Source organism: Brevibacillus fortis, assembly GCF_003013395.1.
GTDB lineage: Bacteria > Bacillota > Bacilli > Brevibacillales > Brevibacillaceae > Brevibacillus > Brevibacillus fortis.
On sequence record NZ_PXZM01000035.1, the window covers coordinates 1 to 57,671 of the forward strand.

Annotated in this window: 55 protein-coding genes (1 of these 55 running past the window's edge); 14 read left to right on the plus strand and 41 right to left on the minus strand. The window is 47.7% G+C overall.

The genetic code is table 11. The features are described 5' to 3' along the window. Positions 1-148: 148 nt before the first annotated feature. The 9 genes from motB to C7R93_RS20345 form a co-directional block, all read right to left on the minus strand. Complete coding sequence (gene motB / locus C7R93_RS20305) at positions 149-958, minus strand: flagellar motor protein MotB (RefSeq protein WP_017249990.1); 810 nt, start codon at positions 956-958, stop codon at positions 149-151. Next, on the minus strand, positions 951-1,766 hold the full coding sequence (gene motA, locus C7R93_RS20310; RefSeq protein ID WP_106840521.1) for a flagellar motor stator protein MotA: 816 nt from the start codon (positions 1,764-1,766) through the stop codon (positions 951-953). The genes motB and motA overlap by 8 nt, the downstream gene beginning before the upstream one ends. A gap of 90 nt (positions 1,767-1,856) precedes the next feature. Further along, the gene (locus C7R93_RS20315) at positions 1,857-2,588 is read right to left on the minus strand and encodes a ZIP family metal transporter (RefSeq protein ID WP_106840522.1); all 732 of its coding nucleotides are present in this window, start codon (positions 2,586-2,588) and stop codon (positions 1,857-1,859) included. Positions 2,589-2,698: 110 nt separating this feature from the next. Next, on the minus strand, positions 2,699-3,214 hold the full coding sequence (gene def / locus C7R93_RS20320; protein WP_106840523.1) for a peptide deformylase: 516 nt from the start codon (positions 3,212-3,214) through the stop codon (positions 2,699-2,701). Between the two features lie 4 nt (positions 3,215-3,218). Then, positions 3,219-3,461, minus strand: coding sequence for a helix-turn-helix domain-containing protein (locus tag C7R93_RS20325; RefSeq protein WP_106840524.1), 243 nt, complete (start codon positions 3,459-3,461; stop codon positions 3,219-3,221). Between the two features lie 112 nt (positions 3,462-3,573). Then, positions 3,574-4,176 carry a flavin reductase family protein gene (locus C7R93_RS20330; protein ID WP_106840525.1) on the minus strand — a complete coding sequence of 201 codons (603 nt, stop codon included), beginning with the start codon at positions 4,174-4,176 and terminating at the stop codon, positions 3,574-3,576. A gap of 103 nt (positions 4,177-4,279) precedes the next feature. After that, a complete protein-coding gene (locus C7R93_RS20335; RefSeq protein WP_106840526.1) occupies positions 4,280-5,059 on the minus strand; it encodes an ankyrin repeat domain-containing protein in 780 nt (259 codons plus the stop codon). A gap of 84 nt (positions 5,060-5,143) precedes the next feature. After that, complete coding sequence (locus tag C7R93_RS20340) at positions 5,144-7,162, minus strand: hypothetical protein (protein WP_106840527.1); 2,019 nt, start codon at positions 7,160-7,162, stop codon at positions 5,144-5,146. Positions 7,163-7,338: 176 nt separating this feature from the next. After that, positions 7,339-9,066, minus strand: coding sequence for a methyl-accepting chemotaxis protein (locus C7R93_RS20345; RefSeq protein ID WP_106840528.1), 1,728 nt, complete (start codon positions 9,064-9,066; stop codon positions 7,339-7,341). Between the two features lie 177 nt (positions 9,067-9,243). Here C7R93_RS20345 and solA point away from each other — a divergent pair, with 177 nt between their 5' ends. Continuing rightward, entirely contained in the window at positions 9,244-10,386 is a 1,143-nt protein-coding gene (solA, locus tag C7R93_RS20350) for an N-methyl-L-tryptophan oxidase (protein ID WP_106840529.1), read from the plus strand. An 89-nt stretch (positions 10,387-10,475) separates the two neighbouring features. Here solA and C7R93_RS20355 read toward each other — a convergent pair whose 3' ends face one another. Both C7R93_RS20355 and C7R93_RS20365 read right to left on the minus strand, forming a co-directional pair. Next, the gene (locus C7R93_RS20355) at positions 10,476-11,306 is read right to left on the minus strand and encodes a protein-glutamine gamma-glutamyltransferase (protein WP_106840530.1); all 831 of its coding nucleotides are present in this window, start codon (positions 11,304-11,306) and stop codon (positions 10,476-10,478) included. Positions 11,307-11,758: 452 nt separating this feature from the next. Further along, on the minus strand, positions 11,759-12,313 hold the full coding sequence (locus C7R93_RS20365) for a GNAT family N-acetyltransferase (RefSeq protein WP_106840531.1): 555 nt from the start codon (positions 12,311-12,313) through the stop codon (positions 11,759-11,761). Between the two features lie 518 nt (positions 12,314-12,831). Between C7R93_RS20365 and C7R93_RS20370 the strand changes: the two genes are divergently transcribed. Then, positions 12,832-13,221 (plus strand): hypothetical protein, encoded by a 390-nt coding sequence (locus C7R93_RS20370; protein WP_106840532.1) that lies wholly within the window; start codon positions 12,832-12,834, stop codon positions 13,219-13,221. 180 nt (positions 13,222-13,401) lie between these two features. Here the strand turns inward: C7R93_RS20370 and C7R93_RS20375 are convergent, their stop codons facing one another. The 9 genes from C7R93_RS20375 to C7R93_RS20415 all read right to left on the minus strand — a co-directional run bounded on the left by C7R93_RS20375 (position 13,402) and on the right by C7R93_RS20415 (position 23,118). Beyond that, the gene (locus C7R93_RS20375) at positions 13,402-14,313 is read right to left on the minus strand and encodes a DMT family transporter (RefSeq protein ID WP_208637838.1); all 912 of its coding nucleotides are present in this window, start codon (positions 14,311-14,313) and stop codon (positions 13,402-13,404) included. Between the two features lie 121 nt (positions 14,314-14,434). Further along, positions 14,435-15,133, minus strand: coding sequence for an LrgB family protein (locus C7R93_RS20380; protein WP_106840533.1), 699 nt, complete (start codon positions 15,131-15,133; stop codon positions 14,435-14,437). Next, positions 15,111-15,500 (minus strand): CidA/LrgA family protein, encoded by a 390-nt coding sequence (locus tag C7R93_RS20385; RefSeq protein ID WP_106840534.1) that lies wholly within the window; start codon positions 15,498-15,500, stop codon positions 15,111-15,113. Before C7R93_RS20385 ends, C7R93_RS20380 begins: the two co-directional genes overlap by 23 nt. A gap of 114 nt (positions 15,501-15,614) precedes the next feature. Further along, a complete protein-coding gene (locus tag C7R93_RS20390) occupies positions 15,615-16,511 on the minus strand; it encodes a LysR family transcriptional regulator (protein ID WP_106840535.1) in 897 nt (298 codons plus the stop codon). A gap of 112 nt (positions 16,512-16,623) precedes the next feature. Then, positions 16,624-17,736 carry an Ig-like domain-containing protein gene (locus tag C7R93_RS20395; RefSeq protein ID WP_106840582.1) on the minus strand — a complete coding sequence of 371 codons (1,113 nt, stop codon included), beginning with the start codon at positions 17,734-17,736 and terminating at the stop codon, positions 16,624-16,626. A gap of 94 nt (positions 17,737-17,830) precedes the next feature. Beyond that, positions 17,831-19,021, minus strand: coding sequence for an ROK family transcriptional regulator (locus C7R93_RS20400; RefSeq protein WP_244191598.1), 1,191 nt, complete (start codon positions 19,019-19,021; stop codon positions 17,831-17,833). Between the two features lie 135 nt (positions 19,022-19,156). Then, positions 19,157-20,074 (minus strand): homoserine O-acetyltransferase MetA, encoded by a 918-nt coding sequence (gene metA / locus C7R93_RS20405; RefSeq protein ID WP_106840537.1) that lies wholly within the window; start codon positions 20,072-20,074, stop codon positions 19,157-19,159. 140 nt (positions 20,075-20,214) lie between these two features. Next, positions 20,215-21,474, minus strand: coding sequence for a Glu/Leu/Phe/Val family dehydrogenase (locus C7R93_RS20410; protein ID WP_106840538.1), 1,260 nt, complete (start codon positions 21,472-21,474; stop codon positions 20,215-20,217). A 195-nt stretch (positions 21,475-21,669) separates the two neighbouring features. Then, complete coding sequence (locus C7R93_RS20415; protein ID WP_106840539.1) at positions 21,670-23,118, minus strand: nicotinate phosphoribosyltransferase; 1,449 nt, start codon at positions 23,116-23,118, stop codon at positions 21,670-21,672. A gap of 145 nt (positions 23,119-23,263) precedes the next feature. Here C7R93_RS20415 and C7R93_RS20420 point away from each other — a divergent pair, with 145 nt between their 5' ends. The 4 genes from C7R93_RS20420 to C7R93_RS20435 all read left to right on the plus strand — a co-directional run bounded on the left by C7R93_RS20420 (position 23,264) and on the right by C7R93_RS20435 (position 26,449). Further along, a complete protein-coding gene (locus C7R93_RS20420) occupies positions 23,264-23,905 on the plus strand; it encodes an MOSC domain-containing protein (RefSeq protein ID WP_106840540.1) in 642 nt (213 codons plus the stop codon). Between the two features lie 15 nt (positions 23,906-23,920). Next, complete coding sequence (rluF, locus tag C7R93_RS20425) at positions 23,921-24,607, plus strand: 23S rRNA pseudouridine(2604) synthase RluF (RefSeq protein ID WP_106840541.1); 687 nt, start codon at positions 23,921-23,923, stop codon at positions 24,605-24,607. Positions 24,608-24,793: 186 nt separating this feature from the next. Then, positions 24,794-26,062 (plus strand): threonine synthase, encoded by a 1,269-nt coding sequence (thrC, locus tag C7R93_RS20430; RefSeq protein WP_106840542.1) that lies wholly within the window; start codon positions 24,794-24,796, stop codon positions 26,060-26,062. A gap of 186 nt (positions 26,063-26,248) precedes the next feature. Further along, positions 26,249-26,449, plus strand: a complete 201-nt coding sequence (locus C7R93_RS20435; protein ID WP_106840543.1) for a cold-shock protein — start codon at positions 26,249-26,251, stop codon at positions 26,447-26,449. 63 nt (positions 26,450-26,512) lie between these two features. Here the strand turns inward: C7R93_RS20435 and C7R93_RS20440 are convergent, their stop codons facing one another. After that, entirely contained in the window at positions 26,513-27,172 is a 660-nt protein-coding gene (locus C7R93_RS20440) for a Crp/Fnr family transcriptional regulator (RefSeq protein WP_106840544.1), read from the minus strand. A gap of 177 nt (positions 27,173-27,349) precedes the next feature. Between C7R93_RS20440 and C7R93_RS20445 the strand changes: the two genes are divergently transcribed. Next, the gene (locus C7R93_RS20445; protein ID WP_106840545.1) at positions 27,350-28,063 is read left to right on the plus strand and encodes an alpha/beta fold hydrolase; all 714 of its coding nucleotides are present in this window, start codon (positions 27,350-27,352) and stop codon (positions 28,061-28,063) included. A gap of 40 nt (positions 28,064-28,103) precedes the next feature. On the opposite strand, the gene C7R93_RS20450 is transcribed toward C7R93_RS20445, so the two are convergent. Further along, a complete protein-coding gene (locus tag C7R93_RS20450; protein WP_106840546.1) occupies positions 28,104-29,531 on the minus strand; it encodes an aminotransferase-like domain-containing protein in 1,428 nt (475 codons plus the stop codon). 111 nt (positions 29,532-29,642) lie between these two features. On the opposite strand from C7R93_RS20450, the gene C7R93_RS20455 reads away from it, so the two are divergent. Beyond that, positions 29,643-30,569: a DMT family transporter gene (locus C7R93_RS20455; RefSeq protein ID WP_106840547.1), complete on the plus strand. Its 927-nt coding sequence runs from the start codon at positions 29,643-29,645 to the stop codon at positions 30,567-30,569. A gap of 61 nt (positions 30,570-30,630) precedes the next feature. Here C7R93_RS20455 and C7R93_RS20460 read toward each other — a convergent pair whose 3' ends face one another. The 7 genes from C7R93_RS20460 to C7R93_RS20490 form a co-directional block, all read right to left on the minus strand. Continuing rightward, on the minus strand, positions 30,631-31,632 hold the full coding sequence (locus C7R93_RS20460) for a hypothetical protein (protein ID WP_106840548.1): 1,002 nt from the start codon (positions 31,630-31,632) through the stop codon (positions 30,631-30,633). Further along, the gene (locus tag C7R93_RS20465) at positions 31,613-32,179 is read right to left on the minus strand and encodes an RNA polymerase sigma factor (RefSeq protein ID WP_106840549.1); all 567 of its coding nucleotides are present in this window, start codon (positions 32,177-32,179) and stop codon (positions 31,613-31,615) included. Before C7R93_RS20465 ends, C7R93_RS20460 begins: the two co-directional genes overlap by 20 nt. 133 nt (positions 32,180-32,312) lie before the next feature. Then, on the minus strand, positions 32,313-33,290 hold the full coding sequence (locus C7R93_RS20470) for a DUF4367 domain-containing protein (protein ID WP_106840550.1): 978 nt from the start codon (positions 33,288-33,290) through the stop codon (positions 32,313-32,315). Further along, complete coding sequence (locus tag C7R93_RS20475) at positions 33,268-33,840, minus strand: RNA polymerase sigma factor (RefSeq protein ID WP_106840551.1); 573 nt, start codon at positions 33,838-33,840, stop codon at positions 33,268-33,270. The genes C7R93_RS20470 and C7R93_RS20475 overlap by 23 nt, the downstream gene beginning before the upstream one ends. Before the next feature lie 248 nt (positions 33,841-34,088). Then, positions 34,089-34,415 (minus strand): DUF1904 family protein, encoded by a 327-nt coding sequence (locus C7R93_RS20480; protein WP_106840552.1) that lies wholly within the window; start codon positions 34,413-34,415, stop codon positions 34,089-34,091. A 73-nt stretch (positions 34,416-34,488) separates the two neighbouring features. After that, positions 34,489-36,546, minus strand: a complete 2,058-nt coding sequence (locus C7R93_RS20485; protein WP_106840553.1) for an ABC transporter ATP-binding protein — start codon at positions 36,544-36,546, stop codon at positions 34,489-34,491. Between the two features lie 4 nt (positions 36,547-36,550). Further along, positions 36,551-38,302, minus strand: coding sequence for an ABC transporter ATP-binding protein (locus tag C7R93_RS20490; RefSeq protein WP_106840554.1), 1,752 nt, complete (start codon positions 38,300-38,302; stop codon positions 36,551-36,553). Between the two features lie 549 nt (positions 38,303-38,851). Here C7R93_RS20490 and C7R93_RS20495 point away from each other — a divergent pair. After that, positions 38,852-39,277: a CHRD domain-containing protein gene (locus C7R93_RS20495; protein WP_106840555.1), complete on the plus strand. Its 426-nt coding sequence runs from the start codon at positions 38,852-38,854 to the stop codon at positions 39,275-39,277. A gap of 123 nt (positions 39,278-39,400) precedes the next feature. Next, complete coding sequence (locus C7R93_RS20500; RefSeq protein WP_106840556.1) at positions 39,401-40,759, plus strand: TrkH family potassium uptake protein; 1,359 nt, start codon at positions 39,401-39,403, stop codon at positions 40,757-40,759. Positions 40,760-40,832: 73 nt separating this feature from the next. Here the strand turns inward: C7R93_RS20500 and C7R93_RS20505 are convergent, their stop codons facing one another. Further along, positions 40,833-42,245, minus strand: coding sequence for a YfcC family protein (locus C7R93_RS20505; protein ID WP_106840557.1), 1,413 nt, complete (start codon positions 42,243-42,245; stop codon positions 40,833-40,835). Positions 42,246-42,275: 30 nt separating this feature from the next. After that, positions 42,276-43,409 carry a M20 peptidase aminoacylase family protein gene (locus C7R93_RS20510; protein ID WP_106840558.1) on the minus strand — a complete coding sequence of 378 codons (1,134 nt, stop codon included), beginning with the start codon at positions 43,407-43,409 and terminating at the stop codon, positions 42,276-42,278. 219 nt (positions 43,410-43,628) lie between these two features. Here C7R93_RS20510 and C7R93_RS20515 point away from each other — a divergent pair, with 219 nt between their 5' ends. Further along, complete coding sequence (locus C7R93_RS20515) at positions 43,629-45,725, plus strand: sigma-54 interaction domain-containing protein (RefSeq protein ID WP_106840559.1); 2,097 nt, start codon at positions 43,629-43,631, stop codon at positions 45,723-45,725. A 204-nt stretch (positions 45,726-45,929) separates the two neighbouring features. On the opposite strand, the gene C7R93_RS20525 is transcribed toward C7R93_RS20515, so the two are convergent. The 4 genes from C7R93_RS20525 to C7R93_RS20540 all read right to left on the minus strand — a co-directional run bounded on the left by C7R93_RS20525 (position 45,930) and on the right by C7R93_RS20540 (position 48,781). Then, positions 45,930-46,226 carry a hypothetical protein gene (locus C7R93_RS20525; protein ID WP_244191599.1) on the minus strand — a complete coding sequence of 99 codons (297 nt, stop codon included), beginning with the start codon at positions 46,224-46,226 and terminating at the stop codon, positions 45,930-45,932. 8 nt (positions 46,227-46,234) lie between these two features. Beyond that, the gene (locus C7R93_RS20530) at positions 46,235-46,729 is read right to left on the minus strand and encodes a GNAT family N-acetyltransferase (RefSeq protein ID WP_106840561.1); all 495 of its coding nucleotides are present in this window, start codon (positions 46,727-46,729) and stop codon (positions 46,235-46,237) included. Positions 46,730-46,847: 118 nt separating this feature from the next. Continuing rightward, positions 46,848-47,714: an AraC family transcriptional regulator gene (locus C7R93_RS20535; protein WP_106840562.1), complete on the minus strand. Its 867-nt coding sequence runs from the start codon at positions 47,712-47,714 to the stop codon at positions 46,848-46,850. An 83-nt stretch (positions 47,715-47,797) separates the two neighbouring features. Further along, positions 47,798-48,781 (minus strand): LacI family DNA-binding transcriptional regulator, encoded by a 984-nt coding sequence (locus C7R93_RS20540; protein ID WP_106840563.1) that lies wholly within the window; start codon positions 48,779-48,781, stop codon positions 47,798-47,800. Between the two features lie 121 nt (positions 48,782-48,902). Between C7R93_RS20540 and C7R93_RS20545 the strand changes: the two genes are divergently transcribed. The 3 genes from C7R93_RS20545 to C7R93_RS20555 all read left to right on the plus strand — a co-directional run bounded on the left by C7R93_RS20545 (position 48,903) and on the right by C7R93_RS20555 (position 51,087). Continuing rightward, positions 48,903-49,532 carry a YczE/YyaS/YitT family protein gene (locus C7R93_RS20545; protein ID WP_106840564.1) on the plus strand — a complete coding sequence of 210 codons (630 nt, stop codon included), beginning with the start codon at positions 48,903-48,905 and terminating at the stop codon, positions 49,530-49,532. 13 nt (positions 49,533-49,545) lie between these two features. Then, a complete protein-coding gene (locus C7R93_RS20550; RefSeq protein ID WP_106840565.1) occupies positions 49,546-50,271 on the plus strand; it encodes a hypothetical protein in 726 nt (241 codons plus the stop codon). 129 nt (positions 50,272-50,400) lie between these two features. Further along, a complete protein-coding gene (locus C7R93_RS20555) occupies positions 50,401-51,087 on the plus strand; it encodes a class I SAM-dependent methyltransferase (protein ID WP_106840566.1) in 687 nt (228 codons plus the stop codon). A 104-nt stretch (positions 51,088-51,191) separates the two neighbouring features. Here the strand turns inward: C7R93_RS20555 and C7R93_RS20560 are convergent, their stop codons facing one another. The 6 genes from C7R93_RS20560 to C7R93_RS20585 form a co-directional block, all read right to left on the minus strand. After that, complete coding sequence (locus C7R93_RS20560) at positions 51,192-52,178, minus strand: ferrochelatase (protein ID WP_244191600.1); 987 nt, start codon at positions 52,176-52,178, stop codon at positions 51,192-51,194. Further along, the gene (locus C7R93_RS20565; RefSeq protein WP_106840567.1) at positions 52,154-53,149 is read right to left on the minus strand and encodes an ABC transporter substrate-binding protein; all 996 of its coding nucleotides are present in this window, start codon (positions 53,147-53,149) and stop codon (positions 52,154-52,156) included. Before C7R93_RS20565 ends, C7R93_RS20560 begins: the two co-directional genes overlap by 25 nt. A 12-nt stretch (positions 53,150-53,161) precedes the next feature. After that, entirely contained in the window at positions 53,162-53,968 is an 807-nt protein-coding gene (locus C7R93_RS20570; RefSeq protein WP_106840568.1) for an ABC transporter ATP-binding protein, read from the minus strand. Further along, entirely contained in the window at positions 53,965-55,062 is a 1,098-nt protein-coding gene (locus C7R93_RS20575; protein WP_244191601.1) for a FecCD family ABC transporter permease, read from the minus strand. Before C7R93_RS20575 ends, C7R93_RS20570 begins: the two co-directional genes overlap by 4 nt. A 171-nt stretch (positions 55,063-55,233) precedes the next feature. Next, complete coding sequence (locus C7R93_RS20580; protein ID WP_106840569.1) at positions 55,234-56,637, minus strand: M20 family metallopeptidase; 1,404 nt, start codon at positions 56,635-56,637, stop codon at positions 55,234-55,236. Between the two features lie 62 nt (positions 56,638-56,699). Then, a protein-coding gene (locus C7R93_RS20585) for an amidohydrolase (RefSeq protein ID WP_106840586.1) crosses the window boundary here: on the minus strand, positions 56,700-57,671 show its 3' portion. Its footprint extends 288 nt past the window's final position; the window shows 972 of its 1,260 coding nt (coding positions 289-1,260); the start codon falls outside the window, past its right edge; its stop codon occupies positions 56,700-56,702.

Consider the following 57,671-nt stretch of genomic DNA (forward strand, 5'->3'; position numbering starts at 1 on the left):
GGGGTCAGTGCATTTATTTCGGAGCGGACAGTCTAACCCCTTGCGGGGCGTAGGCCGAAGCGTAGACTGGAAATGGGCTTCTTCCCCTCCACTACAGCTACAATAAAAAAATAAAGGATAGCACCCAAGGCGCTATCCTTTGTCTTTATTACGGATTCACACTATTTTTCGGAGGAGAAGCCAGATCACGCAGGATCGCTACCTCTACCCGTCTGTTTTTCGCTCTGCCTTCTGCCGTCGTATTCGGCGCTACCGGATGGTATTCTCCCAAGCCTGTCGCGCTGAACTTCGTCGGGTCTAGGTTCTTGTTTTCCAGAAGCACCTTCAAGAAATTAACCGAACGTTTGGCACTGAGATCCCAGTTGGACGGGAACTCTGCACGGCGAATCGGCACATTGTCCGTATGTCCAGTTACAGTCACTTTTTTCGGGTGAGGCACCAGCATCGCTGCCATTTCAGACGCAAGCTTTCTCGCTTCTGGTTTCAGATCAGCTTTTCCGGAGTCAAACAGCGCATTATCCAAAATGGTAATCAGCAGTCCTTCTTCGGTCAGCTTGGTCTGTAGCTTGTCCTGCAGCTTGTTTTGCTGAATGTATCCGTCCAGCTTTGTCTGTAGCTTTTTCAAGTCCTCTGTCTCTTTGCGGACTGCTTCTTCCAGACGCTTTTCTTCTTCTGTCTTCTGTTTTTCTGCTTCCTGTGCGCCTTTGTGCAAGGTTTGCTGCTGAAGCTCCGGGTCTAGTGGTACCGGGCTTGGGTAGTTCATGACTCCCACACCGCCGTTGATTGCAACGTTGAAGGACCGAACCATTTGGTCGAACTTCTTCGCATCCATCTCGCTAGAGGCGAACAACACGATAAACAAAGCGAGCAGAAGGGTGAGCAAGTCCGCGTATGGAATTAGCCAAGACTCGTCCATATGCTCTTCATGATGAGCATGTCTCTTTGGTCGCTTAGCCATTTACCGCAGCTCCTTCCTCCCTCTTCTCTTCCTTCATTTCTTCTTTCATCTCTGCACGCTCTTGGTATGGGATGTAAACCAACAGCTTTTGTTCAATCGCAGTCGGAGATACACCTGCTTGAATGGAGAGCAGTCCTTCGACCATGATTTTTTTGATTTCGATTTCTGCCTTCGACTTCCGTTTGAGCTTGGTTGCGAACGGATGCCATAATACGTAACCCGTGAAAATACCGAGCAACGTAGCTACGAACGCAGCCGCAATGGATACGCCCAACGCATCAATGTCACTCAAGTTACCCAAGGCCGCAATCAGACCAACAACCGCACCCAATACCCCGAGTGTCGGAGCGTAGCTTCCCGCTTGGCTAAATACGAGTGCACCCGCCTGATGACGCTCTTCAATAGCATGAATCTCTTCGTTCAGGACATCGCGGACAAAATCCGGTTCGCCACCATCAATAATCATTTTCATACCGTTACGCAGGAATGGGTCTTCAATCTCATCAGAAGTGTTTTCCAGTGCAAGCAATCCTTCGCGACGTGCAATGGAAGCCCAGTTCATGAATTGACCGATCAACTCTCTTTTTTCAGGGAGCTGTTGTTCTTTAAAAATTATCTTGAAAAGGGCAGGAATACGCTTGATTTCCGACATGGGAAATGCGTTGAAAATGGCAGCAATAGTACCTACGATGATGATCATAATTGCTGCTGGATTCAGTAATGACATGGGACTCGCATGCTTCAAGATCATCCCGACCACTACTGCGATAATACCTAGAACTAAACCTATCAAGGTAGACTTTTCCATCGTGACACTCCCTACTTCCATAATCGAAATCTATCTATATATGGTTTCGGAATTTTTGCGCTCACTTGTGAGGCTTTTCGAAAAAAACGCTCATACGAACGACTGAACTAGTCCAATCATGACCAAAAGTCCTAGAATGAACGAAAAAGTCGCGGAACGAGCATGACCATCTCCATGGCTTTCGGGGATGAGTTCCTTGTAAACGATAAACAACATCGCGCCTGCGGCAAAGGAAAGTCCGTATGGCACCAGCCCTTGGACCACAGAGGTCAGATAATAGCCACAGATCCCAGAGACGAATTCGACTGCTCCGGTCATCGTAGCCAAAATAAACGCCTTGAGACGACTGACCTTTTGATTGATCAGGAAAAGAGCCACCAGAAAGCCTTCTGGTGCATTTTGCAGACCGATTGCAAAAGAAATCAGGCCACCCAAGCTGGACTGTTCACTCGAATAGCTCACCCCAACGGACAAGCCCTCAGGAATATTGTGCAAGGTAATCGCAGACAAAATAAGCAGCGATTGCGAATCCATCGAAATGTTGATTCTCGTATGCTCCAGATCGATATGTGGAACGATGCTTTCCAACACCGTAAGCAACAATGTTCCCGTAAGCACTCCCAAACAAACAATAATAAATGGCGCACTCTGAAGTGCCTGTGGGATCAGACTAAATGTCGAGGCAGCCACCATAATTCCAGCCGTAAACGCCAGCAATATATCCCGCCATCGATGTGATACCGACTTGAAGAAAAGGATAGGCAAGGCGCCCACACCAGTAGCCATGGCAGAAAGAAAGCTACCGATCAGTAGTTGTTCCATGTGTGTTCCTCCACGTAATAATGCCGCTCTTCAGATGATACCATTTAGGTTCACAGAAAAGATATCCGGAACAAACGGCCTTCTACTATCTTATTTCCTAGATGGAGACGTTACGCCTTTTTTGTTAAGCGGATCACATCCAGCAGATCAATTCTTTGTCGTGTTTTTTCATGATACAGCCATTTTTCCTGAACATGATCCACAAATAAAATCCCGTCTAAATGATCGATTTCATGCTGCATACAAACAGCAAGGAATCCATCTGCCGCAAGGATCATTTCCTCGCCTTGTCTGTTCAGCGTCCTCACCTTTACATGCTCGGCTCTCTTTACATTGCCATAGTATCCTGGAAAAGATAAGCAGGCTTCCATTCCGATTTGTTCGCCACTCCTTTCTATGATTTCCGGATTCATGAGCTCAATTAATCCATCTCCGCAATCCATGACAATGACCCTGCGAAGAATTCCTACTTGAGGTGCGGCAAGGCCAGCACGGCCGTCCGTGGCATATAAGGTTTCAGCCATCTCATCCAGTAGCTTGAACGTTTTCTCATTTAGCTCATCCACCGGCTTGGCTACTTTGCGCAAGATCGGATCTCCAAAAGGTAAAATCTGTTTCACTGCCATATTGTTATGCTCCCTTCACTCTATTAGGTGGTGTATAGGCCCACAAGTCATTTGGTGTACACTCCAGGGCTGTACAGAGTGCATCAAGTGTCTCGGCTTTCATTTGTTTGGGTTGACTGGTCAGCAAAGCACTGATGGAGGCTGGGGACAGACTGTAATTTGCTTTCTCTTTCAACAGCCTTGCTAAAGCGGCTCCCGTCCAAATTCCTCTTTCTGCCATTACTTTTCGCAACATCCAGACAAGCATCTTTTCACCCCTCGAAATTTCGGTACTAGCTAATTTTATTAGGCAACACCTAATATACCACATTTTGTCTACAGAAATAAAAAAACGCCAAAACCTTGGCGTTTTTGACGTTCTATGTTTCCGATCGATATGTCTTCCCCAACTGATCACTCAGACCAAAATAATGGCGGAAGTTGTAGATCAGCGGATTCCATGCTTGGGGGTCCACGTGATGAGCGCTTTTGACAATCTGTTTGTCTGCATGTACGTGACACACTTCTGTCTCCACAATCGCAAACATGTCGGCATAGTCTGGAAAACGGATGGTGCGGACGACTGCTTCGAGTTGAAGCGGGCATTCTCCCACTCGCTTTGGACGAACGATAGCAGATTTAACAGGAGTCAAATTACCTGCCTGAAACTTATCCGCTTCATAGCGGAAGCCCAGCTCCTTTTTATAGTCGGGTACGGGATTGCGGCCTGTTAGCGGAGCCAATGCTTCCACTTGCTGCCACATGGAGGCATCCGGCAAATTGATGACACACTCCGGCCGCTGCCGCAAATTTTCCAATCCATGTGAGCCAAACCCGAGTCCTAGAATGACATAATTTCCTAACGCCCATGACGATGAAATGGGACTGATATTCGTTGTTCCATCTTCATTTTCGGTCGTCAACAAGACGACGGGAGTTCCGTAATACAAAATCTTCGGTTGGATGATAGTATGGCTTGTCATGAACATAGCCTCCTTTGACTAGAATCCATCTTGCTACTACTTATTCTAGTCGAGGAATATTTCCATCACGCTCGAAGTGTGATTGTATGCTTCCCTCCGCAAATTAGCGTGCTCCTGCTTCTTGGAGGATTTGCACAATCTCGTTATAACCGCGTTCTTTTGCACGATACAGAGGTGTTTTCCCTTCGCTATCCGAGATGTTCACATCAGCGCCGTGGTCGATTAACAGTTGGACCATCTCTTGTTGTTTTTTTCCGCCATCGTTCAATACGATAGCTTCCATCAATGCTGTCCATCCCGGGTTGTTCACATGGTTGACGTCTACATCCGTCCGGGTAAGAAGTTCCTTTGCTACTTCCACATAGCCATGTTCTGCCGCTGGAATCAAAGGTGTTCCTCCGTAGCGGTTGTAAATCTTCGTATCTGGACCCGCATCGATCACCAGCTTCAAGATCTCCAGGTACCCTTCTGCTCCCGCATACAAGAACGGATTATCTTGACGGTCATCCTGAATATTGATATCGGCTCCTGCTTCAATGAGAACCTTCACTGTTTCCACATGGTTGCCGTGTGTAGCCGCCATCGCCGCTGTTCTTCCACGATCATCCTGTGCGTTTATCTCGGCCCCTGCTGCCAAGCTAGCCTTGACTTCATCCGTTTTGCCCTCGACTGCGGCAGAGAGTAGTTTTTTGTTCATATCTTTCACTTCTTCTTGAGATAGAGTCGGCTTTTTACCTGTCTGTGATTGTTGTGGTGGTGGTTGTGCTGGTGTTGCTGGTTGTTGCTGTGCGGTCGTTACCGCCGGAGCTGTTGTAGACGGTTCATCTATACAGCCAGTCAACAGCATTCCGAATGGGATTGCAGTGAAAATGAGTCTGTACATTTGGCTACCTTCCTCCTTGGTATGTCATTGAGATAAAGGCCTAAGCCCGGTTGCGTACCGAGCTTAGATCGCCTATTTAGAGGTTTATTTTGTAGTGAAGGTCAGTCCTGCCCATTGCCCTACAGGAGTAACGGAATACATAGTGTTTGGTTCTAATTTGCCACCGTTCATGATCTCAAAGATTCCCGTAGCGCCTTTTCGTGTAGTTACCTTGTATTGGGCTACGAGCTCTGTTCCGTCTGGTGCTGTTAGCTTGATTTGGCGGAATGCAAACAGTTCATCACGCGGATCTGTGCTCAGTCTTACCTCCAGCGTGGTTTCGTTTACTTCTTCTACAGAGCGAATCGTAAGCGGGTTGATCGCTTTCGCAGTGAACTTCGTATCCTTAATATCGGCCCAATCAGATGTAACGGTGTATTCTACACCTGGAATCAGTGTCACCCCGGCTGGCAAACGGAATTTTGGCTCCTGACGACCATCTGTGGCTTGGGTAAATGGAACGTACGTCGCTACGATTGGTTCGCCACCCTCTGGCGTGATGTACACTTGTGCCGTTCTCAGAGATGGAATGATCTCATAGCTCTTTCCACGGTAGCGATTGTTTTCATCTAAGACAAAGTCCAGGCCATTTCGTTTGCCGACATAAGACGCAATCACATTTTCATAGTCCGTCACGCCAGCGCGCAGGCTTGATTCGATCTCAATCGTATCGTACGCTACCTGACGAGCTTCGACCATGTCCACCCTATCGCTGTTTGTTTCAAACGTACCAGTCTCGTCGTCTTTGTATGTCAACGTGTAAGTCGTGTCAGAAGCCTGAGGCGTCGTTGGAACAAAGTAGGTAGCTGTTGTCCCTGTTTTTAACTGCGGGATATTGCGAATCGTCAAACCATTATCAAATTGGAAATTTTCCTGTGCTTGTGCAAGCGCCAGATCTTCTGTTACGAGTGGAGCAGAGAAGGTAACTTCCAATGTGATCGGATTGAGCGACTTGATGCTGCGCACTTCTGCATTTTCATCTGGTTGGGCATCCGTTGTAACGGACACGTTTCGTGCTGTAGCCCATTCGCCTACTGGTTCCACCTGATAAGTGACATTCGAGTCCAGCTCTTCACCTTTCATGATTTCAAACGTACCTGTCGCCCCATTGCGTGTCGTAAATTTGTATTGGGCAACCAGCTCTGTTCCATCTGGAGCTGTCAACGTGATGCGACGGAGTGGGAAAATTTCTTCGCGCGGGTCGCGTCGCAGTATGACATCGAGTGTGGTTTCACTTGTTGCTTTTACAGACTGGATGGTAAGTGGATCGATATCTTTCGCCGTAAAGGTAGCGTCACGGAAATCAGCCCAATCAGCGGAAACCGTGTAAGTAACACCCGGCTCAAGCTCCTCTCCTTCTGGCAGACGGAATTTCGGTTCTTGACGACCATCCGTATTCTGGGTGAACGGAACGTAAGTAGCAATGATCGGCTCACCGTTTCTCGGTGTCAGAGTTACTTGTGTACCGCGCAAGGAAGAGATGATTTGGTATTCCTTTCCTTTGTAACGGTTGTCCTCATCCAGTTCAAAGTCTAGGCCGCCTCGTTTGCCTGCGTACGCTTCAATCACATTTCCGTAATCCGTTACGCGGTCACTCAAGCGAGACTCTAACTCAATGGTATCATTGTCTACTTGACGTGCCTCTCTCATATTGATTTGTTCTGTGTTAGCTGTGAAAGTGCCTACTTCCTCGCCTTTGTAGCTGAAGGTATACGCCGTTCCTTCCTCTTGCGGGGTAGTAGGGACGATGTAGGTAGACTTGAATCCAGTTTTTAGCTGTGGAACATTTCGAATGGACAGGTCGTTATCGAATTCGAAGTTTTTCTGTGCGTTGTTGAGTGCCACTTCTTCTGAGCTGAGCGGCTCTGCAAAGGTGATCTCTAGTGTAATGGAATTCAGAGACTTGATGCTCGTTACCTCAACAGCTTCGCTTTCGTTCTGCTTATCATGAGAGGCTGCTCTCGCTACTGTATCCATGTTCAGAACGTTGAAAGGAACCGCTACCCCTGTTCCAAGCATCGCCGCGAGTAAAAGTAGTGAGAGGTGCTTTTTCGTTTTCTTCATACGATCATCTCCTTGTCTACGATGGGGGATCAACCCTCTGAATCTATCGTAGTCGGAAGAGATAAACTCCTACTAAACCTGATCTTAATGAACTATTTCGTAAAGATTAACTTTTTCTAAAAAAAAGAAAAACGCCAATCATTTTGGCGTTTTGCGTTTATCTGTACGGTATATGCCTACACCTTGAATCGACGAATCATGTGCTGCAGCTCTTCTGCCATATTGGAAAGAGCTGTCGCTGATGAAGCGATTTCCTCCATAGAAGCGAGCTGCTGCTGTGTAGCAGCGGATACGTTTTGCGTGCCATCAGCAGTCAAGTCGGAAACTTCACTGACCAGCTCCATCGCTTGTACGACCTGTTCGGAATGGGCAGACACTTCCTGGGCAGATGCAGACACGTCGTGAATTTGGTCTGCTACTGTGCCAATCGAGTTCTGAATTTGCCCGAAAGTTTCACCCGCACGATGAACGACGCGAATTCCTTCTTGCACTTCCCGAGTACCTGTTTCCATCGATTCGACCGCGACTTTTGTATCTGTCTGAATCGTACTAATCAATTGCGCGATTTTTTGGGCAGACTGTGCCGACTGCTCTGCCAGCTTCCGTACTTCATCTGCGACAACCGCAAATCCACGGCCGTGCTCTCCTGCGCGTGCTGCTTCAATCGCTGCATTGAGGGCAAGCAGGTTGGTTTGATCCGCAATGCCTGTAATAACCTCGATGATCTCTCCGATTGCTTGAGAATGACTGCCCAGACCATCTACCACGGATGAGAGCTCACGCATGGAAGTATGGATCGCATTCATTTGTTGAACCGCTGCCTGAATCGACTGGTTCCCTTCTCCTGCCATGTTGGCGACTTCGCTCACCAAATTGGATGTTTGCTGGGCATTATTTGCGATTTGACGAATTCCTCGTGACATATCATCAATGGATTTCGCTCCATTTTCTACACTCATTACCTGGCGATCAACACCTGCTGCCACTTCTTGAACGGTAACGGCAATCTGTTCGGTGGCCCTGCTCGTCTGATCTGCACTTGCTGTCAATTGCTCAGCCGATGCAGCTACCTGCTCGGATGTCCCGCCTACCTGACGAATGACAGTGGTTAAACTGGTAGCCATCTCATTAAACGAATTCGTCAGATCAAAAATCTCGTCACGAGTTTTGACAACCAATGGCTCTGCTCGCAAATCTCCATCAGCGACTTTCTTCATCTCTTCCATCAAACGCTGGATCGGTTGACGGATATTTACTGTCAGCCAGACAGCAAGTGATATACCAGCAATCACAGAGACAACCATGACGATGAGCATGTCCCGTTTTACGGATTCGTACATTTGTGCGCTTTCCGTGCCAACGCGTTGGGCTCCTTCGCTGTTATACGTAATCAGTGCATCCAAGTATTTTTTGCGTTCAAGAAACAGTTCACTGCTTTTTTTCTTGATGAGCTCCAGCTCAGCCATGTCTGCATCGCTAGCAGCCTTTCTGATATCCACTCTTTTGCCGATTTCGACGAACCGAGGGTTGAATTCTTCATATTTTTTCAGCGCCTGCTTCAATCCCTCATAATTTTGGCGGTCCTCTTCACCGACAATCGTTTTTTCATAGCTGGCCAATAGCCCGTCAATATAGGCAAATTGATCATCCACTGTTTTTGCATACTTGTTCTTGTCATCCATGTTCTCTGTTGTGAGCATGGTTTGTGTAACCCCGTGAATGGTTTCCAGCGTCATGTTGATCTTTAGAATGTCTTCTAATCCTGGGCGCCAGCTTGTATTCATTTCGACCATCTTCTGGTTCATCTGCTGCATCATGATAATGCTTGTTATTCCCGTAAAGAGAATGATTACCAGGACAAATGCGAATGCACCACCCAGTTTTTTTCCGATCGTCCATTTCATTTCGTAAACACCACTTTTCTTGACTTAATGATGATAGCGTAATCTCCTTTTCCCTCCCAACTGATGGAATAAACCTTTATGCGCATAAAAATATTGATCTTTACACAAAAATTAGAATCCACAATTCAGAAAACTCCTGTAAGATAGATGAAAATGAAGCAGAATGGAGGACTGATGATGCAAAACTACGACGTCATTATTGTTGGAGCAGGATCGATGGGAATGGCAGCCGGCTACTATTTGGCAAAACAGGGTGTGCGTACGCTCATGATCGACGCTTTTGATCCCCCGCACACGATGGGCAGTCATCACGGCGATACCCGTATCATTCGTCATGCGTATGGAGAAGGAAAACAGTATGTCCCGCTTGCATTGCGGGCGCAGCAGTTATGGTCAGAATTGGAACAAGCATCCGGCATGCCGATCTTCGCCAAAACAGGTGTGTTGAACGCTGGACCCTTGAATTGTCCTTTCCTGAATGAAATTCGGGAGAGCGCCGAGCAGTACTCCCTTCCCTTGGAGGTACTCAGTGCCGATGAGGTCACGCAACGCTGGCCGGGAATAAACCTGCCTTCTGATTACTACGGTTGCCTGGAACCTACTTCGGGTGTCCTTTATCCCGAAAATGGAATACGCGCCTATCGAGAGCTCGCCCTTGCCTCAGGAGCCACGCTTTTGACCAACACGCCTGTCACGCAGTTGGAGCCAGCAGGAAATGGGGTCATCGTGCATACAGAATCTGCCAGCTACCACGGCGATAAAGTCCTTCTATCCGCCGGTGCTTGGAATGGTTCACTCCTTGACTCATTGGGCTTGTCCATCCCTCTCACGCCTACACGTAAAACAATCGCCTGGTTTGGTGCAGATGAGAGCAAGTACAGTGCGGATGGCTTCCCCGCCTTCATCTTTCGCCTCCATGACTCTATGTTCTACGGATTTCCCAGCTTTGATGGCAGTGGGGTAAAAATCGGACGTCATGACGGAGGACAAGCCATCGATCCTGATAAACTGGAACGTACCTTTGGCACCTATTTGTCAGACGAAGGAGATGTTCGTTCTTTTTTGGAAGCGTATATGCCTGGGGCAGCCGGACCGTTGCGACAGGGCAAGGTATGCATCTACACCATGACACCGGATGAGCATTTCGTCATTGACCGTCATCCTGAACACCCACAGCTTGTATTTGCAGCTGGCTTTTCCGGGCACGGTTTTAAATTCGCCAGTGCGATCGGGGAAGCGACCAGCCAACTGCTTGTTGAGGGAGCATCTGCCCTTGACCTGTCTATGTTTTCTTGGAAGCGGTTCTCCTGTCCATCATAGAAATTGTTCAAAAAGCCGCCTTTTTGAACACGCACTAATGAGTGAAAGAAGCCTCTCGCCGCATTTATGGCAGGAGGCTTTCTTTCGTTTTACAACTCCCAAGACAAAGAACCGATCTGCGCTGTAATTCGGCTGCTCGCTTGTATGGTATGACTGGAAACTCGCATGATAGAACGACCGTTGGCGTAGGGAAACAGGTAGGCGAAACCAGGACGAGTCGCCTGATTGACCAGATAGGCAGACCTCACTGCTCCTGCTCTTCGCTGTTCATTCAAAAATGCTACCATCTCATTCGCTCGTTTGATCCCAGCACCATGCCCGTAATACAAGCCATTGCCGAGCACTACTGCATTTTCCCCTTGCCACTGTGGTGTCGCGCGATCGTAATCAGGATTGGCAAAATAAATCACATCACCAGGCAAGAACGTATTTGTCCGCAATGTTTGCAAGTCCAGATCCTGATCGTACCGCCAGTCATATAGCAAGATGTCCGCAAACATTCTCTCGAAATCAGGTAAACGAATAGACTGTAGAACCGCATGATAAATAATAATGACCATCGCAGTAGCGCACTCTGTGGCGTATTTTCTGCCCTCACGAAAAATATTGATAATCCCGTTGGATGGCAAAACTCCCGGTCGCAAACGGAATCCGCCCTGCACTGTTCGAATCCAGTAAGCTGGATTGGCACGAGATTCTTCAAAAGTAGAAAAGGCCAAGCCGCTTTCGTTCAGCGCCAAGGCAGACCTCACCAGATGATCGCGCATTTTCAGTTCAAATTGCAGGAGATCAGCAGTCGGATATTCAAATACTTCCTCACTTCGTGCCATAATCGCTATCGTTTCACGCTGTACCGGATTTAATCCCCATTCCGCTGCCAACGAGGCGGGATGAGCCGGTCTCCCCGCTATGACAATCATATACAACCTCCCCTTCACACACTGTCCTTCTTATTTGTATGCGAATGCCCATGTCCAAGTGATCGACTAAGAAAAACCATCAGAGAAGCACGGAAGGTACTCTTGGTTTGAGTCAACATAGTGGAGGAGAAGAAAAAGAACAGTTCTCTTCGACTCTGACACGCCAGCAGGGGGTTTCACTGGCCGTCTCCACTACAAAAAGGGGACCGTCGAGCCAAAGCCACCCTACGGGCGGAAGATTCTCAACGAAGAAGTGTTCGACAAGCGTGGTCCCCTTTTTGTAGTTCCGACTGGGTAGGCGTTGTCAAGGTCTACTCGTACCCAAATTTAAAAAGCCGCTGACTATGACTTGAAAAATAAAGTCTTAGACTGCGGCTGCTTATTTTGCGCTGTCTTAAAGAAGCTACCATTATTTCGGCTTCTTAAGACATATGCTGAGGATCAATCACTTATTAATCAAGCATGAGATACCAATAAATGGCTATCTCATCACTAGCTTTATCTAGACCTCTGTAGACGTAGGAATCGAAACCTCCGATGATAAAACCACAACTTTCGTAGAATTTGCATGCGCGGACATTATTACTTTGTGTCTCCAGCATGATTCCCGTCATACCGCCATCCTTCATCCAGCGTTTAGCCTGTTCGATTAGTTTTTTACCGACACCGTATCCTCTATATTGCTTATCAACTTTGATATCTTCCACATAGGCATATTTGTTCCAATTTCTTTTCAAAACAATTCGACCCACAACTTGATTATTTACGAGCGCTAAATAAATGATTTGATGGGGATTGCCGATATAGCTCGAATAATCCTCAACAGTATCTTCTTCAAGCTGTTCATCATCGTAGCTTTTATTCCTAAGAGGTCTCTCCTCCACCGTATATCCGATTCGCTGTCCCATTAGTTGCAGGACAAGGGTAGAGTCCACGATAAAGCTCCCATCAATGTTTGTACCAAATTCATCGTCCCCAGCCCTCAGTTCTCTAATTAAAATATCCATATTCATCCTCCTATATTTTAATAAGGTGAGAATAGAGATATAAAGGTGGACCACGGACTTAACGGAATACATATCGCTCCGTCATTTTCATAACCTCCTAGTATTATTTATCATGTAAGAGTATACAGATAATTGTACAATCATTGCTTAGCAGGTGCGACAGCTTTTTCATCGTTAAACCCGTTAGCTTAGTGATGCCCCACGACAGTCTAACACTTAATTTTTCAGTCCACAGCGCTTCTTCTCCACCACAACTTATAACTCAACTTTCGCACCTGATTAGACGATGTGAAAGCAACGCTAGCACAGTGTGACCTCAATAGAAATTTCCATACGACCCACTTGATTAGGATGTCTACTTACTCTCCCGAGTGAATATTCTCATTTCGTAAAAACTGAAACAGACCTCTCCGCTCACATAATTGTGAGGGTTGAGGTTTGTTTTTACTCTACTCTATTACTATCAATTCTTTCTGATACAATGACTTCATCCTATAAGAAAGGTTGGTGTGGCAGTAATGAAAAATGAAAGTCAACCTTACACGGATTTTAGAGAAATGTACCGCGATATCGATTTCGCAGCAGAAGCTTACTACATCGAGTTTTTCCATGCCTACAAGACGGATGGGCGATTCCCCGAAGTATATACGCTCGAGCAAACGAAAAGAGCTTCTAGTGCCATCCAACTTCTTCAACTCTTGGAATGGGAATGGAACCCGGTTCGTTTACTGGCATTACTATCGACAGTAGGTGCTGCCCTAGGAATCGGACGCCCTATACCTGTTTATGATTTTTGTTCAATGATTGAAGGTGCGGCGCTAATAGGTACTCCATATGTAGACTACTATACTAAAAAGAAAGACATTCTTATAGCTACGTTGGAGATGTTTGCAAATGAGGAACCATAGAAGTTAAAAAGTACGTTATACCGTTAAACCCCGCCTCCACTCTGATAGAGCTTGTGGCGGGGTTTGGCAATTTGCAGAGTGCCTAATTTGCACTCTGGTAAATTTATAAATTTATAAATTTATAAATTCCTATTTACTAAAAAATCCCCCACCTGTTTGACCAGACGAGGGATCTCCCTTTTAGCCTTGTACTTGCTTGACTGCATGTGTTGTCGGGACCAGGACGTGCTTTAAACGCGAGAACATGTAACAGCCGACAATGACGATCACACTGCCGAGCAATTGGACGATGGTCATCCGCTCCCCGAGCAAAAGAAATGCGAGAATGGCTGTAAAAATAGGGTTGAAATTGAGGAACATACCGGCTGAGGTAGCGCCCACCTCTTGCACACCAATATTCCACAACACCATGCTGACGACAGTCGCCAGTACACCAACGTAGAACAGTGACAGCCAAAACGTCCAGTCTGTGTTGCTGATCGTAAACGTTGTGACATTAAAGGGCAGCATCAACGCGACACCGAAAATCCCCGAGTACAGTGTGGACATCAGCGGCGAGACCGTCTTCATCGCCCAACGCCCGCATACAGAGTAAATCCCCCACATGGCGACAGCGGCGAGCATCCACAGATCGCCCGTGTTAAAGTGCAATTGGGACAAGTGTGCGATGTCTCCTTTTGTCATCACCACAAGCACGCCTGTAAACGAGACAAGCATCGCGACAATCTGCAACGGTCGAATTTTTTCGCCCGCCAGCAAAAAGGAAAAAATCGCGATCGAAACGGGATTCAGCGTGGACAAAAGGCCAACATTGGTCGCGTCTGTCCGTTCGAGTGCCCAGAACATGAATAAATTAAATAGTGCTACGCCGGTCACTCCCATCACAATCAAAGGAAGGAGTGCCTCTCGAGTGGGCAAAATCCGCTTTTCGCGTATCCAAACAACTGGCAACAAGCAAACAACTGCAATAAGCCAGCGCAAATTGGTCAGCGTCAAGGAAGACGCGTGCCCGACTAGAAATTTACCGACAACGAAGTTTCCTCCCCAAAGGAAGCTGGTACAGAGTAATAGGACGATATACAGCGGTCTCATGAAGCCTCCTGCCAAGATGATAGAGTTGTGGAGCAATTATTTGTCCTCTATCATACACCTTTCGCCAGCATTTGGGGGGTCACGCTGTACTTTCCATATTTCTCCTATAAAAATCCTTCCTTCACACAGCGAGCCACGACATGATCACCGGCAGCAAGGTAAACGCCCACACTACCGTAATCATCGCTCCAGCAATCACAGCCAAGGTCGCACTGCTTCCTTCTGTTTCTCCACGTTCAAACGCTTTTACCATCCCTAACGCATGTGCGCCCATTCCGTACATCAAGCCAATGGAGACAGGATGACGGAGCTTCATCCTTTTGATGATTTTGGGAGCCAAAAAAACGCCTGCAAAGCTGGTCAGCATGCCGAACACCGCCGTCATCGTAGGCATTCCGCCAATCGCCTCGGTTACGCTCACCGCAATCGGCAGGGTAATCGAGCGAGGAATGACGCTAATCGCCGCTTCTTTTCCCAATCCGACCAGCATCGTCGTAGATACTCCTGCAATGATGGCAATGAAGGAACCCGTTGCCAGACTCGTCACTATCATCCGGCGATGCGCTATTAAAACCGACCAATTTCGGTACAGTGGAACCGCAAAGGCTACAGTGACTACGCTCATCATCTCACTAATGAGCGAGGTCGCCTCACTGTATACCTGATAAGGAATGCCTGCGAAAAGCAAAAACAAAATCAAACCGATCGGCGCCAATATGGCCGGAGAAAACAGCAGAGACGGTCTTTTCTTGTTGAACCGTTTTGCTGCATAGAAGAAAACGAGTGTCAGGAGCAGGCTAGACGTTTTCCACAGGATCATGCTGTTTCACCTCTCCACGATTGAACATGCGCTCAGCAATAACACCTGTCGAAACCATCACAAGTGCACAACCACTCACGACAACCACAAGCACCAGCAATCCTTTTATTCCCAAGAGCCATGGATATTGCATCATCCCGACCAACGATGGTACGAAGAACAGGATCATTTGCGAGAATAACAGAGTCGCTCCTGCTTCCACCCACTGTAGACGAATCCAGCCGGTATATAAACAAATGAACAAAAGCGCGAGTCCGATCAGACTACCGGGAACAGGTAGGTGAAAAAACGAGGTCACCCATTTCCCAAGCCAGGTGAAACCGAACAATAGCAAAACTTGTGCAATGATGGAGAACCATCTTTTCATCGAGACCACCCCGGTTCCTCTACAAAGGTTGTTCAAAAAGTCACCTTTTGAACGAGATACCTTCATTCTAAATCGTCTCGATTCCATTCGTACAATACATAAAAATCATCAATTCTATTCCATTTGGTTATGACTGTACATTTTCTCTACAAACGAAATGAAAGCTTTTGTCGCATGCGATAAATACCCTTCTTTTCGATAAATCAAGGCATACTGCCAGTCAATCACCGGGTAGGAAATGTTGACGGTGTGCAATTGTCCGTTATTCAATCGTCTCACGATGGAGCGGGGAACGAGTGAAATCCCCAGTTGGGTAGCCACCATCTCACCGACAAAATCCCACAAAGAGCTCATGTAAGCGACTTTCGGTTCAAAGCCGGACTGCTTGCACGCTTGACGCACCACATCATGCATCGCGTACTCTTCCGTAAACAAAATGAAAGCCTCGTCCTTGAGCTGTTCCAGGCTCACCTCATCGACTCCCGCGAGCCAATGCTCCCGTTGAACGATCGCAACGAGGTCCTCTGCGAGCAAGGGAACCGCCACAAATTTCTCCTGATCCGTTGGAAGAACCGTTAATGCTACATCGATGCTTCCTTGTTCCATTTGGATTTCAAGCAGCTTGGCGCTGTATTCCTTCATCTCGATATCGATGCCTGGATACTGCTTTTTAAACAAGGCGATCACATTCGGCAAGAGAAAAGAACCCACTGTCGGCATCATGCCCAGTTTGACCCGACCACGCTCGACATTTCGCAATTCTGCAATCGACGACGACATGCCCTCCATCAGCTGTAACACTTTTGTCGCATAGCTGTAGACCATTTCTCCTGCGTCTGTCAGATCCATTTTCCGCTCTGTCCGATCCAGCAGAACAACCTCCAGCTCTTCTTCCAATGCCTTGATCATTTTGCTGATAGAAGGCTGAGAGACGTGGAGGGATTGCGCGGCCTTCGTAAAGTTTTTATGTTTGACTACTTCCACAAAGTATTGCAGCTGTCGAATATCCATGGGTGTCCTCCGTCTTCGTCCACTCTAAATCGTTAGCTACAGATTACCACAGGCGAGAGTACGCGAAAAAGCCAGGTACGCAGTCGCGCCCTGGCTCTTCCTCCAGCGTGAGTTACTTCACGGTTACCTGTATTTTTACGACTTTTCCATTATACGTAGCCGCAATCGTTGCACGACCTGCTTTCACAGCCGTGATCTTGCCATCCACTACAGTCACAACGGAGCTGTTCGTGGAGATCCAATCTGCATCCATTGTAACATCGACCTTGGTTTTGTCAGTATAGACAGCAGATACCTTCAAGTCTTTTGATTCGCCGACTTTGAGCGTGGCCTTTTTCGTGTCCAATTCCAGATTGGAGATGACAGCAGACTCTACAGGGATCGAGATCGTTTTTCCACCGTAAGTTGCTTTGATTTTCGCTTTGCCCGAGCCTACAGTCGTCACGACCCCGTTTTCAACTGTGGCGACTTTTTCATCGTCGGATGTCCACTTGGCTTTACTTGTTACATCTACCTTTTCTTTGGTAGACAAAGTAGCCCACAGCGTAACCGACTGGGTAGTGTTTAGACGCAGATACAGCTTTTTCTTATCACTGTCCAGCTTGGAGACGACATCCACCTCTACTGGGATGGATACGCTTTTTCCACCGTACTTCATTTTGATCTTCGCTTTGCCCGAGCCTACTGCTGTAACCAACCCATTCGCTACCGTTACGACTTCCGTATCATCGCTTTCCCACTCCGCTTGAGCCGTTACATCAGCGGTAGACTTGTCAGAGAAGGTTGCTGTTGCGTTTACCTGTTTCTTGCCTCCCACGCTGAGAGCCAGTTTCTTCTGGTCAGCAGTGAGCTTGGAAATCACATCGATCTCAACAGGGACATTCACACTTTTGCCCCCGAAGCTTGCTTTCACTCTTGTTTTACCGGAGCTTACTGCTGTTACCAAGCCTTTTTCAACGCTCGCGATGTCACTGTCAGAGGAAGTCCACTCTGCTTGCTGTGTGACGTCTTCCGTTGTTTTATCCTTGTATTGCACGCGGACGGTCAACTGTTGTGTCCCCGCTTTTTTCAATTTTACTGTCTTTGTATCAATCACAAGCTTGGAAATTTTCTTCTGCGTGCTTGTCGTCACGGAATTTGCCAATGCCGGTACTTGACCGACACTGGAAAAGATGAGCCCAACTGTAACAGCCGCAGCAAGCATACCTTTTTGCCAGTTTCTCATGCTCACATTTCCCTCTCCTTTTCTCTCTACGTTTCCACTATTTTCTATATCGGTAAAACAGCCGTACTTGTTGAATACAAAATGGCGTAAAAAGTCATGATTCTTCTGCCCATGTCCCTGCCAAGGGAGCAAAGTGCTGCATCGCCAAAGCTCCTGCTCCCATCACGATCGCCTCCCCCTTCAATTCGGAAGGAATTACGCGAAATTTTCCCTTGAATGGCTCCCAAATCACTTGATCGCTATGCTCCTCGACCAAGTCAATGATTTCGCGATAATTCTCCACCAAATCACCGCTTACAATTACAGTATCTGGATTGTACATGCATACAATATTGTTGATCGTGATTCCGAGGTACAGCGCAGTACGGGAGACGATTTCCTTCGCCCAGCGCTCTTCATTTCTCGCTGCCGCGAACACCTGACGGACATCACTGACATCCTTCACCCGACGCGCTTCCATGATCAAAGAATTTTCGTCTATGTATGTTTGCAGGCATCCGCGCTTTCCACATTCGCACAGATTTCCATTCGGATCGAGCGTCGTATGCCCCAGCTCTCCTGCGCTATTGGAGCCCCCGCGAAACACTTCGCCATTGATAATCAACGCAGAACCGATACCAGTGCCAATCCCGATCAAGGCTGTCTTGTTCGAGCCTTTGGCAGATCCGTACAAGTACTCCGAGAGGATTTTTACCTTCAAATCGTTGTCGATGACCGTTTTGATTTGCAGCCTTTTTTCAATCAGGCTGGCAAACGCTACGTCCTTCCACTCCAGCGTAGTGGAAAGCTGAACAATCCCTCGCTCATAATTGATCACCCCTGGCATCCCAATGCCAATCCCGACCACTTTTTCTAACGGAATGCCTGTCTGTTTGAGCATCCCTTCCATTTCGTTGCAAATTAGTTCAGCCGTCTCTTCCGGTGTAGAATCCTGTGTTTTATGATCCATCCGGTGCTGTGCAATAATCGCTTCACTAAAGTCCATGATGCCAAAGCTGATTCGCTTTTTTGCCATGTCCACGCCGATTGTATAAATGGCCCCCGGCTCGATGTCGAGCATGATTGCCTTTCTGCCCACACCAGATGAGGTCAACTCCGTCTCTCGAATCAATCCTTCTTCGCATAACTCACTGACGAATCTACCAATCGATGTGGCACTCATCCGCGTAATTTTGGCGATTTCTGCACGCGATATCGGTCTTTGCTTTTTGATAATGTCGAGGATCATTTGCTTGTTATGCTGCTTGGTCACGTCCTGATCTTGCTTCATTATTTTTTTCATCATACAAAACTCCCATCTTGCTTGAATTCCCGGTAGCATTCCTGCGCGATTATTCTCACACTACCTGTCGCCATTTATTACGTCAACTGGGCCAAACAAAAACCATCCGAATCTCCTCGGATGGTTTCTACGTTGCTATCACTTGTTGTTGTTCAAATCATACGGTGTCTCTTGGTAAACGTAATAGTTTAACCAGTTGGAAAACAGCAAATTCGCATGTGCGCGCCAAGTGACGATAGGATCGCGACTTGGATCGTCCTTTGGATAGTAATTACGCGGAACAGCAATGTCCAAGCCTTTGTTCACATCCCGCTGGTACTCATCTTGCAAGGTGGTCGGATCATACTCGGAATGTCCTGTCACGAAAATTTGTCTGCCATCCCTCGTCGCTACGATGTAAACCCCTGCTTCATCAGACTCAGACAAAATCTCCAGCTCTGACACTTGCTCGATGTCTTCCCTGCGGTTTTCGGTATGCCGCGAATGTGGAATGTGGAAGTAGTTATCAAATCCTCGGAACAGCTTCACATTTTGCTTATTGAGTGTATGAGGGAAGATTCCGAACATTTTTTCTTCCAAAGGATGCTTGGGAACCCCAAAGTGGTGGTAGAGACCGGCTTGTGCTCCCCAACAAATATGCAGTGTCGAAGTGACCTTCTCCATTTTCCAATCGAGGATTTTTGTCAGCTCCTGCCAATACGTGACGTCTGTGAACTCGAGCTGTTCCACAGGCGCTCCGGTGATGATCATGCCATCAAATCGCTGGTCACAAATCTCCTCAAATGTTTTATAAAACATCGACAAATGTTCTTCGGACGTATTTTTGGACGTATGGCTGGACATGTGCAAAAGCACGATTTCCACCTGTAGCGGCGTATTTCCCAGGAGGCGGAGCAACTGTGTCTCCGTTGTTTCCTTCACTGGCATGAGGTTGAGAATGACGATCCTGAGCGGTCGTATGTCCTGCGTGAAGGCACGGCTGTCCTTCATCACAAAAATATTTTCTTGGGCGAGTATTTCCGTTGCAGGCAATTCGTCGGGCAATTTGATTGGCATAAGGATCCCCCTTTCCACTTTGAACACAGGTAGAAAAACAATAATCCGACAAATTCGACAAAAATACTAGCCTTCCTGCCAAATCACCGGGAGAAAATGAAAAAATCCCCTTGCAAGCAAGTTGCAAGAGGTCTCTTCCCTTAAATCCAGCCGCGCGCTTCCATCGCCTCAGTAATTCGCAAAAGCGAGATCATATAGGCTCCCGTGCGCAAGTCCACCTTATATTGATCAGAGAGTTCTTTTACAGCACGATAGGCGTTAATCATTGTCGTTTGCAGCTTTTCGTTTACCTCAACCTCAGACCAGTAGTAATTCATCAGGTTTTGCACCCATTCAAAATACGAAACCGTTACGCCACCCGAATTGGCGAGAATATCTGGGATCACGGTAATCCCTTTTTCCCGCAAAATGGCGTCAGCATCCGGTGTAGTAGGTCCATTTGCCGCTTCTGCAATCCACTTGGCCTGAATGCTGTGGGCATTCGCTGCTGTGATGACATTTTCCAAAGCGGCCGGGATCAGAATATCTACTTCCAGCTCCAACAGCTGTTCGTTAGAGATGACCGTCCCACCTACATACTCCAAAATAGTGGCGTTGTCTTTTAGCTGTCCTACCTTTTCTATGTCCAAGCCAGCAGCATCATAAATACCGCCGCGTGAGTCACTGACCGCCACGATTTTGAAGCCCAACTCCGTCAAAAGTCTGGCAGCAATTCTTCCCGCGTTGCCAAAGCCTTGGATGGCCACGGTAGTTTGCTCCGGCTGGCGTCCAGAATCTTTTAGCGCCTCCAATATCGTAAAGACACATCCACGGGCAGTCGCCTCGTTTCTTCCTTTGGAGCCGCCGACACTGAGTGGCTTTCCTGTGATGACTCCCGGAGAATAGGTGCCTTTTAATCTACTGTACGTATCCATCATCCACCCCATGATTTGTGGGGTCGTATACACATCAGGCGCAGGTATATCTGTCTCAGGTCCGACCATATCAGCAATGGCTTCCATGAAGCCGCGGCTGACTCGTTCCAGCTCATTTTTACTGAATTCGTGGGGATCACATATGACGCCGCCTTTTCCGCCGCCATAAGGAAGACCAACTACGCCGCATTTGAATGACATCCACATGGAGAGTGCCTTGACTTCATCCATCGTCACATCTGGATGAAAGCGAATCCCTCCCTTGGTCGGTCCTACCGCGTCATTATGCTGAGATCGGTAGCCTTCAAAGACACGTACGCTGCCATCATCCATCTTGACTGGAAAGCTGACGGCCAATACTCGTTTGGGTCGCTTTAAAATTTCTACAGCATCGCTCCGCAATCCCAACAATGCCGCTGCTGAATCAATCTGTTTCTGTACAATTTCGTATGGATTCAAGTTTTCTTTCTCTACAGACTTTAGCATCTCTCTTCCTCCCCAATACATTTCACAAGCATCTTCTACATCACCTTGGCGCAGAGCTAAAGGATGAATGGAGTAATTATATACGATGCATGTAAATTCAGACAATTTATTTTCTTTGTTTTCACATTATTGTGTTATTTTTGGTAAACAAAAAAACGCCTGATGCACCCTCGCGACACATCAGACGTTTTTATCCTATTTTTTCAAATATGTCTTCATCAGCTTTGCTTTCGTCTCCCACATCTCTTCGCTAATGTGCAGACGGTAATGCTCCGGATTCAGCATGCGCAAGTATTCAGGCCAGAACAGCTTGAGTTGCTCACGGTGGTAATCGCGAATCTCTTGGAGGGTCGGCAGTTCATACACCAGTTCTCCATCCACAAATACCGGAACGAGAAGCGACTCAGCCTGATAGTTTTCCAAATGCTTGCTCAAATACGTATGGCTCGGATGGAATAAATGGAGAGGTGCGCCACCTTCGACTGCTGTTTCATGCGGGAAGCACATGTAGTCAGCAATCGCTTTTCCTGTTTCCGGATCAATCAATCGGTACATATCCTTGATGCCCGGCGTTGTGACTTTTTCCGGATTCCCAGAGATTTTGATGGTCGGCTGGTATTCTCCGTTCGCGCCTTCACGCGCCACCAGCTTGTATACGCCTCCGAGCGTCGGCTGATCCGCTGCCGTGATGAGTTGTGTTCCTACTCCCCAGCTATTTACACGTGCTCCCTGTACCTTCAGGTTCATAATCGTGTGCTCATCGAGGTCGTTGGAAGCGACAATTTTTACGTCGGGCAGTCCGGCCTTATCGAGCATTTCACGCGTTTTGATGGACAAATAGGCCAAGTCGCCACTGTCCAGTCTTACGGCAGCCAGCTGCTTGCCTTCCTTCTCCATTCGCTTCCCTAACTTAATCGCATTCGGCACGCCGCTTTTGAGCGTATCGTAGGTGTCTACCAACAGAGTGACCTGTCCTGGAAGTGCTTTAGCAAACCGCTCAAAAGCCTCCTCCTCGCTCTCAAAGCTCTGTACCCAAGAGTGAGCGTGCGTCCCTTTTGTCGGAATGCCAAACATTTTCCCTGCCAGCATGTTTGAGGTCGCGTCGAAGCCAGCCAAATAAGCTGCCCGTGTCCCCCACAGTGCAGCATCTGCCTCCTGGGCCCTTCTTGTTCCGAATTCCATGAGAACATCATTGCCCGCCACGTTTTTAATCCGCGAAGCTTTGGTCGCAATCAGCGTCTGATAGTTCATGTAGTTCAACAGGGCCGTCTCAACCAGCTGTGCCTCCATGACACGCCCCTCTACGCGAATCAACGGCTCGTTCGGGAAAACCACGGTTCCTTCCTTGACGGAGTAGAGCGAGCCTTTAAAACGAAGCTGGCGCAGCTCTTCCAAAAACTTTGGATCGTAGTTCTCTTCTTGCTCACCCAAATACTTCAAATCGCTTTCTTCAAAGCGCAAATTTTTTATATAGGAAACAATTCGTTCCAGTCCGGCAGAAACGGCGTATCCGTTTCCAAAAGGCAGCTTGCGGAAAAATGCTTCGAAAACGACCTTCTGATTGTGTGTTCCGTTCACCCAATGGGCGTACATCATGTTTATCTGATATTTATCTGTGTGTAGTGCCACACCAAATGATTGCATGTCACTGAGGCCTCCTGTGCATTCCTTTCTATCATCATACCAGAAGCGTCCGCTGGTGCCCATCCGCTGTGGAGGATATTAGGGAATATGATATAGTAATGGGATAAAAAGAGAAGCAAACGTACAGGCTGGGAGTGAGCGTAGGTTGGACAGAAAAATCGTTTCTATTAGTAAAGGGTTGCCAAAAAGTACTATGTACAACGGCAAAGAGTTCCTCTCCGGCATTTGGAAGGATGAAGCAGACGAGCTCGTTGTCCGTTCCGAGAAAATTGATGACGACGATATCGCGAATCCACAGTATCACGGCGGCCCAGACCGCGTTGTCTGTGCGTATCCTTTTGAACATTATGCCCATTGGCAGAAGTTATTTGGCCAACCTCTGACCAATGCGGCATTCGGAGAAAATCTCACACTCGCTGGCATGACCGAAGAACAGGTCTGTATCGGGGATGTGTATCAATTCGGAGATACGATCCTGCAAGTGACCCAAGGCAGATTTCCTTGTGCGACCATCAACAAGCGAAACAACAATAACCAATTGCTCAAAGCAGTGGTGGAGATGGGCTATACGGGCTATTTCTTCCGCGTCTTGCAGGAAGGAACCATCAAGCCAGACTCACAGATTACCCAAATCTCTGCTCATCCGAAGCAAGTCAGCGTAGCTTCCATCCACCACTTGTACTTCCACGACAAGTCACCAGCCCAAGAGACGATACAGCGTATGCTAGAGGTAGAGGAATTGGCTTTGCCTTGGCGAAAAAAACTACTGGAAAAGCAACAGCAATAGCGAAAGGAACGTCTCATGCGAATTAATAAATTCATCAGCGAAACCGGCATTTGCTCACGAAGAGAAGCCGATAAATTAATCGAGGCCAAGCGCGTGACGATCAACGGCCAACTCGCGGAACTGGGAAGTACGGTTGCGTCAGGAGATGACGTGCGCATCGATGGAAAGCCGCTCGGCACCAAAAAGAAAGATGTCTACATCGCCTTGAACAAGCCTGTCGGAATTACATGTACAACTGAACTGCAGGTCAAAGGCAACATCATCGATTTCGTGAATCACCCGGAGCGAATTTTTCCTATCGGGCGTCTGGATAAAGATTCGCAAGGACTCATCCTGTTAACCAATGATGGGGATATCGTAAACAAAATTTTGCGTGCCGAGAACAATCATGACAAAGAGTACATCGTCACCGTAGATAAGCCCATCACGGCGAATTTCTTGCACGGAATGGCAAACGGCGTGCGCATTCTCGAAACGACCACAAAGCCTTGCAAAGTAACCAGGGTCAGTGATCGCGTCTTCAATATCGTGCTGACGCAAGGGCTGAATCGGCAAATCAGACGGATGTGCCAGGCTTTTGGTTATCAGGTACGAAAACTAGAGCGGGTACGCATCATGAACGTATCGCTGGGGAATTTGAAGCTAGGACAATGGCGCAATCTGACGGCCAAGGAATTGACTGATCTGAACAAAAGCTTGTGAAATAGGGGCGGGTTGGAGGCTATATAGTGGCTCCTTCCCGTCTTTTGTATCTGTATGAGAATTTTTTGTTTTTACTGAAAACTCTCATTTACACGCTCCCCTTCTCCGTTTACCATATAGAAAACCATACGAGAGAAAAGAGGTGGAGAGATTCTCCCTGTACTTTTTGGGGTGAATCTTGCGAGGATGAAACTGGTTTGTGTCGATTGCAGCAAGGAAGTGCCTACCCATTTATTTGACTATCAATGCACGTGCGGCGGCTTGTTTGACATTATTCACGATACGTCGGACATTGATGCCGAATGGCTGAAGCGTGTCTTTCACGAGCGACTGTCAGAGCGTATGACACCTTATGCCAGCGGGGTATGGCGCTACAAAGAGCTGATTTTCCCCGGGCTTCCTGAAGAGTACATTACGACCAAGTACGAAGGAAATACAGGACTGTATGCATCTGCACTCATCCAATCGTATGTAGGAAGCAACAGCAAGGTATGGCTGAAGGCACAAAGCGAGAATCCGAGTGGTTCGTTCAAAGACAATGGGATGACTGTTGCCGTATCACACGGGCGTTCACTTGGCTATCAACGCTTCACCTGCACATCGACTGGCAATACCTCATCCTCTCTCGCCATGTATGCTGCACTCGCCGATGGCGAATCGTACGTGTTTGTACCAAACAAAAACATTTCCTTGAATAAAGTCATGCAAACACTCGCCTACGGAGCAAAGGTCATCAGCTTTGAAGGCACCTACGATGATGGCATCCGCTTTTACGAGCAATACAGCAAAGAGCTCGGTCTCTACATCTGCAATTCGATCAATCCATTCCGCATTGAAGGGCAGAAGAGCATCGTATACGAAATCGCCCAGTACCTCAATTGGAACCTTCCCGATTGGGTGGTCATCCCTGGAGGAGCGCTAAGCAATGTGACTGCTCTCGGAAAAGGCTTGCAGGATTTGAAAAATCTCGGCTTCATCGAAAAAGTTCCTCGTGTGGCACTCGTACAGGCGGAAGGTGTCAGTCCATTTCATCGCATGGTCGCAGGCGGACACACCGAGCTTACACCTGAACCCAATCCGTATACACGTGCCTCCGCGCTAAACATCGGCAATCCGCCCAGCTGGAAGAAAGCGCTTCGTACCTTAGAAGAAACGAATGGCGTTACCTGCTCCGTGACCGATCAAGAGATTCTCGACGCCAAAGCATGGGTGGATAAGAGCGGGATCGGCTGCGAACCTGCCTCTGCCGCTACGGTCGCCGGATTGCGCAAGCTCATCGCGGAGCAAGTCATCGACAAGGACGAAACAGCCGTCTGCATTTTGACGGGAAACATGCTGAAGGACACCGATGCCCTGCAAGAATATCATTTGGGGGAATCGACGCAAGCGAGCTATCCGAATAAAATTGTCTTGGCACAGCTTGCGTTTGAAGAGATTGGCGCCATGCTTTCGTAACAGCCCACCCGATTTTCTTTGGTCAGCATACTCGAATCATTTGCTATCCATTCCTAATCCTGTTATGCTAGTAGAGAATTATTTTTGTTCGAAGCAACGGATAGCGTAAATAGCAAGTTTCGTCTTGATGATCCTGCGAGCAAGGATAGTATTATTTGTGTGTTTTCACACTAGGAGGCAACAACAATGGAACAAGGTACAGTAAAATGGTTTAACGCAGAAAAAGGTTTTGGATTCATTGAACGCGAAGGTAAAGAAGACGTATTTGTTCATTTCTCTGCTATCCAAAGCGAAGGTTTCAAATCCCTTGACGAAGGTCAAAAAGTTACTTTTGACGTAGAACAAGGCCAACGCGGACCACAAGCTACTAACGTTCAAAAAGTTTAATATAGCCACAAACAAAAAAACAGACTCCAGTAATGGGGTCTGTTTTTTTCGTTGTCTCAAGGATTATTCGTCTGTAGGCAGTCTAGAACGTTTAATATCCGTAATTTGCCCCCGCGCTACACGCAGCAGCCCTTCTTTTTCCATCTTCTTTAGTGTCCGGCTGATCACTTCACGAGCAGTCCCCAGTTCAATCGCCAATAGATCATGCGTAATCGCAAGCGTATCATTCTCCGCACTTGTATGCTCGATCAAATATTCGGAAATCCGAACCCGAATGGATTTAAAGTTAATGTCGTCAATCAAGTTCGACATGATAATCAATCGACGCGCAAATGATTGAAAAATATACTGGCGAAAGTCTTGGTGCTTCTCGATCCATTTTTTATAAATCTTCGTCGGGACGTTCAAGACCAGACTCGGCTTCTCTACACAAGCAGAGGCTTCATACACCGTTTCTCCCAATATGCTAGACGCGATGAGCGGGCAGCACTCGCCAGCCGTTAACCTGTACAACGTAACCTCCCTGCCATCGCTGCTCAGTTTGAAAATGCGAACCAGTCCATCCAGGATCAATGGCGCATTCTCCAAAAACTCGCCTTCATCAATCGTAAAGTTGGCTGGAACCGTAGTTATAGAGATTCCTTCCTCCTGCCACTCTTCTGAAGTAAGTTCCGCCAGACTTGGAAAACGTGTAAGGACTTCCGCAATCTGATCCTTTTGCATATGGACGAAGAACCTCCTTGTGAAAAAAATAACTTGGTGACAAAGTCACAGATTACCGATACAGATTTTTATTATTATTGCACTCAAGAGCACCGAACACAAGAACACCTGTTTAATCAATAATCGCTTCGTTAACACTAACGAACGATCATCATGAAACGAAGGAGATGTATGTAAATGAGTACTTTTGTATTGGTTCATGGAGCTTGCCAAGGTGAATGGGTATGGGAAAAAGTAAAACCTGAGCTGGAAGCATTGGGACACAAGGTCGCAACATTGGACTTGCCTGGAAGTGGACAAGACATGACACCTCCTCAGCAGGTGACACTGGATCTCTACGTAGAGAAAGTATCAGACCTGATCAAGCAACAAAACGAAAAAGTAATCCTTGTCGGACACAGCATGGGTGGCCTCGTCATTACCCAAACAGCTGAAAAAGTACATGACAAAATTGATAAGCTCGTCTACCTTTGCGCATTCTTGCCGAAAAACGGGGAAAGCCTCATAAGCAAGTCAGAAGGAGAAAAAGGCCCTGAATTCGAATTGAATGAAGCTGATATGACACTGGGTCCTAAGCTTGAGACTGTGGAAGAAACGTTTTTCAACGCTGTGGAAGATGAGGCACTGAAGCTGGCGTCGATGAAGCGTTGCCGTCCGCAAGCGCTGGCTCCTTTCACACAACCGGTGATTATTACTGAGGAGAAATTCGGTAGTGTCGATCGCATCTATATTGAGACAACATTAGATAATGCGATTCCAATCAGTTTCCAACGCAGAATGAATACAGAAACACCTTGCAGCAAGGTCATTACCATGGAAGCGGATCATGCCCCTTTCCTGTCAAAACCAGAAGAGCTGGTGAATCATCTCAATCAAGTAAGCAAGTCATAAGGAAAAGAAGGCTGTCGACCATCATGTCGGCAGCCTTTCTTCATTCCTTTATGTTCAACTGGCGAACTGTACTGACGAGCCTTTGCAAGCCATCACGCAGCTGTTGTTCATTCAAATAAGAATAACTGATGCGTATCCAAGAGCTTAACTCTCGCAGCGGGTCACAGATCGCACCGGGCACAAACGTTATGGATTTCTCTATGCATTTGCCCAGAAGGCTTTCCATCGGGACGGAATCAGGCAGCTTCACCCATAAATTAAAGCCTCCTGGTGGGCTGGACCACTCCCAGTCCGTGACGGACAGCTCTTCTTCCATGATATCCCGGCGAATGGCTAGTGCAATCCGCAGCTTTGCCAAATGCTGCTGCATCCGTTCGGAGAAGAAATAATGTAAAAAAATCTTTTGATTCAACAGGGGCGCTCCACTGTCTGACAATGATTTTGCTTGAAGCAAATAATTCATGATAGATGGACGGCATGCCACAGTCGCAATACTCAGCCCCGGCGCGATATACTTGCTAAAGCTGCGCAGATAGATGACATAGCCTGCTGTATCGTATGAAAAAAACGGCAGTGGCGGCTCATCGCCGAAGTACATATCACGGCACGGATCATCCTCTACGATCAGACACTGATACTTTTCAGCCAGCTCCACCAGTCTCTTCCGTTGTTCAGCGGGAACGGTATAGCCAGTCGGATTATGAAAAGTCGGATTGAGATAAAACAAGCGCGGTTTTTCTTTTTGCATCAACAGTTCAACCTGCTCCAAATCATATCCATGCGGCGTAATTTCGATGGGAATCATATTGGCGCCCTGTCTTCTGAATACATCAATGGCAGGACTGTAAGTGGGTCTCTCCAGCAACACGACATCACGCGGCTTTACAAGGACTCTGGCAACCAAATCGATCGCTTCCTGCGAACCAGATGTGATCATCAGCTCATTTGGTGACAGGTGGAAATGATAACGGCTGATATAATAGCTGCACAGTGCTTCCCGTAGCTCCTGATCTCCCTGTGTAGTTGAGTAGGTACCCAGCACCTTTGGATACAAATCAAACACTTTCTTCACGTACTCGGAAAAATAAAGATTGGGCAATAAATTCGGCTCGATTAACGCTTTGGAAAATTGATAGGTCGCCTGCACCTGATGAATTTCCGAAAGGTGACTCTTGTGCACGTAGGCAGAAACAATTGGATCGTTCATCGAATCCACTGGCAGCAAACTGCTCGGTTGTACATAATACCCCGATTTATCCTTCACATACACGTGGCGTTCTTGTTTCAGCAATTGATACGCTTTAAAAACCGTCAGGCGATGCACATTCAATTCCAACGCCAACGTTCGAACAGAAGGAAGCTTCTCATGTGCCCTCCACTCTTCCCGTCTGATCCGGTCCAGAAGATATTCATACACTTGTTCGAACAGCTTATCAGAATGACTGTTTGAAAGAGCATCCCTTTTCATGCAAGCTCCCCCCTTTCCCCCATGATAATGGATTGATCTCCTTATCTGTTCTATTCCATTCCATCTGTTCTATTCCCTTCCCTTTATGATGAGGGAAAGGGAGGAATCATAATGGTACTGCTTAATTATGTGGTCATGTGCTTGATATTCGGAACGACGTTTTTGGCAATCAAAGTCGGGATCGATGCGGGTGCGCCGCCGTTCTTCTCAGGAGGACTTCGGTTCTTTCTGGCAGGTGTCATTTTGTTTTCATTTATGCTCTGGAAAAAACAGGCGCGCCTATCGCTGCTGCTTCATAAAGAAATGTTCCTTACCGGAATTGGTTTGACGTTTGGGACATTTGCCCCCTTGTATTGGGCGGAGCAGCATGTAAGTTCAGGAATTGCAGCCATTTTATCTGCAACAGCACCTCTCATGGTGATGCTGCTTCAGACAGGTATTACTCGGCAAAAGCTCCCCGGTATTGCGTGGGCGGGTTGCTTGGTTGCCTTTGTCGGTGTCTTTTTGCTGATTTTACCCGGTGTGACCATCTCATTCAGTCTCCTTTGGCTTACAGGGTGCATGACAGTCATTTTCGGACAAATCTTTTATTCTGCTGGTGCTGTTTACTCTCGACGTGTCATCCAGCGGTTTCAAGATACTTCACCCATCGCTTTGAATGCAGCACAGATGGTACATGGAGGAGCGATGCTGCTTGTCTTATCGTTCTTTACGGAGCAAGTGCATATCGAATCGATGCTGACAACGAATGCGATCATTTCGCTCCTGTACTTGATCGTCGTTGGTTCCATGATGGGGCACACCATCTTCTATTGGCTCGTCGCCAAAACCAACCCTGTGTTTCCCTCCACGTGGCTCTATATCTCTCCGTTGATTGCCTTGAGCTTGGGCGTCATCCTGTACAATGAGCCGCTTTATCTACTGTCGTTAGCAGGGGGGATTACGATTATTGTCGGGATTATCCTGATTAATATGGATGGCTTAAAGCAGTTGATGGGTAAAAAGGCAAACAAGCTACGAGACGTAAGCCATTCATGATAGAAAAGGAGTACCACAAGAAAGCCTAGTGCTCTGTGGTACTCCTCTATTTGATCTACCGTTACTTGATTTCGTTGATTTGCTTGGCGATTTTAATCACCTCGTCTTTGGATGCCACTTTCTCATCAGCTTGAACAGAGTATTCCAGATCCGTTCCATTTTTAATCCAGATGAGCCAATACGAGTTTTCGCCTTCAAACGTATGCGTCATAAGAGCTGCTTCATTGTTGCCAATCATGACTTTTTCAATGACGTCTGCGCTCGTGCCCGATCCTCCTTCTTCGGCGATTCGTACCTCTACCCAGACCTTGCCTTTCTCAGACTGATAAGCGACATTGGTATATGAAAACTTGTTGCTCAACGGAATTTCTGTAAAGGCGTATTCTTTATTGTCCTTAACAGCTTTTGCCTTTAATTCTTCCACGTCGACATCATACTCGTAGTTTTCCTCATAGTTTACTTCGCCTTCCAGGAAGCGGAAGCCTCCATGAATCTCGCTTGGCAGAGTGAACACCTTCCCTACGATCGGTTCCATATCCTTCCATGATTTATAAACAATCGGTTTGGATACGACCATAATGTCCGGATGTTTTTTCTTCGTATAGATAATATTTTTTTGGTCTTCCCCCTGTTCTTTTGTTGGCTTCCAGTAAATAGCCGCAGACGTTCCAGGCTTCAGGCCATTCATGATTTCTGTCCTGACCGTACCAATGTATTCTCTCTTCTTCCGTCTCTCCTCCATTTTTGCTTGATCCTCTGGAGATAACTGCTGAGATAACTGCTGAAACATTTGCTGTTGTTCTTGGAGCTTATGCTGCGAGAGCTCAAATACCACTTCGCCCTTCTCATTTTTCAACTGAATCATTTCTACTCCCGCCCATACGGACGAAGCTCCTATCAGCATACCTACAGTGACTAACAAGCCAATTTTCTTTTTCACGACTTTCTCCTCCTTGTTCTCCTTGGCACGAATTGCGGCCATGACTTTATGTTTGACATCGACTTTCGGGACGGGCTTTGCTACCAGCATGTCTCGCATGCTTTTAAACGGATTTTTGTCCATTAGCGGCCACCCCTTCCATCGTTGGCAAATAACGTTTGCACTTTTTTAAGATGCGTTCAAATTGCTTGTGCAGGACCTCAGGTGGTTTATCCAGTAGCTCTGCGATTTCCTCGTACTCTTTTTCCTCCAGCACCCTCCAAAAAACGAGTGACCGTTCCTCAGCGGCCAACCGATTCCAGATACGCTCCAAATGCTCTTCTCTATTAGGGCGATCGATGTGCTCCTTCACAATTCCGCCGTGATCCTGTTTGTACAGAAAGGGCAACCAACGGTTTAGCTTTCTGCGCTTTAGTTCATTCGCACAATAGTTGTGAGCAATTCGATAGAGCCATGTCGAGAAAGATAGGGCGGTCGTATATTGTTCCAGATGCTCGTAGGCGTGAAGCAGAACTTCCTGTACAGCCATTTCTGCTTCATGGTGATGGGAGAGCATATGGTAGCAGTATGTAAAGATCGGTTGCTGATAGTAATCGATGATGATTTCGAACTGTTCGAGAGAGCCGTTTTTTATTGCTTGCAGCAAAAGCTCTATCTCCTTTTTTTCCACGCTTTGCCCTCCTTTCACTGTGAATAACAATCGAAGTTTCCTTAATGTGACATTTATTAAAAAATTATTTAAAAACTATTTCCTAACAAAACCCCCATCATGGTATAGCACCCACGATGAGGGAAATTTAAAATTATTTTGCTTGATTGATTTGTTCCGCCATTTTCAGCAGCTCTACTTTCGTGCTCACACTCATATTGGCTCTCAGGCTATAGTCCACCTTTGTCCCATTTTTCACCCATTGCAAAGAGTGCACAGTTTCCCCATTTTCAGGTGCGAAAGTGGAGTACACGGCTTCATTGTCGCCAATCATGATCTTCTCCAGATTCTCCGCAAATGTACCTCCACTTTTATTCTTGTCATCCAGGATGGACACTTCTAAGAAAGCACTCCCTTTTTGGCCCTTGTACTCAATCTCTGCATTACGAAACTTGTCCGATAACGGAACTGGTTGTACCACGTATTCTTTTTTCGTTCTTTCTTGTTCCTCTTTCATCGCTCTCTCATCATACTTGTCACTTGGGAGATAGATCGCTTCGCCTGCTGCAAATTTGAAGTCCGTCCCCATCTCTGCCGGGACCTTGAACAGATGGCCAACCTTTTGTTCCATGTCCTTCCACGTTGTATAGGTAAAAGGCTTGGAGCGTACATCTACAAAAGGCTTGCTGTTTGGATTTGATTCCAACTGAAGTTTTGTCACCGGCCAATAAATGGCAACCGCTTCTCCTGGTTTTAATCCATTGACGATTTGTTCTCCGGTATCCAACTGTTTATAAATCTCTGCACTACTTTTTTTGATCTGATCCTTTGTGTCAGGGGGTAGCTGCTGCATCATTTGTTGCTGTTCTTGCATACTCATTTGTTCAAGCTCTAACACTACTTCTCCCTTCTCATTTTTCAACTGGATCATTTCCATCCCCGCCCATACGGACGACGCTCCTACCAGCATACCTACAGTGACTAACAGGCCAATTTTCCTTTTCACGACTTTCTCCTCCTTGTTCTCCTTGGCACGAATTGCGGCCATGACTTTATGTTTGACATCGACTTTCGGGACGGGCTTCGCTACCAGCATGTCTCGCATGTGCTTAAACGGATTTTTGTCCATCATTTCGCACCCCTCCCGTCGTTGGCAAATAACGTTTGCACTTTTTCAAAACGCGTTCAAATTGCTTGCGGAGGGCCGCAGGCTTTTTGTCCATCAGCTCTGCAATTTCCTCGTACTCTCTTTCCTCTAGCACCCGCAGGAACATAAGTGTTCGTTCTTCGGCGGACAGCCGTTTCCAGATGCGTTCAAGCGGCTCCCCAAAATAATTGCTGTCGATGCTCTCCTCGACATAATTGCGTCCATCCTGATCCCGGTTGTACAAAAAGGGCAATACGCGGCTTAATTTCCTGCGCTTTAGCACATTCGCACAATGGTTGTAAGCGATCCGGTACAGCCATGCGGAAAATGACAGCGAGTACGTATACTGTTCAAGATGCTCGTAGGCACGAAACAGAACTTCCTGGACTGCGTCTTCTGCATCTTGACGATGACCGAGCATGTGATAGCAGTATGTAAAGATCGGTTGTTGATAGTGATCGATAATGATTTCGTATTGCTCAAGAGAGCCAGCTTTTATCTCTGTCAGTAGGCGCTCTATCTCTGTTTTTTCCACGGTTTGCCCTCCTCTCACTATGAATAACAATTGGCATCTTTTGTTTGTGACACCTATTTTAGAAATTTTTGGTTTTACGAATAAAAATTCTCTCCAAATAAAAAGGGTGCTCCACCCGTCTCGTACGAAAAATCTCGTACTTCCGGTAGGAACACCCTTATTCCATGCTTGTATTCATTTGCTTTTCCGTACGCTTGTCGAATGTCTTGATACTTTCCCGGGAAATCGACAGCACCTGTCGGCTTCCTTTAGAAATGCTCTCCGTTGGCATAATAGCTTTCTTTTTGATAAGCGACAAATGCCATCTCTACTTCTGGAATGCCAAGAGATAAGACATGCTTGGTCACAATCTGGGCAAACTGGTCACGAACTTCTTGCCCCCGCTCGAACCATGCTACTTCTATAAAAGGAAACGACTCCACGATCTTCCCACCAAAAACGCCTGTCGTATGCAAGCATTCGATCGTGAAATTGTCCGTGCCGCATTGGCATAGTGCAGCAAGCTCCACTGCAAGCGGTTCGCTAATCGTGGCTATTTGTTCAGCTTGGATACCTCGAACGATAAGATGTGGCATGATGATCCCTCCTGAAAAGTCCATACTTCTATGCTCTATCTTACCGTTCAGCAGGCAAAAAGAGTAGAAAAAACTAGGTCAGTGCAGCGGCGGTTCCGTGATTTACTACTGCCTCCTGCACCTGCGCTACTTTGTTCCCTTGCTGCATTTGATACATCTGATAGTACCTGCCTTGCTTTTCCATCAAGTCTTCATGCTTTCCTCGCTCTACGATCCTTCCTCGATCCAGTACGAGAATTTGATCCGCATTTTTGATCGTAGACAGACGGTGAGCAATGATGAAGGTCGTTCTGCCTTTTTTCAACACCTCAAGTGCATTTTGAATAATGCCCTCTGTTTCCGTGTCGATACTGGCAGTCGCTTCATCCAGAATGAGGATGGCCGGGTCAAATGCGAGAGCACGCGCAAACGAAATCAACTGACGCTGCCCAAGAGAGAGGGTGCTGCCCTTTTCAATAACAGGTTCATCGAATCCTTGCGAAAGACTGCGGAACAATTGATCTGCCCCTACATCACACAAGGCTTTTTCCACCTTTTCCGGCGAAATCGACGGATCATCCAGACTCACATTGGAACGAATCGTTCCTGTAAACAAAAACGGGTCCTGCAACACAATGGCCATGTGCTGGCGAAGCTGCTGTTTGGAAAACGCCTGCACATTGCGTCCATCAATCATAATCGCTCCACTGTTTACATCATAGAAGCGGAGCAATAGATTGATAATCGAGCTTTTTCCCGAGCCCGTATGACCGACAAGTGCCACAGTCTCACCTGGCCATGCTTCGAATGAAATGTTTTTCAGCACGTATTGGTCGTCTTTGTAGGCAAAAGAAACATCGTCAAAGCGGACATTCCCCTGATAGCAAGGAACCTTTGCAGGATCAACGTCAATGCCCTCTTCATCAAGCAGTTCAAACACACGCGATGCCGCGACGAGAGATTGCTCCAGGTTCGCCAATTGGTTGACGATCTGTGTCATCGGCTGAAACAAACGATTGAGGTAATCGACGAAAGCGTAGAGGACGCCCAGTGAAAGCAGTGTACCTATCCCGAGGGACGCACCACCGAAATACCAGATGAACAACACAAACGCAATATTGCGGATGAACTGAACCAGATTAAACGAAGCGGTCGCATTGAGCCGTAGCATTTTATTTTGGTAGGTGAACAGCTCTTCGTTCAGCTCGCCGAATTCCCGCATCGTTTCCTTTTCCCTGCGAAACGCCTGAATGATCGGCATCCCTTGAATCGACTCGTTAATCATCCCGTTGATGTCGCTAATGCGTGCCCGAATCACATGGTTAAAAGCAGAAGCGTACTTGCGATACAAGTAAATCCACACGACCATGATTGGCAAAATGACCAGACACACGAGCGCGAGTCGTACATCAAGCAAGAACAGCGCTGCAAAAATACCGATTAAATAGATCCCGCTCGTAATGAAGTTGCCGAGCACATTCGTAAACAGCTCACGGATTGCTTCCGTATCGTTTGTGACACGAGCAACCACCTTCCCGGCAGGGAGATGATCGAAATAATGGATGGGCAATCGTTGAATATGCGCGAACACATCAATGCGCAGTCTCTCGATGACTTGATTCGCTGATTTTTGCCATAAGAACTTTTGCCCATAGTGAAAGAGCGCGGCAACTACCAATAACCCGAAATAGAGAACAGCCAGCGTGATCAGGCCACTTGTCTCTGGTCGAAAAAATTCAAATATCTCCTGATTGCTTAAGAGCGTTGCCTGGTACTCAGCTCGATCGGAACCTTTGGCAATGACGAGCTTCCCATCCTTAATGGATCGCTGCCCATCATACGAAATCGCCTGATCCAAGAAATAATAGTCGCGTCCTACCTGCAGAACACGAACTTCCCCGCCCTTGCTCTCACCTGCTGCCAAGTGATCCTGTCTGGTGTAATACTTCCCTTTGTATAGCACGGAGCCCTCACGCTGTGCCGTCTCATACCAAGGGAATTCAATGCCCATGATGTGCGTATCGATCATTTTTTTCGCCAAAAACGGCCCCGTCAGTTCTGCCCCAACCGAGATGGACAGCATCAATACCGCCAAGAGGATCGTCTTTTTAAAAATGGCTGCATAGTGAACTAGCCTTTTCCCCGTCGTCATTCATTCACCCGCTTTCTGTCAGCGTCGCTTCAATCTGCTGTTTCTCGAATTGTTCTTTATACCATCCGCCCAGCTCCAATAGCTGTGCATGCGTACCTTCCTCGATGATTCGACCTTCGTCCAAGACGAGAATCCAGTCTGCATGCTGGACGGCAGTTAATCGATGTGTAGTGATCAGTGTTGTTTTGCCTGCACGCTCCCGGCGAATATTCGTAATCATCTCCGCTTCGGTTTTGCCATCCACTGCTGACATGGCATCATCGAGAATCAAGATTTCCGGATTGACCAAAAGAGCTCGGGCAATCGATACCCGTTGTTTTTGCCCGCCTGAAAGGGCTACGCCTTTTTCACCAACGAGCGTTTGCAAGCCTTCGGGCAATAGTTGCACATCCCGAGCAAATGCTGCCTGCTTCAACACTTCCTGTAATTCTTCTTCTGTCGCCTCGGTGTTCCCGAACAGGATGTTTTCGTGGACTGTCTTCGAGAACAGAATCTGCTCCTGCGGTACATAGCCAATCCAGCTCTTGATGTTATCCAGACTGATCTGTTCTAGCGCCTCTCCCGAAACACTGATCGCTCCCCGCCCTACCGGATATTCGCGAAGCAGCTGTCGCACCAGCGTGGATTTCCCGCTTCCTGTACGCCCGACAATTCCTAGAGTCTGCCCCCGACCAAGAGTAAAGGAGACATTACTTAGTTGGTCAACCTGCGCAGATGGATAGCGGAATGTCACGGAATCAAATCGAATGACTTCTGGTACTGCCACATGTACCGGTCTGTCGTGATCCGTCACATCTGCTTCGTAAGCCAAGGTTTCATTGACACGATCCAATGAGGCGCTTCCTCTTTGCATCACATTGATCAATTCACCAATCGCAAACATCGGCCAAATGAGCATCCCGAGATAAACGTTGAACGAGACCAGCTCTCCCAAGGTCAGCTCTCTTTGGAACACGAGGTAACCACCGTAGATCAAGCCGATCAAATAGCTGATTCCAACCAATATTTTGACGGTCGGCTCAATCAAGGAATCTACTCTCGCCACATCGATATTTTTTTGATACACTTCATGAGTTTTTTGGCGAAAGCGCTCCTGATCCGCCATCTCCTGTACATAAGCTCGAATCACGCGAACTCCAGAGACGGATTCCAGCACGCGGTCGTTCAGCTCGCCGAACGATGTTTGTGCGGTAGAAAAACGCTCGTGAATTTTTTTCCCATATTGCTTGATGATATAGGCCATGAACGGCAAAGGAAGAATCGCCGCTAAGGTCAGCTTCCAACTGATCAAAAAGCCCATCGTCAGCACAATCGCCCCTGTAAAGGATAGCGAATCCACCATCGTCAAAATTCCGAAGCCTGTCGTCATCGAGACAGCCTTGAGATCATTTGTCGCCCGCGCCATTAGATCACCGGTACGATTGCGCTGATAAAACGTTGGCGTCATTCGCAATAAATGCGTCATGAGCTTCGAACGTAAAGTCCGCTCCGCCAGAAACGCTCCCCCAAACAGCTGGCGAATCCAGATAAAATTGACCCAATAAATCGCGACAGACAATCCACCAAAAAACAGCAGAATGGACAGCAGCCGCTCGCCAGTCAGCGTCCCCAGGTGAATCTCATCAATAGCCACCCCGATGATTTTTGGAGGGATAATCTCCAGTAAGCCGCCCAGAATCAATAGCAGAATAGCGACCGTATAACGTTTCCAATGCTCCTTGAAAAACCAATCAAGCTTTGCCAAAACCGAGAACATCCGTGTTTCTCCCCTCTCTTTAGCTGGGTGGGTGACCTTTTTTGGGATTAGAAAACTTGACTTCGCCAAATCTTTTGGCGAAGCCTTAGTTGCACTTATGTCGATAAAAATTCGAGAATTTTTATCGACCAAAAAAGACATATCGCCCGTGAGCAACATGCCTTTTCCTCAACAAAAATAGAAAAGGCGCAAGTTACGAAAAATGTAACCTACGCCATGTTAACGAGATCAAAAAAACGATACTACGCTCGTATCAATGGTGGGGTTACGTCATCTATGCCCTTGTATGTATGACCCATGCGTACAATTCTTTTCATGACTAGCCCACCTTTCCATTAATATTTTGAATTTCCAATAAATACATTCTGAACTTTACCATTGTTGCGGATACATTGTCAACTGATCTTTTCGCTACAGCGGAATCTCGCACGATTTCTCCCCTTACGGCTAGTTTACGAGCCTTTTTTGCACAAGTTCTAATCGCGTTGGACAAACGTACAAGCCATCTATGAGCCGCCAAAATATTGTAGAAAGCAGGAGGTGATTACTATGGCATTTAGGTTTCGAGCTATCTTACGAGGCGCTGAAGAGGTTCCGCCAGTCAGAACAAATGCGACAGGTACTACTAGCTTTCAATTAAGTCAGAATGGACAACGACTCGATTTTCGCTTGGTCGTGAACAACTTGCGGAATTTCACGCAAGGTCATATTCATGTTGGGGCCAGAGGCGTAAATGGACCTGTTGTTGTATTCCTGTTTGGTCCTGTAACGCGTGGTATCAGTGTGAATCGGGGTGTTGTGACCGGTTCCATTACGCGAGCTGATTTGGTCGGTCCGTTGCAAGGCAGACCCCTGTCAGACTTGATTCGGCTCATGAACAACGGGCGAACGTATGTAAACGCGCACACAACGCAAAATCCGGGTGGAGAGATTCGCGGTCAGATCAGACGTGCCCTCCGTCGCAATAAGAGGTAGATGAACGAACACTCCTTGTCTTTGGTGCTACCACAGGCAAGGGGTGTTTTCTTACGTATTTTTGCTAGCGAACTTTTTTTGGTATGATTATCCTCATGAAGCTCATTCAGGAGGCTATTTATTTTGTTATCATCCAATCAAAAGCGTCGATTGACATCTGTTCAAATCATCGTGTTCGCCTACGTTGGGCTCATCCTGATCTCAGCGTTTCTTCTGTCATTGCCGTTTTTTCATTTGCCGGGAGTCTCTCTTTCTTTTGTTGACTCTTTATTTACCGCGGCCAGTGCCATCAGCGTTACCGGGCTTACTGTCATTGCGATTCATGAGGTTTTCAACCAGTGGGGGGTATTGTTTCTTACCTTGCTTTTCCAGGTTGGCGGGGTCGGAATCATGACACTCGGAACGTTCATCTGGATCCTCATGGGTCAAAAAATCGGTCTGGAGCAGCGCATCTGGATCGCGACGGACCATAACCGCTCCACGTTGTCCGGTCTGGTCGACCTGATGCGCAATATCCTCGTGATTGCGCTCTTGATTGAACTGGTGGGAACGATTTTGTTAGGCAGTCATTTTATGTTCGCAGGCTACTACGACGACTGGTACAGCGCGTTCTACCACGGGTACTTTGCTGCTGTCAGTGCTTTTACGAATGCCGGATTTGACTTGTACGGAAATTCCATGATCGACTTTACCCACGATTACATATTTCAGACCATCGTGATGATCTTGATTATTTGCGGGGCGATCGGGTTTCCTGTACTCGTGGAGCTGAGGACGTACTTTTCCTATCGCCGTGCAAAAGTGCGTTTCACCTTTTCTCTCTTCACCAAGATTACGACACTGACGTTCTTTTCCTTGATCGCCATTGGCGCCCTGCTCATTTTCGTTTTTGAACGAAATCAGTTTTTGGCCGATAAGACGTGGCATGAAATGCTGTTCTATTCGTTGTTCCACTCCGTCTCTTCGCGAAGCGGCGGCCTGGCTACGATGGATATCAGCCTCTTGTCGACCGCGACACTCATCATGCTCTCCGGGATGATGTTCATTGGCGCCTCCCCGAGCAGTGTGGGCGGGGGGATACGGACCACGACGTTCTTCGTCCTGATTGCCTCTGTTTTTGCCAACATGCGTGGCTACAAGGAAGTAAAGGTGTTCGGAAGAGAGCTGGTTGATGAGGACATTCAGCGCTCCTTCATCGTCTTTTTCATCGCGATTATCCTGGTGTTCACAGCGGTCATGCTGCTCGTCTGGCTGGAGGATTTACCTTTCCAGCACGTCTTGTTCGAGGTCTGCTCTGCTTTCGGGACGACCGGATTGTCTACCGGGATTACGGCACAGATGGGCATAGGCGGCAAGCTCATCCTGATTATTACGATGATGATCGGACGTATCGGGATTATCAATTTGCTCCTCTTCTTGAAGCGCAAAGATCGAATCGTACGCTACCATTATCCGAAAGAACGCATCATCATTGGTCAATAGAAGACAGGAAATCCCCCAAAGCTATGTAGCCGTTGGGGGATTTTTTTCGAGAATCTTATCATCGAATGTCGGATTAATACGGGCCCCAGTTAATCAAGACCCCGATCACGATAAACACGATGGAGAGAGCTGTCCATACTGCTGTGAGCGGAAGCATGAACTTCAGCCACTTGCCGTAGGAAATGCCACTCATCGCCAGAATACTCATCAGAACACCTGAGGTCGGGTTGATGCAGTTGACCACACCTTCTCCGAGCATCAGAGCCTCTACTGCCACTTGGCGCGTAATGCCCATCAGGTCAGCCAATGGTGCCAACAGCGGCATCAGCATAACGGCTTCTCCAGAACCGGACGAAATCAAGAAGTGCAGCCCGGCGCTTCCGAGGAACATCCCAATTGCACCTGCCATCGGTGACAGCGGCTCCAGAATGGTAGCAAGACCGTACACGATGGTATCAAGGAACTTCCCATCTTCCAAAATGACCGTGACCGCACGTGCCATACCGACAATCAAAGCCCCATAAATCAGTCCCTGACAGCCTTTTAAGAACGTTTTGGCGATATCGTTGCCGCTCATTTTGTTGAGCAAGCCTACTCCGATCGCAATGAAAATAAAGATACCTGACATCTCGTTTACGTCCCATTTGAACAAAATCGTGCAGATGATAAAACCAATCAGAACGATCCCCGTAAACGCCAAAATCAATTTGTGACGGGTAGTAAAATCAACATTTTTCGTGTCTACTTCCATCGTGTTTGAACCACTATCCGAAGGAAACAGCTCGTCCCCCAAGATACTCTTGTTTTGACGAACCTTGCGCGCGTAACGCCCGATATACAAAATGGTTACAATCACAAACGTAACATAAATGATGGTACGATAGCCGATACCTGAAAACAGCGGCAGCTCCGCAATTTCTTGGGACAAGCCCAGCGTTCCTGGAAAAGCAATTGTTGTATTGAATCCAGCATACACACCCAAATAAATCAGAGCCACACCGAAGATCGCATCCATTTTCATCGCTCTCGCAATCATGATGCCAAGCGGAACGAAGGCAATGACGGAGTTGACGATGACACCCAACGTACCTAGTACGGAAAAGACAGAAGTGATCAGAATAACCAGCAGCCACTCTCTATTTCCTAATTTTCGGACCATGGTAAGAATCGCTGCGTTGAGTGCTCCTGTTTTATCCAGAACAGCCAAAGCACCGCCTGTAAACAAAACAAGGAAGATGATCGGCGCGCCTTTGACCATCCCTGTCTGGATCGCGGTAAAAAACTCGATAAAGCCCGTAGGATTCGGCTCCACCGCATGATAGCTACCCGGGACAACCGTCGTCACATTACCGTTTTTTACACGGTCAAATTCGCCTGTCGGGACCACATAGGTAGCTAGTGCACATAGAAGTAAGATGCAAAACAAAAGGACGTAGGCGTCTAGCCGAAATAAGCTTTTCTTTTTTAGTTGCTTGCTCTCTGTCATAAAGTAACCCCCTGCGTGTCTAGCGCTTCTCTAAGAATGTTGGGCTGCTTCATAAATCGCAGCTGTCATGATTTTCGCCCCATAAATCAAGGCATCCGTCTGAAAAGTCATCTGTGGATGATGCAAGACCGGCGTAAGCCCACATCCCAGACCAATCATTGTGGTGGCTAGCTCAGGGCGATGAATCGCGTAAAAATGAAAGTCCTCTCCGCCTGGCGTCACACATATATCGGCAATTTTGTCCTCACCCAATACTTTCCCAATTGCCTTTTTCGCTACTTGGATCATGTTCGCATTGGCAACCGCAGCCGGTGTGACTCCCGACCATTCCCACTCTACATCCATGCCCATCAAAGCCCCTGTCTGACTCATGGCATGCTCGGTTTTTCTCTGCAATTCTGCCATGCCTTCATTGGACTGTGCACGTACATCGAGGCTAAAGGTCGCTCGATCAGGGATGACGTTCACCGTTTCTCCCCCTGCTTGCAATTGGGTCATCTTCACGGAAAAAGAGCATCCGTCTTGCAGACGAATATTTTGCAGCGCAATAACCAAAAACGAAGCGGCTTCGATGACATTTTTACCGAGCGACGGACGTGCTCCGTGTGCTTGCAGACCTGTAATCGTCCCTCTGATGGAACTAGACGATCCATGCAAAATCGCCGGAGCAGCGCTACCATACGGCACTTCCATTTCTGGGCGCAGATGAACGCCGATCAGCTTTGTCACGCCTTCCAGGGCGCCATCCTTCAGCATCTGCAAGGCTCCGCCCATCTTCTCCTCAGCAGGCTGGAAAAGAAAGCGCATCGTTTTTTGCGGCACAACTCCGCTTGCTTGAATAGCAAGGGCGCTGTAGAGAGCCAGTGTCGAGTGAGCATCGTGCCCGCATGAATGATTCGGTCTCACCACGCCGTCCACTTCCTGCACGAGCGCATCCATATCCGCGCGCAAAGCTACGATTTCAGCGCTTTCTCCAGGAATCTCTGCATAAAAGCCGTGGTGCCCCTCGAAGCGTGTGACGGCAATACCGGCCGCCTCCAAGCGTTCCCGCAAATATCTCGCCGTTTTCTCCTCGTGCCAGCTCGGCTCCGCCAATTGATGCAAATCTTTGTATGTTCGCACTATTTCGTCGTGATGCTCGTCCATGTATAAGAACGGATTCATCCGATTCATCATCCTCCCTGATGTCTATCTCTAGTATCTCGTTTTGCTCTACCGGATGTATAGCAAGAATTGTGCCAAAACTGTATTATTATAAAAGTTAAGCATTTCTGAACAATTTCAGATTTTTAGGTTATAATATAGGTTGTTTTTTCGAACGTAATTCCTCCCATATTTTCACCTAATACAAAAGCTAACTGACAGAGATAAAGGAGTCGCATCATGAAAAACCAGAACCCATGCATCCTGTTGATGACCCGGCTGGAGACGATCAGCTTGCTGTTCGCAAACACGCTCACGTCTTTTTTCGGCAACCGCTTGCACATCATTCGAAACCACATGCAAGAACGGCTTCACCCGAGTGTATACGATCAAGTTGATCTCATCCTCGTTTCTGATACCAGTCTCTTGCACGATCAGCCAGCTCCTCCGTCAGACATACCCGTGCTTCTAGCAAGACGTACGATTGACATTAACAAGTTGGATCAACTCATGGACTTACCTCCAGGAACGCGCTGTCTATTTGTTTCCAACTCCATCGAAATGGTAGAAGGCGCGATTGAGCTATTGTTTCATCTCGGATTCTCTCATCTTACGTTTGTGCCGTACGTACCCGATACCGAGACTCCACTTCCTACAAAAGATCAAATAGATGTCGCTGTCTGTCATGGACTCAGAGAGCTGATTCCTGTTCATTTTGAGAACATCATTGAGCTGGGGCACCGCCCTTTGGATTTGACTACGATCTTTGATATTTCGCGCCTGCTTGATCTGTCTCCAGATAAGGCAAACCTGTACACGGCTGATTTCATCAGTGATTTCGTCCATATTGGGCGCAAGCTGACCAACTCGGTACACAATGAACGAAAGCTGAATGAAAAGCTGAGCTCCATTTTAAATGCCGTCCATGAAGGCATCATTGGGACAGATGCCACAGGGAAGATCACTGTGCTGAACAAAGAAGCCGAGAAAATTTTACATATGACTGAAACAACTTGCATCGGGCGAAATGTAGCGGAGGTCATTCCTGAATTTCTTATTCTGGAAGTACTAGAGTCACACACCGAGGTAACGAAGCAAGTATTGGAATTCCGTGATTTGTACCTCTTGGTTACCAAGATTCCCACTTTCTTGGATGACCAGTTTCTTGGCGCGGTCATTACCTTTCAAGACGTGACGAAGGTACAGCAGATCGAACAGGAAATACGGACGAAGAGTGCCAATCTCGGACTGATGACCAAGTATTCGTTTGACAATATCATTGGCAAAAGCCCGTCCATTCAGGCCAACAAACGAGTGGCGACCAAGCTGGCCGAAAGCGACTTTACGATTCTCATCACAGGGGAAAACGGAACTGGAAAGGAAGTTTTTGCCCAAGCCATCCATCAACACTCGACGCGCCGTGACGGTCCGTTCGTCCCCGTCAATTTTGCAGGGCTGACCGAGAGCTTGGTAGAGAGCGAATTGTTCGGGTACGAGGAAGGGTCTTTTACAGGAGCACGAAAAGGCGGAAAGATGGGGCTATTCGAGCTGGCTCACAACGGGACCATTTTTCTGGACGAGATTGGGGATGCCCCACTTAGCATCCAAGCGTCACTGCTTCGCGTCCTCCAGGAAAAACAGGTCATGCGCGTAGGGGGCTATCGCGTCATTCCAGTCAATGTCCGCGTCATCGCAGCTACGAATTGCAACCTGATGGAAATGGTCAAAAAAGGGACGTTTCGCGAGGATTTGTACTACAGACTGAACGTCCTACCGCTGCACATCCAGCCACTGCGTGATCGTCCGGAGGATATTTTGGTGCTGATAGATTATTTCTTGCAGAAAAAAAAGCAGCGTCTGTCCTTCTCACGGGAAGTGACGGAACAGCTACTCCGTTACGATTGGCCAGGCAATATTCGTGAGCTAGAAAATTTCATTCACTATGCAGTCGTCATCGCAGAGGGGAATCAGGTGGAGTTGGCTCATTTGCCGGAGCGCTTTTTTGCGGGACACCTCTCTACTCCGCCACTTCTTTCTCACCGGGATGATACGTTGGAAGATACAATCCGGTATTTGTCCAGGCAAGGCTCCTTGGGAGATTACGCAACGATCCTGCAAGTACTGTCTGATTGCTACAAGCGTATGGAGCGTGTTGGACGTACTGCCCTACTTGCGAGGATGGAGAGTCCTTTCATGACCGAAGCCCAAGTTAGACAAAAGCTGACCGTGCTGGACCGCGCTGGATGCGTCTCGATTGGGGTCAAGAAGCAAGGGACACAGATTACCGCGTTTGGGCAGCAGGTGTTGGCTGCTTTGCTGATTAAAGAAAAGGGATAATTATGGTTGACTTCCAACAGATGTGGAGCCCGAAGTCCTGCTACATGTTTTCCAGTCGCCTATATCCTCTCTTCGTTCGGGCGGTCTCCTTCCAAACATGTAGCAGGACTTCTTTACAGCAGTGTTATCTTCATTTATTAAACCGTTTTATCAGTCAGAGCAGAGACGCATACTTAATACACCTCTTGAATCACTCTCAAGGCGTTAACCAAGAAGAGCTACGTAGGAAGAAGTGCATTTCCAGTCCAAGCGCCTCTGGAGCCCTACCCAACGTAGAAATGAATAGCGGGGAATTTCAGCTTCACTTATGAGATACTTCCTCGAAACTTCAACGTTTGAAGCGCTCCCGCTATTCATTTCTAAGCGGCCAGTCAATCCCCCTTGCGGGGCGTAGGCCGAAGCGTAGACTGGAAATGCACTTCTTCCTTCCACTACAGCATCGATACCAGCATATAAAAAAACAAAAAAGCGGCAAGGGTTTAGTTCCTCCGCTTTTTTCATGAATCCACCTAGGTAGTTACGATGGACGACTGTATTTTTTCTGGTTGAATCATAGGCAAAATAGGCAGCTCCATCAAATTCCGATGCTTGCCCGGCCCGTAGTAATCCTGCTCCGCGTGAGCCAGACGGAAGCCATAGGCAGACAAGGCGCGAATGGAGGATGCGTTGGTTTCACTCACCGTGACCTGCACGGTACGGAGTGTCGGAAACTGGCGCAGGGCTTGCAGTCTGGCCTCGATCAAAAGCTTGCCAATGCCTTGACCTTGAAACTCTTTGCGTACATTGCTGAACAAAAGCCAGCCTGTCGTCTGGTACATATCGATTCCGGCACAGCTAAAACCGATGAGCTGGCCATTGTACGTCGCCTTGAAAATCAGCTCAGGAAACAGCTCCATATACTTTTTCAGCTCATGCAAGTTCATTCGATCGGGTAATGTCATATCCGCCAACGTGATCATTTCCGCAAAATCATCTCTTACGACACGCTCAATCTGCACTTCCACCCTACCCGCCTCCTGTACAATCGCTCTTACATTTACACTTTAGCAAACAGGTATAAAGCTGGAATGGATGGCGTGTGAAAGTACTGTAAAATTCATTTGCGTTCGGCTGAACAAACGTCTATAGAAGCGGGATGTATATAGCGATTTTCATCGCTTCAGGAAAGCTCGCCCTCACGTCCGTCACTTCAAAATCCGGCCCCTCGCCTCTCTCGTAATTCGAATTGGGCAACCATGTTCCGTAAATATAGCGACGTGTGTTTTGCACGAGGTCCGCATCACCTGTCACTTTGAATTCCGCGTATTTGCCACCGGGCAAGACGAGCGAAATAAAGTCTTCTGACAGTTCATCTGGAACACGATGCACAGCCTCCCCGATCACGAAAGAAAAACTCCCGTCGTCTTCAAATTCGCAGGCGATTCCGTACGACATATCCTCTGCGGCTTTATTCGGAATCCGCAAATAATCTTGATTTCGGCCAAATTCATAATAGAAGCCCGGAATGTCTTTAAAATGCTGCTCATTCTGTAAATTCGTCCGGAACCTGCGCCCAATGATCCAAATGTCATCCAATGTCGTGATGGTTGGTTTGTTCATCGTGATCTCTCCTTTGATGGTTTGGCGAAGGGCCAAGAAGTCCATTTTGGCGAGATAGGGCAGCGAATGATTTTCCCTACGATACCTTCCAGGTGTGATGCCGAACTGCTTCTCAAAAGCGCGTGTCAATGCTTCCTGCGACTGGTACTGATAAGCCACAGCAATTTCGAGTACATTGTCACTTGTCTGTTTTAATGCAAGAGCAGCTTCCGACAATCTGCGCTTGCGGATGTACTCCTGTACGCTGAAGCCTGAGATTGCCTGAAACAGTCGTTGAAAATGAAACGCAGAGAAATGCGCCCTGGAAGCAATATCTGTGATGTTCATTTCTTCCTGAAGATGCTCTTCCACATAATCAATCGCGTCCTGAATCCGCTTGTACGTGTCCATCTTTGACTTCCTTCACCTGTTTTTTCTCTAGTATGCGGGAGATCACTGGCGTTTTTTTGATCAACTGTGCTATCTTTCAAGCTTTACGTCGTCAATCGCTCTACCAATACGGGCGACAGCTCCTTCTCTTCCTTTTTCCCATCCAATTGCTGTGTCCAAATCCGCTCATGCAGCATCTCAAATGCGTACTTTCCCATCAACGTACTGGAGCTGGATACGGTGGTGATCTCTAGCAGCTCTCCGATCGGCTGATCATCGCAACCGATTACGGCTAAGTCTTCCGGTACGCTAAGCCCCAATCTGCTCGCTTCTTTGATGATCCCCGCCGCTATATGATTGCACGATACGATCATTGCTGTAGGCCGCTCTTCTGTTTGCAGCAGTTTCCCGACGACATTTTTGCCGTCTTGGATCGTTAAGCACTCTTCAAATGCCCACTCAGGAGATGGGGTCACGTCAATCGAACGCAGCTTTTCGTAATAGGCACGTTTGCGATGCTGACTGTTAAAGCTGTTTTTTCTGCCGATGCAATACCCGATCCGACGATGCTCCTTCTTAATCAGATACTCCATCCCGATCAGAAACGTCTGATAGTGGTCGATATGAACACTCGAAACAGAGGTAGTATCATTTGCTTCACAAGTGATGATCGGCCCATATCCTGCGTATTCATTGAGCGTTTCGCAAGAGCTGGACCTGGAGCACATGATTAGCCCGTCGATTTTTTTATTTTTGAGCAAGTGTAAAACGCTGCGTTCTTGCTCAGGGTTATTATTCGTTTGGCACACCATCAGCTTGTAATGATGCCGGGCTGCTTCGGCTGCAATCCCTTCGATAATGGAGCTGTAGTATTGGTTGTTGACGAGAGGCAATGTCACACCGATTACCATCGTTTTTCCGGTAGAGAGGTGGACCGCATTACTGTTTTGAACATAATTTTGTTCTTCAATAATCTTGAGAATCTCCGCGCGTTTTTTCTCGTTCACGTACGGATGGTTGTTAAGCACACGGGAAACGGTTGAAACGGATACACCTGCCAATTTCGCGATTTCTCTTATGTTAGCCACTCAGACTACTCCTCTAAGTCGGATCAGTAATTATTACATACATCAAAGCACATTCCGCTTGCTCTGAAAAGCGTTCCACACATTATGCTCTCCTTATGTAAAAGGAAAGGAGTCTTGTTTGATGTTTCGCTTAAAATTTGAATACTTCTTATTTCTTTCAGGCTTGCTGATCCTGGCGTTAGGGATCAATATGATGACGACCATTACATCCTTTGGTCTTAGCCCCTATGATTCTCTGTTTATTGCCCTGTATCAAAACTTCGGAATATCAATTGGCTTCTGGATGTTTGCCATTAACCTGACCTTTGTCATTATCGTCTTGTTCATGGATCGCAGTTACATTACATTCGGTGCCATTTTGGTCATGGTGCTGATCTCTATTTTCGTCGATTTGATCGGGTCCATCGATGCGCTCATGGCTGCTATCCGTTCATTGCCGCCGCTTCTGACCATGGCACTCGGAAACATTTGCATCGGAAGTGGTATCGGGCTGTATGTGTGTACGCAAGTGTGCACGGCTCCCCAAGAGGCATTTGTACTCGTCATGTCGAAAAGATTAAAGTGGACATTCAGACGGACAGAAATTTTGCTGGCGTGCATGTTTCTTAGCGCAAGCTTCCTGTTAGATGGCCCGATTTATTATGGAACGGTCGTGCTGTCGTTTACGACTGGCTACATTATTCAAGCAGCAATCAACGTCGGGAATAAGATGCTTCGTCTCGCAAATCAAACGAAGGAGTCGAAGGCATAAAAGGAGGAACGCCTTGAGAAATTTTCGACCGAAAGTTGTGTGTTCCCTTGTAGTGAGCCTGTTTCTATTGCTTGTCGGTTGCTCCTCTTCCACTGGCCTCGTCAAAGCTGGCGGAGATGTTTTTGCCCAGAGCGAAATTCACAGACTGACCCAAGATCCTGAAAACGTAATCCATTACCAGCCGATGAGTATTCAGGAAATGACACCACTATTGCCTTCGTCTATCCAAAGCAGAATCAAGCCAGTGGATAAAACGAAGCTGCCTTTTCCTGTCGAAAAAGAGATGGCCTATCTCGTCTCATTCTCCCCAGGCTCCGAAAAAGAAACGCGACACCAGCTGCAGCTGACATACGCGCAGGAAAACGGAGTTCGTATCACGGAAAACTTCTTCATTGTACGTATGACAGAGACAGATGAAAACCCCTTGGCCCACGTGAAGCCATCTGCTTCTGGATTGGATTCGTTCGGGAACGTCATGCGCGTTGAGCCACTGACCGCCGATATTACTTTCTATCATCATATCATCACGACTAACAGCTCTTATGTGTATAACTTTTACAAGTACGATGATAAAAATCAGGCTGTAAATCTGATCGTCACAAACGCCCATGAGATGGAGTTTTATGATCAAGGAATCTTGTATCATCTCGCGTACCACACCGGCAGTAATCAACTGGACCCTACCCTTCATGATCAGATGGTGGCACTGGCGAAGGATTTGATTTCTGTCCGTTCCTAAACGAAAAGAAGGATTCCCCTGTAGCGCATAGGACTGCGAGGCGGAATCCTTTTTTCTTTCTCTTGACCTTCACGTGGCGTGAAGCTTTACGATATTTTCCAGTACGATCAAAGAACTGGAGGGTGAACGATGCCAAACCACGAACTCATTTATAAAAATCAAGCGGAGCAGTACGATCTGATGATCTCCAAACAACCAAGTCTGCTCGCTGTCATCGAAGAAATCACCCCCATCAAAGGACTGGATGTAATCGATCTGGGAGCTGGCTCAGGAAGACTCACTTCTGTGCTCGCCCCTCATGCCAAGTCCATTTTGGCTCTCGATGCTTCCGCTGCCATGCTAGAAGTGAATGCACAACAGCTGACGCAAGCAGGTCTTTCCAATTGGAAAACCAGCGTAGGGGATCATCGCGAAATGCCCGCAGACGATCATAGTGCGGATGTCATCGTAGCGGGATGGACGGTTTGTTACCTCACCAGCTCTGAGGTTCCCAACAACGAGCACAATCTTGAAAAAATCATTCTGGAGATGAAACGCGTGCTTCGTCCTGGTGGGACGATCATCATCATGGAGACGATGGGAACTGGATACGAAACACCTCACCCACCTGAATTTCTTACCCAGTACTATTCCTTGTTGGAAAACAAATACGGATTCTCCCACAAATGGATTCGCTTGGACTATCAATTTGCAGACTTGGAAGAAGCAGAACGGCAAGCAAGATTTTTCTTTGGAGATGAGCTTTCGGACAGAGTCGCCCGGGAGAAACTGGTGACTTTGCCGGAATGCGCGGGGGTATGGTGGCTGACGGTATGATTGCAAAAAGGCAAATCGGTAGGTATTTTTCCGACTGGCCTCACCGTACACGATTATTCATCAAGGAGATTTTCATGCTACAACAAAAAAGAAGAGGAAGAAAGTTAATTCTTCCTCTCTTTGGATTGCTCCATTCTCTCATGAATCAGCTCCACGAGAGTGTCGATATAGTCAGCCGAATCATTCAGAAATTCAGTTGAGACAAATTCCAGCCCGCACTCCTCCGCTTTCATTCGGCAATGGATTCTGCAATCGAAAATCGCCTCCACGTTTTCGGTCAAAGACAGCAAATCGCAGACGACGACGGCTTTACCACCGTCCTCGGCCACTTTTTCGATCATCGCAAGCACATCTGGTCTTAACCACTTCTGCGGAGCCGGTCCTGCACTTCGGTAAGCGAGCAACCACTTCCCGCAATCGGCTCTCGTGGCGACCGCTTCAGCCAGTTCCGTAAAAGCTTGGATGAACTCGTTGTTCACCTCTGACACCCCCGGTTGGCTGTGAGCTGTAAACAACACAGTCGCTTCGGAACGACTTTCTATAGAGAGCCATTGCAGAGCGGTCCGCAAGCGAAGACTGATCGCTTCTGCAATCCCCGGATAGCTGTGCCAATGATTGATTTCTACAACCGGAATATTTGCACCACTGGCTTCGAGCGCCTTTCGAACACTTTGATGATAGGCTGCCGTTCCCGTTCTCGAATACAAGGGTGATGTCGGAAATGCGTACAGCTCAGTAACGCCGTCTTCGACCATTTGCTGAACCGTCTCGTGCACAAAAGGAGACGTATGCTTCGTAGCTTGATAGACTTTGATTCGCTCGCCTCCAAATGGATTCAACCGCCGCTCCATTGCCAGGGCTTGCCGAGCTGTTACCGAGCCAAGCGGATCTGCGACGCCAATTGATTGAAAACGTTTCTTGGCCGCTTTCAATGTATCCACTGAAGGGATATTGCCGTGAAACAGATGGTTATAAAAGGGTAGTACATCATCGATTGATTGCAATGAAGCGTAAGACAGCATGAGCAGGGCTTTCATCGTAGTGGTTACCACTCCTTTTCCATCATTCAAAACCTGTCTGGATGAAGCCACTGAGCGATTTCCTCCAATGTATCAATACTGTAGCGGTTAGGATTCAGCAGCTTTTTCGCAGGCATGCGCTTCACTTGATCGTTTTTCACAGCCTGCAAGGTGGACCAGCCGGGGGCTTGCATGATGTCATTCATGTCATCCGCTTTTCCTTCCTGCCATTCTACCAGCAATATGTACTCTGGGTCTGCTTTGATAATCTGTTCGATGGTCGCTTTCGTCGTGCGATTTAAACCGAGGCTGTCAGCAGCATGCTTCGCGCCAGCGAGCCTAACGAGATCATACGAAATGTTGGAGGCCCCCATCAAATACGGACCAGTTCCCGGTCCAAGCGGAGAAATAACGAGGACAGAAGGCTTGTTGGTCCCATCGATTGCTTTTTTCACTTTCTCGGCTCTTTCTTTCATGTCTACGACAATTTCCTCCGCCTGAGACGCTTCGCCTGTAGCCTTGCCTATCATGAGGATATTCGACATGATAACATCCAGCGTGCTCCATGATTCCAGTGTAATAATCGGAATACCGGACTGTTGAAGCAGTGTATTCGCTTCTTTCTCTTTATCATGAAGCTTCGTCATGATCAACAGGTCTGCTTCATAAGACAAAATTTGTTCGGGATCGAGCGAGGTGGCCCCAGCAATTTTGTTTTTTACCTTGCTGCCTTCTTCCGTGCGATAAGCAAGTGAACTGTTGTTGATGCTTTTCGGAACGACGGTCATTCGATCCGGCTCAACCAGCTCCAAGACAACCTCTGCCGCATCAAGTGAAAGGGCAGCAATTCGTTCCGGTTTTTTGGGGATGGTCACCTCTTTACCGTCCACGGATACTGTTAGCGGATACTGTTGTTGCGTACTTTGCGTGGTTGTGTTGATTCGCGACTGCTCGCTCTGATCTTGTACACTTCCACATCCAGCTACCCATACTACGCCAAGCAGCATCATCAAGCTTATCGTAAAACGTTTTTTCTTGTTCATATGTAGGTACTCCTAATTAAGGTTATGGTAGGTAAAATCATTGCGTGCTCCTATTGCCGTAACGGTAAGTACGCCCAGAAACGGATCGATGCTCACGTTTGCATGCACCTCGTAAGCTTTTTGGATAATGTCCGGTGTCAGCACTTCATCGGGTTTCCCCATGCTGAGTATCTCGCCTTGATGCAGCAGTACAAGTCTATCGCAGTATCGGGCAGCAAGATTAAGGTCGTGCAATGCTGCCAAGATCGTGATGCCTTTTCCCGTTAGCTTGCGCATCAGCTCCAGTACTTGCAATTGATAACGGATGTCCAAAGCCGAAATCGGCTCGTCAAGCAGGAGCAATTGCGGATCTTGCGCCAAGGCTTTTGCGATCAATACCATTTGCCGTTGGCCACCGGACAAAGTGGTCACCATTCGATCTGCCAAATGCAAGGTCGTTGTTTGTTGCATCGCTTTTTGCGCCATGATGCGATCAAGCTGACGCTCTGAGCCAAAGCGGGACAAATGCGGATGTCTTCCCATTAGCACTATCTCTCTTACTGAAAAGTCAAAATCGATAGACGTATCCTGTGGTACATATCCGATAATGCGTGCAAGCTGCTTGCTCTTATACTCTGCGACTGGTCTTCCGAAAATTTTCAGTTGACCGGACGTGGGAGGTGTTAATCCTGCCACAGTCCGCAATAACGTCGATTTTCCACTGCCATTGGGTCCGATCAGCCCGATGAACTCCCCTGCTTGAGCAGAAAAAGACAGCTCACGCAAAATGGCTCGATCATCGATCCAGGTCGATATCTTTTCTGCCGCCACGATATTCATGTCGTCCTCCCTCCTTTGCGAGATCGCAATATCAACGCGATAAAAAGCGGCGCACCCATACAGGCACAAACAACACCGACCTGTAAGGTCACTGGCTGAAGAATCATTCGTGAGATGACATCGGCCAGAACAAGAAAAATGGCGCCGCCAAGGGCACTCGCTGGCAGCAAAAATCGATGATCAGGTCCAGTCAAAAGACGGATCATATGTGGAACGACGAGGCCAACAAACCCGATAATGCCACTAACAGCAACCGCAGAACCAGTCATGAGCGAAGCGAGTGCGAGCAGGATGTAGCGTGTTCTGCGTACATTCACGCCGGAGCTAGCTGCTTGGTCGTCGCCCAATAGCATCATGTTCAGGTGACGTCCGAATGAAAGGGTGATCAGACATCCGACCATAATGGGCAGTATGATCAATTGCACATGCTCCCAGGTTCGCGCTTCCAAGCCCCCTTGTAGCCAAAAAATGATACTGCGCAGCTCCTGGTCGTTGGTTGAACTCGCCACCATAATGTTGATCAGCGCCGACAATAGCGAATTGATGCCGATTCCGAGCAACAGCAATGTGGCAATCGACCGGCTACGGCTCCCCCGCCAGACAGCCAGAATGATGATCACAGCGAGAGCAGCACCGATGAATGCGGATAAGGGCAATGCCCACACGCTGAACTGGCTCCATCCAAAAAATAGCGCGCATACAGCTCCGACCGCCGCCCCACTGGAAACCCCGACATACCCCGGCTCCACCAACGGATTACGAAACACCCCTTGCATAGCTGCTCCCGATATCCCCAGCGCTGCACCAATCAAGGCTCCGACGAGAATACGCGGCAGCCGGACTTCTGAGATGACCAGCAGCTCCCGCTCGGTAAAGCTTGCTTCCATGTGGAGCCCGAGCTTCTTCAAAATGATGGCGATTGTCTGCTCAAAGGGGACAGATACAGGTCCCACCGAACTGGCGAATACAATCACCGCAAAGAGAGCCAAGCACAAGCTGATCATCGAAACGAGAAAGCGCGGAAACCCATATTTGATCGGAAGTGGCATTTCCTCGCTGGCTAATCTTTCGGATGGTGATTGAGCTGAATACATCTTGGTATCCTTTCTGCATTACGCCATATTTCTTTACCTAATCAAAAAGTTTTTCCCTAAGGCAAAATTTATTTAAAAATCATTCTACAGCAACCCATACTATTTTTGCAATCCCAACCAAAACAAAAAAGACAGCTTCTGATCCATTCAGGAGCCGTCTTATTCATATTCTTATTTTTTCACAGAAGGCATGACACCCTCTGGAATCGGGCACACGTACGTTTGATCGCCCAGTCGCTGTTTCAGCTCGGCTTTTGCCTGTTCGATCAGCTCTGGTTTCTTCAACATGTCAATGGCTGTAGAAGCCATGACTTTCCCCGCATGCAGCATCCCTTTATGTGCCATCGATGTTGCCCCGAGGGACACCCATTGCCAGGAATGCAGCGTGGAGCCGTTAATATAGCACGCAGTCGTGCATTGCGCGGTTGGCGTGATCCAGCTCACATCCCCCACATCCGTGGAGCCGTTCAGTGGGATCTTGGATCCGTCGAATGGATTGAGCCAGGTAACCATGTCTGGAGCAGGCATGTCAGGTGATCGTTTTTCCGAAGTAGCGAGCTCCTGCTTGGACAGCGTCGCACGCATTTCTTTTGCCAATTGCAGTTCCGCTTCATCATGCACAGGGACGCCTAACTCTTGGAAGTTTTTGTACATGACCCCTTCGAGCAGTTTGTTTTGCACGAGGTTCGAGCACGCTTTGTCGAATACGATCTCTACCTCGGTTTCGGTCATGAGCGCAGCGCCTTGCGCAATTTTGCATACGCGCTCGTAAATCTCCTGCACTTGATCCACCTTTGGCGCACGCACGAGATAGAGCACCTCTGCTTTTGGTTGCACCACATTTGGCGACAAGCCGCCGGAGTTCGTGATGGCATAGTGCACACGTGCTTCCGGGATAATGTGCTCACGCAAGTAGTTCACACCGACGTTCATCAATTCCACCGCATCCAGTGCGCTTCGACCGAGATGAGGGCTTGCTGCCGCATGGGCACTCTTTCCCTTGAACTTGAAGTAGATTTGATAGTTTGCGAGGGAATCGATGGACATAATGCTGTTGTAGCCCATTGGGTGCCAGCAAAGCGCGAAGTCCACGTCGTCAAACAATCCCGCTCTCGCCATGAACGCTTTCCCGGAGCCGCCTTCTTCCCCTGGGCAGCCGTAGTAACGAACAGTCCCCGACATGTTGTTCTCTTCCATGTACTCTTTCACTGCAACGGCTGCCGCAAGAGAAGCGGTACCGAGCAGGTTGTGTCCGCAGCCATGGCCGTTTGCGCCTGCTACGAGAGGCTCTTCTGTGGTTTGGCCTTTTTTCTGGCTCATGCCCGACAGAGCGTCGAACTCTCCCAGAATCGCCACGACAGGATTGCCGCTGCCAAAGCTTCCGATGAAAGCCGTTTTGATTCCGCCTACTCCACGCTCAATCTTGAAGCCTTCTCCTTCGAGTGTTTGAGCCAGCAGCTCAGCAGATTGGTACTCTTCAAAACGCGTCTCCGCGAAATCCCAAATCTGGTCGCTCACCTTGATGAAGGCATCTCGTTTCTTCTCAATCATTTCTGCAATTCGCTTGGTATGCATTCGCAAACATCCTCTCTGTCCTAGTTGTCCACGTGCTTTTTCGCTCAGTTAGGAACGTTTTTTTACTTCAGCAATCGTCTTGCAATTCGGTTCAAAAGCGCTACGCTGCGTGGTAAAACCTCTTCTTGTATATCGAATTTCGGATGGTGGTGAGGCGCCGGGATATCCGTACCAATTGCCATGTACGTTCCTTTTCCACCACGATCCTGAACGCGTTTAATCATAAAGCTGGCATCTTCACTGCCCATCGAATTGTACTCGCCGTGCTTAAAGGAATGGAAGCCTTCTACCTGCTCGGCTTCTTCCAGTGCCAGCTCTGCCATCTCCACATCGTAGTTGATCGGGATTGCTCCCCCGACGACTTCGATCTTGTAGTCGAGCTCATGCATAGCGGCACTGTGCGCGATGATGTTGCGTACGCGGTTTTCCAATTCAGCATTCACTTCTTCGGTAATAGAGCGAGTCTCCACGACCATCTTCGCATAGGCCGGAATGATGTTCGCTGCTGTTCCGCCTTCTAGCACACCCACATTGATTCGCGTATCCCCTGTGCTAAAGCGAGGAATCGCGTGAATGTTCAGCAGGGCGGTAGCCGCTCCGAGCAATGCATTTTTCCCTTGCTCTGGCGACGCACCAGCATGAGAAGAAACACCGTAGAAATGCGCCATCATTTTCGTGGTCGCCAAAAATCCGTAAGAACCGCCGTGTACCTCACCGAGTGGCACATTGACGCCTAAATGGTTGCAGAAAATATAGTCAACATCGTCCAAATGCCCTTTTTCCACGATGGCGTACGCACCGCGAACACCTTCTTCTGCTGGTTGGAAAATTAGCTTGAGCGTACCGGAAAAATCTCCTGCTGCAAGCGCTTCTGCCAATCCCAAGCCAATCGTGGTATGACCGTCATGAGCACAGGCATGCATGTTGCCTTCGTAATGGGAGCGGAAACCATTCGCTTGTGGAAAATGGTCTTGCTCTGTACTTTCCAATACAGGCAGTGCATCCATGTCAAAACGAAAAGCAACCGTTGGTCC

Excerpts from the sequence above, each read along its gene's own strand:
- thrC (WP_106840542.1), top strand. The coding sequence starts at position 24,794 with ATGAAACTGGTTTGTGTCGATTGCAGCAAGGAAGTGCCTACCCATTTA.
- C7R93_RS20555 (WP_106840566.1), top strand. The coding sequence starts at position 50,401 with ATGCCAAACCACGAACTCATTTATAAAAATCAAGCGGAGCAGTACGAT.
- C7R93_RS20455 (WP_106840547.1), top strand. The coding sequence starts at position 29,643 with ATGGTACTGCTTAATTATGTGGTCATGTGCTTGATATTCGGAACGACG.
- C7R93_RS20385 (WP_106840534.1), bottom strand. The coding sequence starts at position 15,500 with ATGAAAAGATGGTTCTCCATCATTGCACAAGTTTTGCTATTGTTCGGT.
- C7R93_RS20525 (WP_244191599.1), bottom strand. The coding sequence starts at position 46,226 with ATGAAAAAAGCGGAGGAACTAAACCCTTGCCGCTTTTTTGTTTTTTTA.
- C7R93_RS20440 (WP_106840544.1), bottom strand. The coding sequence starts at position 27,172 with ATGCAAAAGGATCAGATTGCGGAAGTCCTTACACGTTTTCCAAGTCTG.
- C7R93_RS20335 (WP_106840526.1), bottom strand. The coding sequence starts at position 5,059 with ATGTACAGACTCATTTTCACTGCAATCCCATTCGGAATGCTGTTGACT.
- C7R93_RS20460 (WP_106840548.1), bottom strand. The coding sequence starts at position 31,632 with ATGGACAAAAATCCGTTTAAAAGCATGCGAGACATGCTGGTAGCAAAG.
- C7R93_RS20375 (WP_208637838.1), bottom strand. The coding sequence starts at position 14,313 with ATGAGACCGCTGTATATCGTCCTATTACTCTGTACCAGCTTCCTTTGG.
- C7R93_RS20510 (WP_106840558.1), bottom strand. The coding sequence starts at position 43,409 with ATGAATCCGTTCTTATACATGGACGAGCATCACGACGAAATAGTGCGA.
- C7R93_RS20495 (WP_106840555.1), top strand. The coding sequence starts at position 38,852 with ATGGCATTTAGGTTTCGAGCTATCTTACGAGGCGCTGAAGAGGTTCCG.
- C7R93_RS20435 (WP_106840543.1), top strand. The coding sequence starts at position 26,249 with ATGGAACAAGGTACAGTAAAATGGTTTAACGCAGAAAAAGGTTTTGGA.
- C7R93_RS20445 (WP_106840545.1), top strand. The coding sequence starts at position 27,350 with ATGAGTACTTTTGTATTGGTTCATGGAGCTTGCCAAGGTGAATGGGTA.
- C7R93_RS20565 (WP_106840567.1), bottom strand. The coding sequence starts at position 53,149 with ATGAACAAGAAAAAACGTTTTACGATAAGCTTGATGATGCTGCTTGGC.
- metA (WP_106840537.1), bottom strand. The coding sequence starts at position 20,074 with ATGCCAATCAAATTGCCCGACGAATTGCCTGCAACGGAAATACTCGCC.
- motB (WP_017249990.1), bottom strand. The coding sequence starts at position 958 with ATGGCTAAGCGACCAAAGAGACATGCTCATCATGAAGAGCATATGGAC.
- C7R93_RS20380 (WP_106840533.1), bottom strand. The coding sequence starts at position 15,133 with ATGATCCTGTGGAAAACGTCTAGCCTGCTCCTGACACTCGTTTTCTTC.
- C7R93_RS20480 (WP_106840552.1), bottom strand. The coding sequence starts at position 34,415 with ATGCCACATCTTATCGTTCGAGGTATCCAAGCTGAACAAATAGCCACG.
- C7R93_RS20325 (WP_106840524.1), bottom strand. The coding sequence starts at position 3,461 with ATGCTTGTCTGGATGTTGCGAAAAGTAATGGCAGAAAGAGGAATTTGG.
- C7R93_RS20570 (WP_106840568.1), bottom strand. The coding sequence starts at position 53,968 with ATGAATATCGTGGCGGCAGAAAAGATATCGACCTGGATCGATGATCGA.
- C7R93_RS20470 (WP_106840550.1), bottom strand. The coding sequence starts at position 33,290 with ATGATGGACAAAAATCCGTTTAAGCACATGCGAGACATGCTGGTAGCG.
- C7R93_RS20330 (WP_106840525.1), bottom strand. The coding sequence starts at position 4,176 with ATGACAAGCCATACTATCATCCAACCGAAGATTTTGTATTACGGAACT.
- C7R93_RS20410 (WP_106840538.1), bottom strand. The coding sequence starts at position 21,474 with ATGCTAAAGTCTGTAGAGAAAGAAAACTTGAATCCATACGAAATTGTA.
- C7R93_RS20415 (WP_106840539.1), bottom strand. The coding sequence starts at position 23,118 with ATGCAATCATTTGGTGTGGCACTACACACAGATAAATATCAGATAAAC.
- C7R93_RS20400 (WP_244191598.1), bottom strand. The coding sequence starts at position 19,021 with ATGATGAAAAAAATAATGAAGCAAGATCAGGACGTGACCAAGCAGCAT.
- C7R93_RS20450 (WP_106840546.1), bottom strand. The coding sequence starts at position 29,531 with ATGAAAAGGGATGCTCTTTCAAACAGTCATTCTGATAAGCTGTTCGAA.
- C7R93_RS20580 (WP_106840569.1), bottom strand. The coding sequence starts at position 56,637 with ATGCATACCAAGCGAATTGCAGAAATGATTGAGAAGAAACGAGATGCC.
- C7R93_RS20485 (WP_106840553.1), bottom strand. The coding sequence starts at position 36,546 with ATGACGACGGGGAAAAGGCTAGTTCACTATGCAGCCATTTTTAAAAAG.
- C7R93_RS20545 (WP_106840564.1), top strand. The coding sequence starts at position 48,903 with ATGTTTCGCTTAAAATTTGAATACTTCTTATTTCTTTCAGGCTTGCTG.
- rluF (WP_106840541.1), top strand. The coding sequence starts at position 23,921 with ATGCGAATTAATAAATTCATCAGCGAAACCGGCATTTGCTCACGAAGA.
- C7R93_RS20355 (WP_106840530.1), bottom strand. The coding sequence starts at position 11,306 with ATGATTGTCATAGCGGGGAGACCGGCTCATCCCGCCTCGTTGGCAGCG.
- C7R93_RS20490 (WP_106840554.1), bottom strand. The coding sequence starts at position 38,302 with ATGTTCTCGGTTTTGGCAAAGCTTGATTGGTTTTTCAAGGAGCATTGG.
- C7R93_RS20515 (WP_106840559.1), top strand. The coding sequence starts at position 43,629 with ATGAAAAACCAGAACCCATGCATCCTGTTGATGACCCGGCTGGAGACG.
- motA (WP_106840521.1), bottom strand. The coding sequence starts at position 1,766 with ATGGAAAAGTCTACCTTGATAGGTTTAGTTCTAGGTATTATCGCAGTA.
- solA (WP_106840529.1), top strand. The coding sequence starts at position 9,244 with ATGCAAAACTACGACGTCATTATTGTTGGAGCAGGATCGATGGGAATG.
- C7R93_RS20370 (WP_106840532.1), top strand. The coding sequence starts at position 12,832 with ATGAAAAATGAAAGTCAACCTTACACGGATTTTAGAGAAATGTACCGC.
- def (WP_106840523.1), bottom strand. The coding sequence starts at position 3,214 with ATGGCAGTGAAACAGATTTTACCTTTTGGAGATCCGATCTTGCGCAAA.
- C7R93_RS20505 (WP_106840557.1), bottom strand. The coding sequence starts at position 42,245 with ATGACAGAGAGCAAGCAACTAAAAAAGAAAAGCTTATTTCGGCTAGAC.
- C7R93_RS20365 (WP_106840531.1), bottom strand. The coding sequence starts at position 12,313 with ATGGATATTTTAATTAGAGAACTGAGGGCTGGGGACGATGAATTTGGT.
- C7R93_RS20535 (WP_106840562.1), bottom strand. The coding sequence starts at position 47,714 with ATGGACACGTACAAGCGGATTCAGGACGCGATTGATTATGTGGAAGAG.
- C7R93_RS20390 (WP_106840535.1), bottom strand. The coding sequence starts at position 16,511 with ATGGATATTCGACAGCTGCAATACTTTGTGGAAGTAGTCAAACATAAA.
- C7R93_RS20345 (WP_106840528.1), bottom strand. The coding sequence starts at position 9,066 with ATGAAATGGACGATCGGAAAAAAACTGGGTGGTGCATTCGCATTTGTC.
- C7R93_RS20575 (WP_244191601.1), bottom strand. The coding sequence starts at position 55,062 with ATGTATTCAGCTCAATCACCATCCGAAAGATTAGCCAGCGAGGAAATG.
- C7R93_RS20395 (WP_106840582.1), bottom strand. The coding sequence starts at position 17,736 with ATGAGAAACTGGCAAAAAGGTATGCTTGCTGCGGCTGTTACAGTTGGG.
- C7R93_RS20340 (WP_106840527.1), bottom strand. The coding sequence starts at position 7,162 with ATGAAGAAAACGAAAAAGCACCTCTCACTACTTTTACTCGCGGCGATG.
- C7R93_RS20315 (WP_106840522.1), bottom strand. The coding sequence starts at position 2,588 with ATGGAACAACTACTGATCGGTAGCTTTCTTTCTGCCATGGCTACTGGT.